Origin of the sequence: Paenibacillus sp. FSL K6-2393, assembly GCF_038002545.1 — a bacterium.
In the GTDB taxonomy this organism is placed as follows: Bacteria; Bacillota; Bacilli; order Paenibacillales; family Paenibacillaceae; genus Paenibacillus.
Genome location: NZ_JBBOCU010000001.1, coordinates 2,422,200 through 2,479,870 on the forward strand (window position 1 = coordinate 2,422,200; position 57,671 = coordinate 2,479,870).

Sequence of the window (57,671 nt, forward strand, 5' to 3'; positions counted from 1 at the left end):
GTTACAGCAGATTCACTGAGTGCAATCAAATATGCCAAAGTAAAACCAATTCGTAACGAACAAGGCATCGCAGTTGATTTCGAAATCGAAGGAGACTTCCCTTGTTACGGTAACAATGAAGACAGCGTAGACAGCATTGCTGTTGAACTGGTTGAGAACTTCATGGGCATGATTCGTAAGCACAAAGCTTACCGTAACGCAGTGCCAACACAATCCGTTCTGACGATCACATCCAACGTAGTATACGGTAAGAAAACAGGGACTACACCGGATGGTCGTAAAGCAGGTGAACCATTTGCTCCAGGTGCGAACCCAATGCATGGTCGTGACAAAAAAGGTGCACTGGCATCCCTTGGATCTGTAGCCAAATTGCCTTATGAACACAGTCTTGACGGTATTTCCAATACCTTCTCCATCGTGCCAAAAGCATTGGGTAAAGAGGAGACTACACGTAAATCCAATCTGACTGCGATGATGGATGGGTACTTCGGTCAAAACGCTCATCACCTGAACGTTAACGTATTTGATCGTCAGCAATTGATTGATGCGATGGATCACCCGGAAAACTATCCGCAACTGACTGTACGGGTATCCGGATATGCGGTTAACTTCATTAAACTGACTCGTGAACAACAGTTGGATGTCATCAACCGTACGTTCCATGGCTCCATGTAAGTAATTTGCAAGTAGAAGACCGTTAGAGCAAGGCATTCCAAATCATATTAAACGCACAGCGGATGCGGATACAGAAAGGAAGAGGCAGCATGGTTAAAGGACATATTCATTCACTCGAAACTTTCGGGACGGTTGACGGCCCAGGCATCCGCTTTGTGCTTTTTATGCAAGGATGTCTACTCAAATGTCAGTATTGCCACAACCCTGATACATGGGCGCTGGATGGTGGAAAAGAAATGACACTTGAGGAGGTACTGGCTGAAATTGAGCCTTATCTATCCTACTACCGCAGCTCTGGAGGCGGACTCACGATATCTGGCGGAGAACCAACGTTACAGGCCCACTTTGTAGGGGAAATCTTCAAAGAAGTGAAGCGCCGCTGGGGATTGCATACGACACTGGACAGCAACGGATTTAACGAACCGGAACGGATTCACGATCTGTTGGATCACACAGACCTGGTTCTGCTGGACCTCAAACATATTGATGATGAGAAACACATCAAGTTGACAGGCAAATCCAACGAGAGAACGTTGAAAACGGCCAAGTGGTTATCGGAGCAGGGCCGGAAAATGTGGATACGCCACGTGTATGTGCCTGGCATTCATAACGAGGAAGAGGATCTGCTTAACCTCGGACGGTTTATTGGGACATTAAATGGCGTTGAGAAGTTCGAAATTCTTCCATACCATCAGATGGGGATTTACAAATGGGAAGCGCTCGGTAAAGTATATCCACTGGATGGTGTTCCTTCACCAAGTGAAGAAGAAGTGGAGCGGGCGTATCGCCTGATCGAACAAGGTCGCCAGGAAACGGCTGGTGTGGCTTGTTCAGGTAAGTAATCTAACCTTTATATATAGTAAAAACAATCAATCAAGCAGTCCTTGCGAACATGTTTCGCAGGGGCTGTTTTTTTGCTGATATCCATTGTAAATGCAAGATTATGGGTCCAGTGAAGGATTTTATCCCTCCATTGATGAATTGTCATCCTTACGATGTAAGCTCCGGCTTTTTATAATCAGAGTGTAAAGCCAAATGCTCAATATCTTGAGGAGGGTCAACCAGATGAAAAAAGGAATGACATTACTGCTTTCATTATTGCTTATCACTTCATGGACTTTGGCGGGATGTGCAAGCTCAAGTAACGAGCCACAGCAGGGCGCAGGCAATACACCTGTGGAGGAGACAAGTAAGGAACCGGTTGAGATGCTTCTCCGTCACACGCAGGTGGGAGCCGACAAACAGAAAAGACTGGCCATTCTGCAGGATGTTGTGGACAAAGTTGAGGGTGAGATACCCAATCTGACCTTTACGCTGGATGGTGTCGAATCCGATGTGAATCGCAAGGAGAAGCTTCGCGGGGAGATGGCGGCAGGTAACCCGCCGGATATATTTGAACTGTTCGGTAGCCCGGATTCCAAAGTTTATGCCAAGGAAGGTATGCTGCTTGATCTGACTCCGATCTTGCAAGAGCTGGGCATTCAAGACCAGTTTACATCGCTTGAACCGTTTACGTATGAAGGCAAAGTATATGGACTGCCGATTGGCGGTTCGGGCGAAGGTTTTTTCTATAATAAAGAGTACTTCGAACAAAAAGGATGGAAAGCTCCAACCACCATGGCTGAACTGGACAATATACTGGCCGAGATCAAGGCCGATGGCAAAGTGCCGCTGGCTTCTGCATCCAAGGCAGGATGGGTTCCGCTGATGTTAACCAACCACCTGTGGTCCCGGTATGCCGGACCGGAGATTACCGCAAAGTTTGCAACAGGTGAAGCGAAATGGACCGATCCGGGTGTTGTGCAAGGTTTTGCCAAACATAAGGAATGGGTCGATAAGGGTTATTTCAAAAAAGGTGAACTGGGCTTCGAGTATGCCGAATATACCACGCAATTTACAAGCGGCGAAGCGGTGTTGATGTATGACGGAACGTGGAAATCATCTGTATTCAAAGAAGGTCAGAGCGGTGAATCGCTCATTGGCAAGGTTGGATTCTTCAATATGCCTCCGGTAGAGAACGGAGCAGGTGATCAGACGTCTTTGATGCGTGATGTGAACAATGGATACGGATTCTCGGCAGCAGTGGCGGATGACCCGCAGAAGTTGGAAGCAGTGAAAGCTTTTATCAAAAATTTCTACAATGAAGATATGCAGGTCCGCGGCCTTGTGGAAGATGGTGTGTTGCCTGCGATGAAGCTGGACGAGAAAGTGCTGACCGACAGCATTACCGATGATCTGATGAAAGAAATTGTGGCTGTGCTTAATGCGTCCAAGACATCGTTCCCGGCATTTGATGCACTCGTTCAGGCCGATGTGACGACAGAGATCAGCAATCTGCAAATCCAGAAGTTGATTGGTGGGCAGACGACGCCAGAGAAAATGGCAGAAGAGCTGCAAAAGGTGCAGGAGGAAGCAAACGCTTCCGTAGAATAAATCAATCCAAGTTGAAACTGCGATCGTTGAAGTGACTGAAGGAGGCTGACTATGAATACTTCACTCCGCAGCCCGTTAATCTATACGCTGTTTGTAATGCCAGCCCTAATTCTGTTTGTAATGTTCTTCTTATATCCTATTGGTAGCTCCCTGTATTACAGTCTAACGAGTTGGAATGGGGTATCGGCTGAGCCACGTTTTGTGGGTTTATCCAATTATGTGAAGGCACTGACCGATGAACGTTTTTGGATTTCCACACGGAATAACGGCTTTTTCATCGGATTTTCGGTACTGATTCAGGTACCCCTCATCGTCCTGTTTTCGCTTCTTATTGCCAATGTGAAAAGACTAAAAGGTCTGTATAAAACCGCTGTTTTTTTACCATCCATTATGTCGACAGCCGTTATCGGTATCTTGTGGGGGTTCATCTATGAACCCAATATCGGACTATTAAACAAAATACTTCATGTGCTGGGCATCGATCCAATCTACTGGTTATCGGATAACCGATTCGCAATGTTGTCCATTTTGGTGACCAATGCCTGGCAGTGGACGGGATTTTACATTGTCATGGTGCTGGCTGCCATACTGGCGATTCCCCGTGATCTGGATGAAGCGGCTGCAATCGATGGGGCAACGGCGGTACAACGTGCAATGCGAATTACGTTGCCGCTGATCCGGCCGATCATTTCAGTGGTGATCATGTTGTCCATTGCAGGTGCCATGAAAGCCGCCGACATCGTGATTGTCATGACCAAAGGTGGGCCCGCTGGGTCCACCGAGGTTCTAGCCACATATATGATCAAATACGCGATTACCAACTTCAAATATGGCTATGGCAATACCATTGCAGTGCTGATCTTTGCTCTGACGCTTGTGCTCACTGCGGTGTATCAACTGCTGGTAGCGAGGCGGAGCGAGAAGGTGGAATATTGATGGCAAAAAGCTTAAAAAGCAGTATACCTCATGTGTTGTTAATATTGTATTTAATCGCGATTTTGTTTCCCTTTTTATTTGTAATCTTCTCTTCATTTAAGCAGGATAACAATGAAATCGCCTTGAATCCATTCGGTCTGCCTACAACATGGGAGTTTAACAATTACGTGGAGGCTTGGGTGAATGCAAAGATTGGCACATATTTCTGGAATAGCCTGTACATTTCGGTTTTATCGTCGGCGTGTACGATTGTGCTTGGTGCCATGTTTGCTTTTGCCGTAACCCGGATGAGACACCGGAGATGGAGCCTGTTTCTGTACAGCTTAATTCTGGCGGGTATGCTTATTCCCAACAATGCACTTATGCTGCCGATCTATCTGCTTGTTCGCAAAATGGGCATATTGGATACGCATCTGGCATTGATCGTGCCCTACGTGGCCAATGCGATCCCCTTTACAATTATTATACTGGCGGCTTTTATGCGTTCTCTGCCTGGAGAAATTGAGGAAGCGGCGGTCATGGACGGCTTGAGGGCCCCGGGTATCTTTGCTAAAATAGTGATACCTCTTACGGTTCCGGCTATTGTTACCGTTTTTATCGTTAATTTCCTCGGCAACTGGAACGAATTTTTACTCGCCAACTATTTCTTATCCACCGATAAATTGCGTACGCTGCCAGTGGGCATGGTCCAGTTTCGGGATCAATATCAGATGAACTATGCCCAGATGTCGGCAGGTATTGTATACAGCGTTGTACCTGTACTTGTGATCTACGCTATACTCCAGGAGAAAATTATAGAAGGAGTAACTGCGGGTGGTGTCAAAGGTTAATACCATGAACCAGTTGATAGGGAGAACGGGATATGAACTTGCGAATGAAGCTGGCCTTGGCATTTCTGCTGCTGATTATTGTACCGATGTGTGCGCTAGGCATTGGCATGTTTCTGGTCACATCACATACGATTGAGAAAAAATACAATCAACAGGCCGAATATGCGCTTCAGGCCATCAGCTACAATATCGAGAATGTATTTCAGCAGATTAACAATGTGACCGACAACGGGATAGCGACATCGGTTTTCCAAATGGCGCTGAACGCCAAAGATCCGACCAAGCAGGATCTGGGAACCGGTAATCAGTTATCTCTGAATGCCAGCCAGCGCAATTTCCGTTCCCTTCTATATAATTATCCGTTCATCAGTTATGCCTTTTTATATGATTTGCGTTCGTCTGAGAATAACCAGATTGTCTCCATTTTCACTAAAGAAAATTTTCAAGCCCTTCCTTTTCAGCAATTCAAAGTACATCCCTTATTCAACGAAATTCAGCAACTTAATGGCGTGCCTAAATGGCTCGCACCTCTGGAATATCCCGAATTAACCGGGATAGAACCTGTCTTCACCCAGATCAGACTGGTCAAAGAACTCAGTTATTTTCAAAATATCGGCGTGCTTGTTGTTCAGATCAAAAAAGGAGAGATCGACAGGATCTTCCGTCACCTGCAGATCAGCGATTCGGCACAGGATACATCTTTCCTGTTAATTAATGAAGAAGGCCTGATCGTCTATGATCCTGCTGGTATTTATAACGGTGAAAACATGCAAAATCTTGGTGCTGAATCCGGCAGTTACGGTCCTGGCTTTAGCAGTGTCAGAACGGTCTTTGACGGCAAGGAAAGTATCATTTCGCAATATCATCTGAAAAACTATAACTGGAGCCTCGTCAGTGTGACTTCATGGGAAGCCTTATCTGCGGAAACCAATGCCTTTGCAGGATGGTCTGTCATCATTATTCTGTTATGCCTGCTCGCAGCGATGATCTTTAATCTTTTTTTCATGAATCGCATTACGGGTAACATTGCTGTACTTGTAAGGTTTATGCGTCGTGTGGATGATGGTGATTTTAATGCGAGGGTGGAAGGAAAAGGATTCGATGAAATGCAGCTGCTTGCGCAAGGGTTCAATGAACTATTGGATCGGATCGGGGGATTATTCCGTCGTGTTCGGGCAGAGCAAGAGCAGAAGGCCCAAGCGGAACTACGTGTACTACAGGCCCAGATCAAACCTCATTTTCTGTTTAACACATTGGAATCCATTAATGGATTAGCGCTGCGTGGGGAGGGCCGCAAAGTAAGCGAGATGGTGACCAGACTTGGCAATATGCTTCGTATCAGCATTCAGGATCAGGAGGAGATTCCGCTGGGTGAGGAAATAAGGCATTTGCAGAGTTATCTGGAGATTCAACAGTACAGGTTCAGTGATTTGTTCACCTATGAGATTGACATTCCATCCCATCTATACAGCTCAATCCTGCTCAAGCTGACCCTCCAGCCTCTGGTGGAAAATAGCATTCAACATGGGTTTGAGGGGATCACCTATCCAGGTGTACTGCGGATAAGCGCATATGCGGAACGGGATCAACTTGTGTTATGTGTTGAGGATAATGGGATCGGTATTCCCCAGGAAATGCTCGCACGATTTGAGTATATGGCAGAAGATCCGCCGGAAGTTATGCTCGCGGAAGGGGCGGAATCATTATCGTCCATAACGGAACGCCGGGGATTGGGATTACGAAGTGTGGCAGATCGAATTCGTATTCAATACGGGGCCGGGTATGGCATATTTATATGTTCAGCACCGGGGTATGGCACAGTTATTCGATGCATCATTCCATTATATGAGCAGGAGGAAGCCGGATGAATCTGACTGCAATGCTGGTTGACGATGAGCTGCCGATTCTGGAGAATCTGAACTACATTTTACCCTGGGAAGATATGGGGATTGAAATCACAGGTACAGCGAGAAGCGGGGCAGAAGCGCTGGGGAAAGTTACAGAAAGTCATCCAGACATTCTCTTGTGTGATATTCGGATGCCGTCTATGGATGGATTGGAACTTATTCGTTTACTGCGAGAGCAGGGTGAAACGTGTGAAATTATTTTACTGACCGGTTATCAGCAGTTTGAATATGCTCGAACCGCTATTAAATATAACGTACATGAATACATATGTAAGCCAATTGATTATTTGAATCTGGAACATAAACTGCGTGAGCTTGCCGGGCAGATCCAGAAGAGACGTCTGGAAAACGAATCGCAACGTTATCGCAGCCAAGAGATGGAAAGCTGGATCAGACACAAACAGTTGATTGACCTGTTGCGAGGAGAAGCACCATTGAAGATTGCCTATCCTGCTTCTGTTCCTGAATTTATAACAACTGCTGCACCGTATACGTTGCTGCTGGTGGATGCAGTCGGTTATTTTCGCCATTCGATCGGTTGGTCCGAGCTTCAGCACCAACGATGGCATGAGACCGTAATTTCCAGACTTAGGGAAGTGGCAGAGAGAATTACGGGTGACTGTCAGATTCTTTCGACCCGCAAAGGGGAGTGGTGCATCCTGCTGGAGGCATCGGGTGAGTGGAAACGTCGCTCAGAGGAACTGGCCCATCAACTGTGTCTCGAATTAAATGTGATATTATCCTTGGATTCAGGTGTGAAGGTTAGGGTGGTTCAGGATGGTGTGCCTGTGAATCTGGAAAGTCAAATTCTGGAACGATACCGGCATTGTCAAAAAATACTGATGTCCCATTCGGAGAGTGAAGACAAGGTGCTGAAGGCGAGTTGTCCCGAAACCGCCTTATCGTATGATCATACGGCCTCCAATGGGGCTAACTCATGGATTACAAGAGAAGATCTGGAGCTTGTTACTCGGTGGATTCGTCAAGGGAACAAGCAGGGATTACGTGATGTATTGGATCGGCTTAAACAGCAAATGGGGAATTCAGGACAATCCTTCAGCAGGGTAGATGAAACCAATCTTCGGTTTATGCTTGTGCACATGCTTCGTGAACTGCGGGAAGTACAGGCCCTCGCTGAAGAGCACGAAGTGAATTTTTGGAATGCACTGCAAGGGACCGTATCCATGAGGGAACTCCTTGAATTTGCAGAGGTTGTTACCCATGCCTATCAGGGCAAACAAACGCAGCCACGTCCTTCTGTATCGGAACTGATCCTGTCTGCATGTGAGTATATGGACGCACGGCTGCAACAGGACTTAGGAATAGATGAAGTCTCAAATTGGCTCGGAATCAGCCCGGGATACTTCTGCCAACTATTTAAAACCCAAATGGGTGTTACTTTTGTGGAATATATGACGCAGAAACGGATGGAAAGTGCTGCTTTATTGTTGAGTACAACCGAATGGAGCATTACAGCGATTGGGGAAGCCACAGGGTTCAAGGAGCGCCGTTACTTCTCCAAGGTGTTTCATAAACACTTCCACATGAAACCCTCCGAGTACAGGCAGAGTAAACGATTGGGTTCGTAGTGGCAAGGGAACCGGGAGGAGAGGTCAAATGAAACTCTTAAATGATCTGACATTGGAGCAAAAGGTAGGACAATTGTTGATGTGTGGATTTCACAGTCAGCACGCAGATGAACAGATTACTCGCTTAATCCGTGACTATCACGTCGGGGGCGTCATTTATTTCCGGCGCAATGTCGAAAGTGTAGATCAATTGACGCGGCTGTCCGCCGAACTGCAAGATATGGCTGCTGAAGCGGGGGCCCTACCACTCATGATTTCGGTGGACCAGGAAGGTGGCATGGTTGCACGGATTGACAAAGAGGGAATGACCCAAGTGCCGGGTAATATGGCGCTTGGTGCGACAGGCAATCCGGATTATACCCTAGAGTGTGCTCAAATTCTGGGTCGTGAGTTAAAAAGCATCGGTATTGATATGAACCTTGCGCCAGTGGTCGACGTGAATAACAACCCGCTTAACCCGGTTATCGGTGTGCGTTCGTATGGTGAACATGCTGAAAGTGTGGCCACTCATGGCGTAGCAGCCATCACCGGATATCAATCACAGGGCATAGCTGCTACTGCCAAACATTTTCCTGGACACGGAGATACCGCCGTAGATTCTCATCTTGGTATGGTTACAGTACCTCATGATCGAAACAGGCTGGAACAGATGGAGCTGCTACCGTTCCGCCGGGCGATTGAAGCCGGCGTTGATGCTATTATGACAGCTCATGTGATGTTCCCTTCGATTGAGCCCGAGCCCATTCCGGCAACGTTGTCACATAAGGTGTTAACGGGTCTGCTACGTGAGGAAATGGGTTTTGAAGGCATTATTATTACAGACTGTCTTGAAATGCATGCAATATCCAAGCCATATGGTGTAGCTGAAGCTGCGATTCGTGCTGTGGAGGCAGGAGCAGATCTGATTCTGGTGAGTCATACGTTGCAAGATCAGGTTGCTGCGCTGGAAGCCATTGTGGAAGCAGTTCGAACGGGCCGGATCTTGGAAGAAGTTATTCATCAGGCGTTGGAACGCATTATGACATGGAAAAGAAATCGCTGCGGGCAGCAGAATAATCATCTTGTTTCGCTGAAAGCGAATGAAATGGTCGAAGCAACAGATGTTGAACCTGTTGATTGCACTGAATCTACTAAACCCACAGAGCCCAACGAATCGACGTTGTTCAAGATTGCTTCAAGCAGTATTACCATCGTTCATAATGATGGGCTGCTGCCGTTGGACCCAGAGAAGGACGTGTATGTCATCTGGCCTGAGGTTGTGCAACGGACAGAGGTGGATGAACCATGGTCTCATACAGAATCGCTGGGTATGGCGTTATCGCAGCTGCGAGGCAGAGTTCGTGAGCACAAAATTACTACTCAGCCCACTTATGATGAAGCAGATCGGATATCGGCGGATGTGTCGGAGAGTGAACAAGTTATCGTATGTACGTACACATCGGCAGGTCATCTTCCGAAAGGGCAACAGTATTTGGTTGAAAAGCTTAGTAAGAATCATTCGCTGATTGTAATTGCTCTGCGCAATCCATATGATCTGCTGGAGATTTCGAGGCCGGGAAGTTATGTGTGTACGTATGAGAATACACCCGCCGTTGTTCGGGCCCTGTCCCATGTGTTAACAGGTGGACTGCAGCCAACTGGAAGTCTGCCTGTCCGTTTGCGCTAGGCCTATTCAATCCTTAAATCTCTCTGTGATATGGTGCTGATTGACCATCTCCTGGAGAGATTTTTTTGTTGGAATTTTCTATTGGTTAATTTTGGGATATGGATGCTTAAAAGATAATTGATAGATAACTATTTTCATAGTATTTTCCTTCTATTAAAAGTTTACAATTCTCCTCTTAACTTTTTAGCAACTTTTCCCGGTTCCAAGCGTCTAATAATATGACTTTTTGAGGGGGATATTTATAAAATGGGAGCAGAAGGAGCCAAAGACAAAGAATGAATTTGAAGAAGAAATTGTCCATACTTACCGCTTTTGCTGTGTTTCAGGCGTTTGCAGTGATTCCTGCCAATGCACAATCAGCAGATCAGAGCGATACTACATCAGTGAATACAGCCAAAGTTAAATCCGTGGAGGTTGTGAAGAAAGAACAAACCATCGCGGAATCCGAAGTGAAATCCGGAACAAACACTCCAACATCAAATAATGAAACAACTGAAGAAGAGAACCCTGAGACAGTTGTTCCTACAGGAACAGACGCGACTCCTGTTGAGCCGGTAATTGAACCTACGGACGAAGAAGGTACAGCTGAGGAAACACCAGCACCTGCACCAGTTGAAGTGGAGCAACCATCTACAGGCGGTTCATCTGTTGCTGGAGGCGGGGGTGGAGACCTCACTCTTTATATGAACAGTAATAAAATGATGCAAGATGGCAAAACGTATCTTGCTGGACAGCCGATGGCTGTTAAAAATGGTGTATCCTATGTAGCGATCCGTGCTCTCGTTGATCGGGTTGGCTATGATGTCAAATATGATAACACAACCAAAGAAACGATCATTATTAGTGGTGAAGATGAGCTGCGTTTCAAAACAAACAGCAAGATCTATACCGTTAATGGTGTGTCCCGAACGATGAAGGGCGCGGCTTATCAACAAAAAAATACGTTCATGGTGCCGTTGACTTCAATTACACAGGCTCTGGACATTACGTATAAAGTAAATCAATCTGCCAAAACGGTTGTATTGAATCTGAGTACCAAACCGGTGGCAAGCTTCACGGTACAAAAAGAGGTTTTTGCCGGAGACCAGGTAACCTACACAACCAGATCCAGCTCTCCCAAGGGACTCAGCATTGTAGATGAGCGTTGGACAGGTCGTCAGGATTCATTCGACCAACCAGGTGTATACACAGTAACCTATGCGGTCCAGGATTCAAGTGGTCAATGGAGTGATCCGTATTCGGTTACGATTAAGGTTGAAAGACCAAATCTGCCACCTGTCGCAATGTTTACGACAGATAAAGAAGAATACAAAATGGGTGAGAAAATCACTTATATTGATCAAAGCACAGATGATGAGAACGCAATTGTAAAAACAGAATGGGATAACAATGCACTTGCATTCTTTGTTCCAGGACCGAAGACCGTAACGATTACAGTTACCGATAAACATGGTGCTAGCGATAGCTATACCAAGATGATCAATATTACGGGAGAAACACTTTATAGTGTGACTGACTTCAATCAATTGTTCACACCAGTCGGTGAGAAGTTCACTTTTGACGGTGGTGGAGTACCGGCATTGGAGAAAGTTCCTTTCACGTATTATGACGAACCAAGTCTGCTGATCCGCAGTAACAGCCCGGAAACCGTGAATACAGAAGGCATTGTGTACAAGGAATCTTCCTTCGGACAGACACGCTTCATGATTCACCATGTGAACAACACGGGCAAAAACGTGAAAATGTATGTTGTAGCGACAAACAACAATGCATACACGGCGTCCATTGACCAGCAAAACATGGGTTTTGCAGGACCGTCTCCTTTTGCAACGGTAGCTGGAAAGTTGTCGATTGACCGTTGGTTCCAATCCATGCAGAATGGTACCGGACAAAAGAAAGTGTACATCCAGCCAGGAGAAAGCAAGCTGATTCTTAATGATCTGAGCGTTCTTCCGATGAAACAGGGACAAGTCATTTCCTTGTATTCGGATGTATTCAGTGACTATGAACTGGATTACAACATTATTATGATTGAAGAAAACAAGGACCCAATGGAAGTGTTGTCGAGCCTGCCGGTTCTGGATCGTGATGGTGTTCACAACCGCGGAACGTACCCGAATGCAACACGGATCATTACGTACGATCAAGAATTAGGATCGAAGCCTGCACGTCTTCCACTTGGAGATAATGCAAGTGATCCAAACCTTGTGGGAACGGACCCTATGGCTTTCACTGAAGCGTCCAACGCAGGTAACTTCGGTGTATTGTACAAAATTACATTGAATAATGTTGCTCCGCGCACATTGATTTCATTCAACCCTCGTGGAGGCAGATATTCAGGTGTGGCACTCGTGAATGGACAGGTCGTTCAGATTTCCACAGGTAAATCTGTAACTGCACCTAATGAGCAAAGCGTAATGTATCGCACAGGTTCGTACGGCGAGAGTGTAACTATTCTCTTCTCGGCGGCACCAGGAAGTAACTTGCCTGTTAACCTGCTGTTCACGCCGCTTCCGGCTGAAAAGTAATATTATGAACATGCACGGACGGTTTGGAGTGAAAGCTTATATCATATATACCCGTTCACCCCAAAAGTCGCCCGAACGATTGATCATCTGAACCGTCAGGAAGGGACTCCATCAAAATGTAATGTCATTAGCTCAAGCTAGACTAATGGCAATGCATGTGTATGGAGTCCTTTTTATGTGATGTTGAAATGACCTAACCCGGTGTCTTCGTTGACTCTAATCGTAATTTGATGCATTATTAGAGGTATACAAGAAAGCGAAAGTTTTCGCTTTTGCCGAATAAACTGTCGCTCTATGAATGATGCAAAATGCTCGTATGACAGGAGGTGCTTAAGATCATGCTGTCGACAGAACAGATTATTTCGACCATGTCCTCACAGGGGCTTCGCATTACCGATCAGCGGAAAACACTGGCCCGGTTATTTGCCGAGTCCCCCGGGTATCTTACACCCAAGGACGTCTATGAATATATGGGTAAGACTTACAGCGGACTGAGTTTTGACACAGTATATCGTAATTTGCGGGTGATGCAGGAACTGGGTGTACTGGAACAGGTCATCTTCGAAGATGGCGTTAAATTCAAAGCACACTGTAGTGAAGATCATCATCACCATCATATGATCTGTCTGAAGTGTCAGAAGACATATCCTATAATTTTTTGCCCGATGCAGCTTGCGGATGCGCCTGAGCAATTTCAGGTTGTGGACCACAAGTTCGAGGTATTTGGATATTGTAAGGACTGTGCAGAGCATGCTCCGGCCAAAGCAGCGTCGGGACATCAACACGCTCATGGGAAGCACTGACCATGAAGTTATCGCGCAGAATTGCTCAGGCACCCATTCGGGTGTACCGCAACTATATCTCTCCATTAACACCGCCAACATGTCGGTTCTATCCGAGTTGTTCGGCTTACGCCATGGAGGCGATTGAAGTGCACGGTGCGCTCAAAGGTTCGTTGTTAACAGCGAAACGTATTGCCAAATGCCACCCGTTTCATCCAGGCGGTGTAGATCTGGTGCCACCAAAGGCGGAGAAATCCATGATGGTATCAGAGTAACGATGTAGCTTGAAGTATTCGGGTGGCCTGGAAGCAGACCAGGATTGACTTGAGGATGCTGTCCACTTGACAAAGGGGTCCGCATTTCAGTATATTTTTCCTATATGATTTTCCAGTGAAGGGATAAGTACAGACACACCCCCAGTGCAGAGAGCCGGATGAGCTGAGAACCGGTCTGGGAGGAGGATGGAATATGGTCCCGGAGGAACCTCTTTCGAGCGTGCAGACAGTGATTTAAGAGCTGCTGTCGTAAGGCTGAGGCGTGATCCAGCGTTAATGGGCGGTCGAAGGACCGACAGAGCCTGTGTTTTGCGAAAAACATGGGGAATTTGGGTGGTAACACGTGAGAGCAACTCTCGTCCCATAGGGGCGGGAGTTTTTTGTGTTCTTTTTTAGTTGTTTTGGACGAAGAGATCACATGAAGCAGGAACATTTGAAGGAGGAGAAGTCATTCATGGCTGACCAAAAAACATTTTATCTGACAACCCCGATTTATTATCCGAGTGACAAATTGCATATTGGGCATGCGTATACAACGGTGGCGGGAGATGCGATGGTTCGTTACAAGCGTTTACGCGGTTATGATGCTCATTATCTGACAGGAACCGATGAACATGGCCAGAAGATTGAGCGCAAGGCACAAGAGAAAGGACAGACACCGCAAGCTTTTATCGACGATATCGTTGTGGGGATCAAGGAACTGTGGAACAAGTTGGACATTTCCAATGACGACTTTATCCGTACAACCGAAGAGCGTCACAAAACCATTGTTCAGGATATCTTTGACCGTTTGCTGAAACAGGGAGATATCTACAAAGGTGAGTACGAAGGCTGGTACAGCATTCCGGATGAGACGTATTACACGGAGACTCAACTGGTGGATGTAGAGAAGAATGAGAAGGGTGAGATTATCTCGGCCAAGAGCCCGGATAGCGGACACCCGGTTGAATTGGTCAAAGAAGAATCATACTTCTTCCGTATGAGCAAATATGCAGATCGTTTGTTGAAATATTATGAAGAGAACCCGGGCTTTATTCAGCCGGAATCCCGTAAGAACGAGATGATCAACAACTTCATCAAGCCAGGTCTTGAAGATTTGGCCGTATCGCGGACTACATTTGAATGGGGCGTCAAAGTGAAAGGCGATCCAAAACACGTGGTTTACGTGTGGATTGATGCGTTGTCCAACTATATTACAGCTTTGGGCTACGGTTCATCCGATGCATCCCTTTATAACAAGTTCTGGCCTGCGGATGTACATCTGGTTGGGAAAGAAATTGTTCGTTTCCATACGATCTACTGGCCAATTATGTTGATGGCATTGGATCTGCCTTTACCGAAGAAAGTGTTTGCACATGGCTGGTTGTTGATGAAGGACGGTAAAATGTCCAAATCCAAAGGTAATGTCGTTGATCCAGTGACTCTGATTGACCGTTACGGTCTCGATGCACTGCGTTATTACCTGCTGCGTGAAGTACCGTTTGGTTCCGATGGTACGTTTACACCGGAGAGCTTCGTAGAGCGTGTTAACTCCGACCTCGCGAACGATCTGGGTAACCTGTTGAACCGTACAGTTGCCATGGTAGACAAATATTTTGAAGGCAAAGCCCCGGCGTTTGCTTCGAATGTAACGGAATTTGATGCTTCGCTGGAAGAAGCAGGCCATGCTACAGTGGAAAAAGTGGAACAGGCGATGGAAAACCTGCAGTTTTCCGTAGCACTGACAGCGATCAGCCAGTTTGTCAGCCGCACCAACAAATATATTGATGAGACGCAGCCATGGGCGCTGGCTCGTGATGAAGCAAAACGCGATGAATTGGCATCCGTTATGGCTCACCTGATCGAAAGCTTGCGAATTGGTTCCATTCTGTTGCAACCGTTCCTGACGCGTGCTCCTCATAAAATCTGGGCACAGCTGGGCATTCAGGAAGGTGAACTTACGGCTTGGGATACAGCCAAGCAATGGGGTCTGGTTCCAGCTGGAAATGCCTTGCAAAAAGGGGATCCAATCTTCCCGCGTTTGGATTCCGAACAGGAAATTGCTTATATCTCTGAAGCAATGACAGGTGGTCAAAAAGCGGAACAGCCTGAAACAAGTCAAGCAGATGCTGGAGCTTCAGCAGCTGTTGAACCGGTAACTGCACCTGAGGGTACCGAAGAGATCGGTATTGACGATTTTGCCAAAGTTGAACTGCGTGTGGCTCAAGTCATTTCCTGCGAACCTGTCAAAAAAGCGGATAAGTTGCTGAAATTGCAGCTGGATCTGGGTTATGAGCAGCGCCAGGTCGTATCTGGAATTGCGAAGTTCTATTCGCCAGAAGAGATGGTTGGACGCAAAGTCATCTGTGTGACCAACCTCAAACCGGTGAAACTTCGTGGTGAACTGTCCCAGGGTATGATCCTTGCAGCATCGCATGGCGACCAGCTTACACTGGCTACAGTACCAGACAACATGCCTAATGGTGCACAAGTAAAATAAGAATTGAGTTATGAAATTGATTCAAATACTGTCGTAACTATGACTCAAGGTGGCCCGATGTAATTCGGGCCCTTTTTTTATTGATATAATTCGTATCTGACGGGAAGAGAACAAGCATATACTGTTATGAACTCCGTACTTCAGGAAAGAATGAATAGGACGGGATAGCTTGACAAGTAGGTTCAGGTTACCTATAATTCTTTCAGTAATGTTTACGATTAAGAGATGCGGAGTGAATCATAATGACATTTTATAAAGTGCAACATCAAGTTCAGGATAACCGTACAGGAAAGACGGGCAAAAGAGGCAACATAAAGCTACTGTGGACGGGTTTGCTTATTCTCACTTTGCTGGTATTGTCAGCGTGTGGGCAGGATAGTTCCAATAGTGCGAAGATTGTGGAAGGCAAGGTAAACGTTGTGACAACATTTTATCCTGTATATGCTTTTACGACTGCAATCGGTGGTGAGGATGCCAATGTCATTAACCTGTTGCCAACGGGAGTAGAGCCACATGACTGGACTCCGAAGAGTCAGGATATCGTTAATACGTCCAAGGCACAGCTGTTTCTCTATAATGGAGCTGGACTGGAAGGATGGGTGCCGAATTTCCTGAAGTCGCTGAATAGTGATACACAGGTGAAGTCTGTTGCCGTCAGTGAAGGTGTTAAGCTGTTAACGGCTGAGGGTGATGATGGGCACGGTCATGGCGAAGAGCACGAAGACGAGCATGCGGATGAACACACAGATGAGGCTACCAGTGAAGATGTCGCTGATCATCATATTGATCCACATACGTGGGTTAGTCCGAAATCAGCCATGATCATGGCTGAAAACATCAAAAATAGTCTGGTCGAGGCAGATCCTGATCACAAAACAGGTTACGAACAACGTTATGAAGAGCTTCGTACCAAGCTTGAGACGCTGGATCAGCGTTTCACAGATGAATTGGCTACCGTACCGAACAACGAAATTGTTGTCTCGCACCAAGCGTTTGGCTACCTTGCACGTGATTATGGATTAACCCAGCATGCCATTATGGGACTTTCCCCGGATGCTGAACCGACAGGACAGGATATTGTGAAGCTTGCGAAACTGGTTAAAGATGAAGGCATTAAATACATTTTCTTTGAAGAGCTGGTATCTGACAAATTGGCGAAAACATTGGCAAGTGAAGCAGGAGTAGAGACCATGGTCCTTAATCCGGTTGAGGGATTGACCAAGGAGCAGGCAACAAATGGGGATGATTATTTCACCCTGATGGAGAAAAATTTGCAAAATCTGCTGATCGCATTAAAATAAGATAGAACGAAGAATTCAGATCGAAGAGTCTTTACCGTTCACGGTGAAGGCTCTTAGGACGCTATGGGATTCTTATATATAATGAAGGGCGGCTTTGCCATGCAGCAAATCATGCCACTATGTCATGATCCAATTATAGAGATCGAGAAACTATCATTTTCCTACGGGGACCAGCGAGTGATTGAGAATCTCGATTTTATGGCCCAGGAACGGGACTTTGTCGGGATTATCGGTTCCAATGGGGCGGGTAAAACGACATTGCTGCGCATGCTGGTAGGACTTCTTCCTCCTGCGCAGGGAGATATCAAACTATTCGGACAGTCGATCCGCAGGTTCAAGGACTGGGACCGAATCGGGTATGTACCTCAAAAGAATGCATTTAACCCGTTGTTCCCCGCGACCGTTCGTGAAGTTGTCATGTCAGGCTTGTACAATAACAAAAACATGTTCCGTCGTATGTCTCGCAAATGTCAGCAACAGTGCACGGATGCGATGCAGGTCATGCGGATCGAGGATCTGGCGAACAAACGAATTGGTCAATTGTCCGGCGGACAACAGCAGCGTGTATTTTTGGCACGGGCGCTTATCAATCACCCGGATCTGTTGATTCTGGATGAACCTACCGTAGGTATAGATGCTGAATCACAGGCCAGTTTCTTTGAACTGATTACACATATGCATGAACATCACCGCATGACTTTTCTGATGGTGTCTCATGATATGGATCGGATGGAGAGTTATTTGGGTTCTGAAGCTGCGGTAACGAATGGCAAAATTAATTTTCATGTCCGTCATTCGCATGAGGTACAGGATTGTGCTGAGACCAATCTGCAACATACCACTGCACAGGTACGCTAGCCGTATTTATGGCCCATTAGATTAGAGTAAGGCCGAAGGAGTCGTGTTTGTTTTGGAAATATTAATGAGTGATTTTTTTCAGCGTGCCCTGGCGGGTGGGTTGTTAATTGGCATTACCGCTCCGTTAATCGGACTGTTCCTGGTCTTACGGCGGTTATCCATGATCGGAGACACCTTGTCTCATGTGACCATTGCCGGTGTTGCACTTGGATTCCTGATTGAAGTGTATCCCATTGCGGTGGGCTTGATATTTGCCGTGCTTGCTTCATTTGCGATAGAGAAATTGCGCAAAGCGTACAAGAGTTACGCCGAATTATCGATTGCCATTATCATGTCCGGTGGTGTGGCTCTTGCTTCCTTGTTCTTCACGCTGGGCAAAGGATATAATGCAGATGTCATGAGTTATTTGTTCGGCAGTATATATACATTAGACGCTACGGATCTGAAGCTGGTAGGTGTGGTTACGCTGATCGTGGTGATTGTAGTGGCATTGTTACATAAGGAATTTTTCCTGCTCAGCTTTGAGGAAGATGCGGCAGCGGTTACCGGGTTGCCTGTAAGAATTCTGAACATGTTAATCACTGTGATGACAGCACTTGTCATTAGCACGGCGATCAAGATTGTTGGTGCGCTTCTGGTGTCAGCGCTATTGACCATTCCGGTAGCGGTCAGCCTGTTGATGGCCCGGAGTTTCAAATCCGCCATTATTTTGTCCGTGGTGATTGGCGAAATTGCCGTAGTCCTTGGACTGGTTGTAGCAGGCATCTGGAACCTCGCACCTGGAGCAACGATTGTATTATTGCTGATCATGATGCTGATTCTGACGATGATTGGAAAAAAAGGGTTCCGAGCCTGACGACTGAACGAGCAAGCACGTGAGCCCGGGGAAGGGAGACATCCGCTTCATGCCTGATGTTAATGTATGGATGGCTTTTGTAGCAGGTTTGGTCTCATTTATATCACCATGTTGTCTTCCGCTGTATCCATCATACCTCTCCTACATTACAGGTATGACGGTGCAACAATTGAAGGATGACCGCAATCAGCGCGAAGTCCGCTTTAAGACCATGACGCATACACTGGCGTTTATTTTAGGCTTCTCGGCTGTATTTTATTCGCTTGGCCTGGGTGCTGGACTGTTTGGCCAATTTTTCAATGATAACCGTGAATTGATTCGGCAATTGTCTGCCATTTTGATTATGCTTATGGGGTTATTTTTGCTTGGTGTGTTCAAGCCACAGTTTCTGATGAAGGAACGCAAGCTGGATATGAAATGGAAACCAGCAGGCTATCTGGGCTCTTTTATATTTGGCATCGGTTTCTCAGCAGGCTGGTCGCCGTGTATTGGCCCTATTCTAACAGCGATCATTGCGATGGCTGCAAGTGAGCCCACAACCTGGCTGGCGCTGATAACAGGTTATACGGCAGGGTTTGCAATCCCGTTCTTCATTTTGGCCTTTTTCATTGGTTCGACACGCTGGATCTTACGGTATTCGAATGTCATGATGAAAGTCGGCGGAGCATTAATGTTGTTCCTTGGAGTATTGCTTTTTACAGATCAGATGACGAAGATTACCATCTGGTTGCAGCAGATTACACCAGACTGGATGATTATTTAAACGGATGAACTGAATTTAAGTATTGTTATGTATGGCATAGCAGGCTACATGTTACCAGAGACACTCTGGGTCATGTAACCTGCTTTTTAATCGTTAGGAATGCTTATACCAGCATATCGTTAAGGGCAGTCCCGTTTTTTGTTTAGGTGAAGTAATCAATATTGGCTAGTGGAAAATGTTCAAAGATCCGTTCCGTAATGAATTCGCGCAGCGCATCTTGCTGGTCATCCTTATACACATACTTGTACTGACCCCAGCGGCCCCATTTCATCTTACGTTTCTCGATATCCATCTCCAGCTTGGTTTTGGGATAACGTTTCTCAATGGTTGCTTTGGCCGTTTTGGTAAAACGGTGCTGGATAATTTCAAAGGTAAGGTCCTTAGTTGCTTCCTCTGGAAGTGTATCTGCCAGCTTCTGCAAAAGCTCTGAGTATCCTTCTTCCCAGCCTTCATACCACATAATCGGAGCGATAATGAATCCCAGTGGATAACCAGCGTGTGCAATTTTGCCAGCAGCTTCAATGCGTTCCTCAAATCTGGAGGTAGCCGGTTCAAAGTTTTTGATGACATAATCCGAATTGACGCTAAACCGGATACGGGTGTGGCCGTTATGCTTGATGTTCAGCAACGGATCAACGTGATGATATTTGGTTACAAAGCGCAAGCGCCCGTATTCTTCATCCGCCATAAAACGAATCAGGTCACTTAAATTTTCCGTGATATGCTCAAGTCCTACGGGATCAGAAGTACAGGCGGCTTCAAATCGCGTGATTTCAGGCGCCCGTTCTTCGATGTATCCTTTTGCAGCCTGAATGATCTCCTCGGTATTAACATAGACACGGACGTAAGGTTTCGCACCAAGTGTAGTTTGAAGATAACAATAATGGCAGTGCCCCATACAGCCTGTAGAGATGGGAATGGCATATTCCGCTGAAGGTTTCGACTGGTCAAACTTGAGTGTTTTGCGCACACCAACGACCAAAGTACGCTTTGCCATCCGGTACTTTTCTTGTTCGGTTTCACCGGGCAGGTTTGTGATTCGGTTATGGGATGTGGTCATCTGATAAGGTATGTTTTTGGATGTCACCCACTCCATAATCCGTTTGCCTTTATCATATTCCAATGCACCGGGTTCAAAATACACCAAATCGGGAATAAAGGGTTTAGTACCTTTTGCTTTTCGAACTGGCGGTGAGGCTACACTTGTACTCACGAAATCACTCCTTTCGATGCGGAACTTTGCTTAGTTTGCCTCGTTTGGTGAGAAGTCACGCTGCCAATTACTTGTGTAACAGCGCGCTCCGAACTGTGCAGGACTTGCCAATGCGTATTGATAACATGTATCATTATAAGATAGGGACCAGGCACGAATAGGGGCCGGTCAGAGAGAAAAGAGGGAAGCAGATGCCAACGCCCAGTATGGAAGATTATTTGGAGCGTATATACAAATTAATTGATGAAAAGGGCTATGCTCGTGTGTCTGATATAGCTGAAGGACTGGAAGTACATCCTTCATCGGTGACGAAGATGATCCAAAAGCTGGACAAAGACGAGTACCTGATCTATGAGAAGTACCGCGGACTGGTGCTTACGCCAAAAGGCAAAAAGATGGGCAAACGTTTGATGGAGCGCCATCATCTGCTTGAACAATTTTTGACAACGATTGGTGTTCAGGAACAAAATATCTACAATGATGTTGAAGGCATTGAACATCACCTGAGCTGGGACTCCATTACATGCATTGAGTCCTTGGTTGAATACTTCCGTCAGGATGAGAGCCGGTTGCGTGACCTCAAAAATCTTCAGGACGTCATGAGTAATACGGAGTCTTAAGATTCAGCAGTGGAATAAACATGATGATATACAATGAATTGTATCCTGTGATCAAAGGATGCTTCTTGCCGTTTCAATGGCAGGAAGCATTTTTTTGTGTGCAATCACACCATAATTTGGAGATTTTCGCAACTAAACGAAGGGTAGAAGCGTCTATTAAACTAGTAGAATTTACCGCAAATTTATAATGATTTTGGAGGACTGCACTAATGAATGTTCGTAAAGGATTGATACTGCTGCTCATTTTTGTACTTGGATTACAGACAGCAGGCATGACGGCACAAGCGGCTGGTCAGAAGGAAATCGCTATTTTTCTAGACGGCAACCGTTTGGAATCGGATGTATCACCCTACATCTTGCCCAAAGTAAATGTAACGATGGTACCTCTGCGTGTCATTAGCGAAGGACTGGGTGCGTCTGTTTTATGGTCTCAAGCTACTCGTACCGTGACCATTCAGAAATCCGATTCGGTCATCTCTATGACGAGCGGACGCCAGCAGGCAACTGTGGATAACGCTGTAGTTGGTCTGGATGCATCGGTCGAATTGAAACAAGGTCGGGTCATGGTACCCATTCGATTCGTCAGTGAGAACCTGGGCATTCGAGTGAACTGGAATCAGTCAGCCCAGACCATTGATCTGTACACAGGAGACGAATCAGTCCCAACTCCTGAACCAACCCCGGCAACCCCAGCGGAGCCTGGAGGCACGGGCACTGTACCAGCTTCTGAAGAGATGCGGGGAGCCTGGATTTCCACTGTGAATGGAGACTGGCCTACATCCGGTGCCAAAGGAAATGTAGAGAAGCAAAAGCAGGAGTATACAAAACAGCTTGATACTTTGCAAGGTATGGGCATCAACGCAGTATTTGTCCAAGTGAGAGCCAATGGGGATGCCATCTATCCTTCAGGTCTGGTGCCTTGGAACAGCGTATTAACAGGAACACAAGGTAAAGATCCCGGTTATGATCCCCTCGCGTTTATGGTTGAGGAGGCACACAAACGAGGTCTTGAGTTCCACGCCTGGTTTAATCCGTTTAGAGCAACGAACTCAGCGAGTACATCAAACTTGGCAGCAAACCACATCTCCAAGCTTCATCCAGACTGGATTGTGAATGCATCCGGCAAAATGTACATTAACCCGGGTATCCCGGAAGCCAGACAGCATATTATCGATACGATCATGGAAGTGGTCAATCAGTATGATATTGATGGTGTACATCTGGATGATTATTTCTATCCATCCAATGTGACTTTTAATGATGATGCAGCCTTCAAAACTTACAACACATTGAATACCAAAGACCGTGCTGAATGGCGTCGGGACAATATCAATCAGTTTGTTAAGCAGCTCGGGCAGAGCATTCACAGAGTAAAAGCTAACGTTGAATATGGAATTAGTCCATTTGGTGTATGGCGTAATAAATCCGTTGATCTGACAGGTTCTGATACCAAAGCAGGAGTAACCGCGTATGACAGCATGAATGCAGATGTGCGGACATGGATTAACCAGGAGTGGATCGACTATGTCGCTCCGCAGGTGTATTGGAGTATGACACTGAGCGTAGCCCGATACGACAAAGTCGTGGACTGGTGGGCGAATGAAGTGGCTAACACAAATGTAAAATTGTATATCGGCCACTCACCTTATAAGTTAGGTACGCCAGAGATTGGCTGGCAGACATCACAGGAGATCATCGATCAACTGGACTACAACAAGAAGTATTCTTCGGTTAAAGGGGATATATTCTTCAGTTCACAATACCTGACGAAGAACCCTCTCGGCCTAATTGCCAAATTAAAAGCTTATTATGGTCTCTAAAACAATTTAACAATACGGTTATAAGACAAACCCTTGTTCTCATAGAGTGGCAGTAGAAATGTGGCTGCCTGGAGAACGGGGGTTTTTTGTTATGTTAATTAACGCGGTGTTTGAAGGTGGAGGCGTCAAAGGGATCTCGCTTGCAGGTGCTGTGCAGGGTGCTCAAGACTGCGGCATTCAGTTTAATCGAGTAGCAGGCACATCATCCGGTTCCATTGTAGCTGCTCTGCTAGCGGCCGGTTACAGGGCCGAGGAGATGAAAGTCATTATTGAGAATACCCCCTTTGTTTCATTGCTGCGTCGCTCCCCTATATTTAATACCCGATGGGTCGGACCCGCGGCAAGGCTGTTCTTGAAGAAAGGCTTGTATTCGGGGGAGGCATTGGAATCATGGATTCGCAAGATGTTGGAGCAGAAAGGGATTCGCACATTCGCTGACTTGCCGCAAGGCAAGTTGCTTATTACGGCATCCGATATATCCAATGGAACCATTCTGGTGCTGCCGGACGATATTCGACGGTTCGGCATTGATCCTGCCAAGCTGGATGTTGCAAAAGCGGTACGTATGAGTTGCAGTATCCCTTATTTTTTTGATCCCGTAGTCATACGCAAATCGCCAGTATTCTCCAAAGGACTTGCTTTTCAAGATCAGTTTGTATATGTCGTGGATGGTGGATTGCTTAGCAATTTTCCGCTGTGGCTCTTCGATGGTGATCGTTCGGAACGAGGGGGAGACGTTATTCCGGTTGTCGGTTTCAAAATGGTGGGCAAGACGGAAGTGGAGCCTGCCCGTATTAAAGGACCGCTAAGCATGCTTCAGGCCCTTGTGGAGACGATGCTCACAGCACATGATGAACGCTACATCGAACAGATTAACCGGTTTCGTACGGTGAAAATACCAACGCTTGGGATTAAACCAACGCAATTTCATTTATCGTTACAGGACAGCACGGCCTTATATCGATCAGGTGCTACCGCAGGGAGCGAATTTTTCAACGGGTGGAATATGAAAGTGTATGATGAGCAGCTGGACAAACAAAGAAAAGAATTACGTAAGAAACAAGCAGAAGCTCCGCCTCTGATACCTGTGTAAACGTGAAAAAAGCAATTCTCCGTATGTTGGGAGAACTGCTTTTTTGTATGTTCAGTACCTTTTAGTGAAATTTCGGTATATCTTCATCGCTTTTCCCTTTTTGTCCCTGAATCACTTGGAAAGGATAATCCTTACGTTTCTTAGAAGAGCTGCTGCTCTTTCTGGCACTGGACTGTGCATTGACTTTTGCCATGGTTCGTGCCGATGGCTTGATCTTTGGTGATTTGGTTTTGCTTGCCCAGCGACGAGGCGGATATTTGTACAGCAGGAATACAGCTCCGAACACGACCAGAGGAATAATGATCCTGGATGGACTAGCGTTCCCCAGCCAAGTCAAGACTCCAACAGCAGCTAGTGCGATGAACGTCCAAAATAAGATTGCCTGCTTGTTCATATCATTCACCCTTTCACAGGATCGAGTGTTGCAACAGGTACTTCTGACGTAGCAGAGACATTGGCAAGCTTGGCATCCAACTCACGCATACGGTTAAACGAAGCAATGGATACTTCTACCTGTTCGTTGGTCGGTTCTTTTGTTGTCAGCAATTGCAGCCACAATCCCGGGTATCCGAGATAACGCAGTACAGGAATATCACGTACTGAATTCGTGAGCTTTAACAGTTCAAAAGAAATGCCTAGCACAACTGGCAATAACAACAGACGCTGACCCATCCGTTCCCAGAGGTTATCGTACGTGAAGAGAGAGTATAGAAACACTCCAATAATGACAGTCAACATAATGAAACTGCTTCCGCAGCGGTAGTGCAGTCGGCTGTACTTTTGCACGTTCTCCGGTGTCAGTTCTTCACCAGCTTCATGTGCGCTGATTACTTTGTGTTCCGCTCCATGATACTGGAAGAGACGTTTAATCATCGGCGTCTGTGAGATTAACCACAGATAGGCGAGTAACAGGATCAGCTTAATGCCGCCTTCCAGTAAATTATGCAAAAACTGATTGTCGAATGCATTTTTGAATAGAAAATTCTCGATAACAACAGGAAGCAATGTGAGCACAACTTTACCAAAAAGGAATGAAAGGATGGCTACGGCAGTCACACCGATGATCATGCTTAGGCTCCAGCCCGAACCTTCTTTCTCTTTTTGCTTGGCTTTCTCTTCCGGTTCCAGTTCATCATCAGCATAGGCGTCAGCAGAATAATTGAGATGTCTGCTACCTTTGACACTTGAATCTATAATGCTGACAATTCCGCGTAATAAAGGAATCCGCCGCAATTTCGTGACCCAGGACTTGTCTTGCTTGGGAACTTCCAGATACGTAATTTCGCCGTCTTTTCTACGAACAGCTGTAACGTTGACATGTTTCCCACCGAACATTACGCCTTCAATGACAGCTTGCCCCCCATAGCTGACAGGCTTGGATTGTTGAGGCAAATTATTCACCTTCCTATTCTGTTCTAGGCCTTCGCGATCAAAGGCAGTTTAATAACCCTATTGTATCGAATTTTAAGACCAATTTCTAGTTTGTGAGTCAAACCTTGAAGGATGTTGTTAAGATTGTCCTGTTTTGAACATACTACCTCGTAGAATCAGAGCGGAAATTCGAGGCATAATGCGGGATTATCAACTGAATGAAGGAGAATATCGATGACAGAACGTAAGCATGAAGATACATCACACGATGAAGGTCAACGTCCCAATGAGCGGCAGCAAAAAGACAGGGGCAGACGCCCTACCCAGAGGCAAGGTCAAGCACACTACTACACGAATCCATTTTCCTTTGCGTTAGAGCTTGGCTTTTTTGCCGGTTTTATCTGGGGCGGGCTACATTGGCTATTCTATCTGTTGCATTTTACAATTGTACCCGTCGGATTTCTGGCCGAGCCTTTTTTCAAACATGAATATATATATACCGCAGCAGGACATTTGACAGGCTGGCTGTTTTTTATCGTCTTTTCCATCTTGGCATCCTTACTCTACACGTTCACGATTAGAAAACTGAAAGGGCCGTTACCCGGCATGGTGTATGGAATCGTCTGGTGGCTGATTCTCTTTATACTGGTCGGACCAAAACTGGGGATGATGAAACCTTTGAACGGTTTAACGTGGGATTCAATCATCACGGAACTATGTTTCTTTTTGTTATGGGGGCTGTTCATTGGTTACACGGTAGCTATGGAGTACACGGACGAACGCAAACGCGAGCCGGAGCAAGCGGGGGCATAGCGCAAAAAAGCTTCTCAATCCGGCAATGCCTGTGTTAAAATAGCAGATGGTTATTTGCAGAGAGGGTGGAGCAGCGATGAAACGAATTATTGTGATCAATGGTCCGAACCTGAACATGCTTGGTGTACGTGAACCGGGCATCTATGGAACGCTTAGTCTGAAGGATATTGAAGACAAAATTCGCAGACAGGCTGATGAACTTGGCGTCTCCATCGCTTTTTATCAATCGAACCATGAAGGGGACATCATTGACCGCATTCATGCAGCGATGGGTGAGGCAGACGGAATCATACTGAATGCCGGAGCATTTACCCATTATAGCTATGCTATACGTGATGCAATCAATGCTGTAAAAGTCCCTACGGTGGAAGTACATCTATCCAACATTCATGCACGCGAAGCGTTCAGACATCATTCAGTGATTGCAGCGGAAACAATCGGGCAGATTGCCGGATTTGGCGAAGTAAGCTATGAACTGGGATTGCTGGCTCTTGTGCGTCATCTGGACAAACAAACCTGAGCCGGGAACCCGGGAATGTGAGAGAAAGAAGGGTTACCGATGGAAAACAAACGAGTAAATAAGTTGCGTGAAGCCATGCGTGAGCATGAACTCACTGCAATGCTGATTACAAACCCGATTAACCGTCGTTATATGACGGGCTTTACAGGCTCGGCGGGATATGTGCTGATTACGGAACAGGATGCATATCTGCTGACTGATTTCCGTTATATGTCACAAGCGCCTCAGCAAGCCAAAGGATTTACCGTTGTGGAGCATGGAGCTAAGCCGATGGATACGGTGCGCGAATTGTTGACATCCGCGAATATCAAAGAATTGGGCTTCGAGCAGGATAGTGTCACATTCGGCACGCACTCCGCTTATGCTGAAGCACTGCAGTCTATTGAACTGAAAGCTGTATCCGGGATCGTGGAACAACTTCGTATGTTCAAGGATGAAGACGAGATCGCGGTCATGCAGAGAGCAGCAGATCTGGCGGATGCCACGTTCAGCCACGTTTTGCAGTTTGCAAAACCAGGTATGACGGAGCGTGAAGTGGATCTGGAGATGGAGTTTTTCATGCGCAAACATGGAGCAACGTCCTCTTCGTTTGACACCATTGTAGCATCGGGTGAACGTTCTGCTATGCCTCACGGTGTAGCGAGCAGTAAGGTCATCGGACAAAATGAGTTAATTACATTTGACTTTGGTGCACTTTTGGACGGATACTGTTCAGATCTGACACGTACCATTGCAACAGGTACACCTGTACCTGAACTGCGCAAAATTTATGACATTGTACTGGAAGCTCAGTTACATACGCTGGAGAACCTGAAACCGGGTATGACCGGACGGGAAGCAGATGCATTGGCTCGTGATATCATTGCAGGTCACGGATATGGAGATCAATTCGGACACAGCACAGGCCACGGTCTGGGTATGGAAGTTCACGAAGCTCCTCGCCTGTCCAAGCTTAGCGACGATGTATTGAAACCGGGTATGGTTGTTACCGTTGAACCGGGTATATATATTGACGGGCTTGGTGGCGTGCGTATCGAGGATGACGTAGTGATTACCGAGACGGGTATTCATATTCTCACGAAGTCGGACAAGAAGTTCACCGTAATCGGCTAAATTACAGCCACCAGGGATATAAGACGATTTTTAATGTGTTATTTAAAATGAAAAATAAGAAATTTCACCATATCGGAGAGTGCAGAACCAATCTGAAGAAGCGAAGCGTTCGCCTTTATCACCGGATTTTCCCATTGTTAATGGGATCAAAAAAATCTGGGGATAACAGCGATCGGAGGATGGTACTGCAATCGAAGTGAACGAGGTGGCCATTCTTGGGCTCATTTTACATATAACATTAACCCCTCGTCTTATATCACCTACTTTTTAACCATATCAGGAGGGGTTTTTTGTGATTTCAGTAAACGATTTTAAAACAGGCTTGACCGTGCAAGTAGATAACGATATCTATACCGTGCTTGATTTCCAACACGTTAAACCAGGTAAAGGCGCTGCCTTCGTACGTTCCAAATTGAAAAACCTGCGTAACGGTAACACCGTTGAAAAAACATTCCGTGCGGGCGAAACGATTGGTCGTGCCATCATCGAAAACCGTGGCGTATCCTACCTGTATGCAAGCGGTACAGAGCACACGTTCATGGATAACGAAACTTATGATCAGTTCACATTGACTAGTGATCAACTGGAATGGGAATTGAACTTCCTGAAAGAAAACATGGTCGTTAAGATTGTTAGCTATCAAGGTGAAATCCTCGGAATTGACTTGCCAACAAGCGTTGAGTTGAAAGTCATCGAGACTGAGCCTAGTGTTAAAGGTAACACTGCACAAGGCGCTACCAAAAATGCAAAAGTGGAAACAGGCTTGAACGTACAAGTTCCTTTGTTTATTAACGAAGGTGATGTTCTCCTGATTGACACACGTGAAGGTAAATACTCTTCCCGTGCGTAACTTTCACAAGCTGTAAGCTAATAAACGGTATTAACAACCCTTTGCCATTCCTTTGGCAGAGGGTTTTTTCGAAAAAAGATTAGCCTATCAGGCGCTTTCGTAATATACTGGGTTAAAGTCATTTCTCGTAGAGAATAATGACGATGGACATTAATTATGCATACTGCACAAGGTAGGGAGTGGATTTGCGTTGTCATTGTACGTCATGAAATTTGGGGGCAGCTCGGTCGGAGATACAGAACGCATGAAGCGTGTAGCCGGACGTGTTGTAGAAAAAGCTGATGAAGGACATCGGTGTGTAGTCGTGGTTTCGGCCATGGGGGATACAACAGATGATTTGATTGATCAGGCAAAACAATTGAATAGTGATCTGCCTGCTCGTGAGATGGATATGCTCTTAACGACAGGAGAACAGATTTCGATCTCTTTGTTATCGATGGCTATTCAAGCACTTGGACGTAAGGCAGTATCGTTTACGGGCTGGCAGGCGGGATTCCGCACAGAGCCGGTTCACGGAAAAGCACGTATTCATGATATTCAACCTGACCGCGTGAATGCAGCACTTGCCGAGGGCAACATTGTTATTGTTGCAGGCTTCCAGGGCATGACGGAAGACGGCGAGATCACAACGCTGGGTCGTGGTGGCTCGGATACAACAGCTGTAGCGCTGGCGGCAGCAATTAAGGCTGATGCGTGTGAGATCTATACGGATGTAGACGGAATCTATTCTACGGACCCGCGGATCGTTAAGGTTGCGCGCAAGCTGAAGGAAATATCCTATGACGAAATGCTGGAACTCGCTAATTTGGGAGCAGCGGTGCTGCATCCGCGTGCAGTAGAGTACGCGAAGCATTCCGGTGTACCTTTAATTGTAAGATCCAGCTTTAACCATAATGAAGGAACGGTTGTGAAGGAGGAAGCAGCAATGGAACAAGGCGTAGTGGTTAGTGGTATTGCCTATGACAAAAACGTGGCTCGCATCAGTATTCTGGGTGTGCCGGATGTACCAGGAGTTCTGGCCGAAGTATTTGGTGCGCTTGCATCCAATCAGCTGGATGTGGACATTATCGTTCAGAGCGGAGTGATGGATGGCAAAGCGGACTTCTCATTCTCTGTGGCGCTGTCTGATCGTGAGAACGCATTACGTGTCATTGAAGGCCTTCACAGCCGCTTGCCTTACCGTGAAGTCACATCTGAGGAGAACCTCGTTAAAATCTCCATTGTTGGCGCAGGCATGGTCAGTCACCCAGGTGTAGCTGCGAAGATGTTCAAAGTCATTTCCGCTGAAGGCGTGAGCATCAAGATGGTGAGCACTTCCGAGATCAAAGTATCTTGTGTTATTGACGGAGATAAGCTGCATGACGTCATTAAGGCATTGCATACAGCATATGATCTCGACACTGCCGAGCAAGCCGTTATCGGTGGACCTCAAGATCGCAGATAAGTATTTTCTGTGTGTGTAAATTAGCAAAGGTGTACTGTTGCCAACGGGCAGCAGTACACCTTTTTTTGTTTTTCTCATGGCAATTCTCACATCAACTTGAACATCTTTCCCCCGCGTATGCCTCTATAAGGTTGCATGAGGTTCCCCTCCTCCATCTCGGGAACACAATCCAGCAAGTTTAATTGAGAACAATATGAAATGTCATGAACCCTGCCTAGCTTTTCAAGCCTACGCCCGCTAACAGATCCCTGCACCAGCTCGGGGATGCTCTCTTGACATTGGGATACCGCCTGATGAAGTACTATGCCGAGATCGTTTAGTTGGAGGGGAGAACAGGATTGACGGTGCAGTTCGTCGATGATACATCCAGCACACAAGGCGTCCTCCAGTGCAAATTCATCCTGATTCCCCGCACATAACAGCAATACATCTCGTTGAAGTTGGCAAAGAACTGCTGCGACAGCCCTGACATTGAGAAATGATCCAGCTAGTACATGTTTCGCCCTGGAAGCTTTGATCAAGGCGCGGGTTCCATCGGTTGTGGTCAGTATGATTGTTTTATCTGCAATGTCCTCAGTCATATATTCATAGGGGGAATTCCCCACCTCGAATCCGGTGATTTTTTTGTCAAAACGTTCCCCGCCTCGAATGCAATCTTTCACTTCCATTTGTTTGGCTTGTGGAACGGTCTCTACAGCAATCACAGCGGAAGCGTCATACGCCAGAGCCGTAATAATCGTACTGGTCGTACACAATACATCAATGACAACTGCACTTCGCCCTGCGATATCAATAGTACGTACTTCATTCACATTGCCAACGACATCAACTCGCACTCCCCACAACTCCTTTCTTATCTGGGGATCGGTAGTTCTGTTTTGAACCGAAATGGAACTTACCTATCTGCAATTACTATATGCATGCACATCTAGACGGGTGCCTAGAACAGAAGGTGCATCTATGCTTTCAACTCTCAACCGTATTCTGAAGAATTGATAGATTTCAGCGTCATAAATTAAATGTACAGGCATAAACTTGAGATATGAACAAGCGCCAGAAGTGTGAACCAAATGATCTCAAGGTTGGAGGAGCCTACTCATGAAGGTGAACTGGAGGGAACTTTTTCCGGAACCGATCCGAACCATTCTTGGAAGAATGCCACCCGCTCTATTGGAACAAGTGGAGGAAGTACGTATACGTGAAGGCAGACCCCTGGAGATTAATGCAGGCAACACATACCACTTCCTGACACCTCAAGGTTGTCCGACCGGGATTCCTGAAGAAGCGTATGTTCCTCAGAAAGAAGTGACGCACAGGTTGTTGGACCTGATCAGTAACCATTCACTTTATACATTGGAAGAGGAACTGCGCAAAGGGTTCATCACCATACCTGGGGGACATCGAATCGGGCTTGCTGGACGAACGGTACTAAGCGGTGGGCGTGTCGAATACCTGCGTGATATCAACGGGTTTAATGTTCGGGTAGCCCGTGAGGTACATGGAGTGGCTGATCGTATCCTTCCTTATCTTCTCGATATGAAGAGCGGACAGGTCCTGCACACGTTGATCCTATCACCACCACAACAAGGGAAAACGACGTTGTTACGAGATCTGGCGAGACAAATTAGCAGTGGTACAAAGCTTACAGGGGGAACTGAACTGGTTCAGGGAATACGCCCACGTCTGAAAGTGGGCATTGTGGATGAAAGGTCCGAAATCGCTGGTAGCTACAAAGGAGTACCTGGCTTCGACGTAGGTCCCCGAACAGATGTGATGGACGGTTGTCCGAAGGCTGAGGGCATGATGATGATGCTTCGCTCCATGTCGCCCGATGTCCTGATTGTGGACGAGATCGGTCGTCCGGAGGATGCCGAGGCGGTGATGGAAGCCCTGCATGCAGGAGTCTCAGTGATTGCGACTGCGCATGGCCGTGACCTATCGGAGCTGTCGGCCAGACCTGCCCTCAGAACCTTAATTACGGAGCAGATGTTTCAACGTTATGTCCAGCTGCAACGGACGAGCCGGGGCATGACCTTTCGGCTGGCTGATGGCAAAATGCGTGGGTTGCAGCAGACCGGGGCAGGAGGTGAAGCCTTTGGTTAACATGTTTGGTGCGGTAATTATTTTGTTAGCCAGCACCCTCGCCGGATTTTACAAGGCCAGACAGTATGCATTAAGACCGAGACAGTTGCGAGAACTCATTGCAGCCCTCCAGCGACTAATGACGGAGATTAACTATGGGCTCACTCCACTTCCCGATGCCATGGGCAAGATGGGAGCACAGACCAAAGAACCTGTAAAGACGCTGTTTCTTCATGCAGCTACACAGATGGAACCTCCTCATGGACTCACTGCCCGGGAAAGTCTGCAGTCAGGCGTGGATCTGGCGTGGGGAAGATCAGCCATGAAGGCTGACGAGAAGGAAGTGATGCTGCAATTAAGCTTCAGCCTTGGCACAAGTGACCGTCAGGATCAGACCAAACATATATCGTTAGCCATTCAACAACTAATGCATGAGGAATCCCGTGCCCAGGCCGATCAAATGAAATATGAACGAATGAGCCGAAGCCTCGGGATGCTTGTCGGAGCGTTAATCGTCATTCTGATCTTCTGAAATAGCCGGGATAGTGAGGTGCCAAGGTCATGAATCTAGAAGTGAACGCAATCTTTCAAATTGCGGGTATCGGAATCATCATCGCCATGATTCACACGGTACTGAAACAAATGGGAAAGGAAGATATGGCTCACTGGGTGACCGTAATCGGATTTGTCGTTGTATTGTTCATGGTGGTCCGTATGCTGGACAGCCTGCTACAAGAGATCAAATCGATATTTCTTTTTCAATGAAAAACGGTCATGAAGCCGGATGGTGGTGACCTGTGGAAATTATCCAAGTTGTAGGTTTGGCGCTCATCGCAACAGTGCTCATTCTGGTCATTAAGGAACAGAAACCGATGTTTGCCTTTCTGATTGCTGCCGCGACTGGCATTGTCATCTTCATGTTGTTGATTGGCAAAATCGGTGCAGTCATCGAAGTGTTGAAGCGGCTCGCCGAGAATTCAGGCATGGAAAGTATTTATCTGAAAACAGTGCTGAAAATTATTGGCATAGCGTACATCGCAGAATTTGGCGCACAGATTGTCAGGGATGCAGGTCAGGAGAGCATTGCGTCCAAGATTGAACTGGCTGGTAAGGTATTGATCCTTGTACTTGCTATACCGATCATCAGCATTATTATCGAAACCGTCATGAAGCTGATGCCGGTGTAGAAAGGGCGTGCGGACTTCATATGAAATCAATGCATCATAAGCCGCAGTGGCGCCTTACGGTTGTGCTGATGCTCTGTTTTCTGTTTGGTATCCTGGGACAGGTTACTGCAACCTCGCCTTCCGGTGAGTGGATGGAGCAGCAGGCCGATCAGCTTCCCAAGGATCAGGTGGAGAAATACTGGGATCAACTGATGCAACAATACGGTGGTTTCTTCCCGGATGGGAAGACCCCTTCCTTCATGGATATGTTAATCCCCGGCAATGAAGGGTTCAGCCTGAAATCGGTGTTTGTGGCGATCGGAACCTTCATGCTGCATGAAATTTTATATAATGGCAAGCTTCTGGTCACGATTGTGATGTTAAGCGTACTCAGCATGATTCTGGAGACTCTTCAGACCGCATTTGAGAAAAATAATATTAGCAAAATCGCCTATTCCATCTGTTATATGGTCATTATCATCATTGCAATCAACAGCTTCAGTGTGGCGATTGGATACGCCAAGGATGCCATAACTGGCATGATCAACTTTATGATGGCCATGGTTCCCTTGTTATTCACACTGCTTGCGTCCATGGGTAATGTCATCACCGTCTCGGTGACACATCCACTCATCATTTTCATGATTCATCTGGTGAGTACTTTGATTCATTTGCTGGTATTCCCGTTACTCTTCTTCTCAGCTGTTCTGCATCTCGTCAGTTCATTGTCTGACAAGTACAAGCTGACACAGCTGGCAGACCTCCTGCGCAATATTAGTGTGGCACTGCTGGGTATCCTGCTGACGATGTTTTTGGGTGTAATCTCGGTTCAGGGAGCATCGGGATCGGTAGCGGATGGAGTCAGCCTGAAGGCCGCCAAATATATCGCAGGCAACTTTGTCCCTGTCGTGGGCAGAACATTTGCGGATGCGACGGATACGGTAATTACAGCTTCTTTACTTGTCAAAAATGCAATTGGACTCACCGGGGTGATCATCATTTTGTTCCTATGTGCCTTTCCGGCACTCAAGATCCTGGCTCTTGCCTTGATATACAACGTAACTGGTGCCATTATGCAACCGCTCGGAGACACCCCGATTGTAGGATGCCTGCAGGCCATCGGCAAGAGCATGATCTACGTATTTGCGGCGCTCGCAGCCGTCGGGCTCATGTTTTTCCTGGCAATTACCATCTTGCTGACCGCGGGCAATATGACTGTCATGATGCGCTGAATTGTATGTTGGCAAGAAAGGGGATGGAAAGGATGGGGTGGCTGAGCAACTGGCTCCAGGAATTGATTATGATCGTTCTGCTGGCGACTTTTGTGGATATGCTGTTGCCCAATCGATCCATGGAACGTTATGTCAAGCTTGTGCTGAGCCTTCTCATCCTGCTGACCCTTTTATCACCCATAACCAAGCTCCTCAAAAGTGATCCGGTTGGCGAACTGAAACGGGCAATGTCGGCAATGGATGCTCCATCGGATGGGAATGCAACACTCGAACAGATATTAGCTCAGGGCAAGCGGCTGCAATCCAATGAACAGGAACAATCCTTACAATGGACAGCCAAAGAACTGGCTAATGTCATGAAAGGTCAGATTGAAGAAACAACAGGTGCCAAGGTGCGGTCCGTAGAGGTACAGCTGACCATGAGTAAATATGAAACCGAGATGGAAGCTGCCTCATCAGTCGAACTGCCTGTGATCCAGCGTGTATTGGTCGAGATGGCCGGAGAGGGTGCAGAAGGAGAAGTGAAGGCAGGCCAGCAAGAAGTCGCTGCAAATACACAACCCATATTTGGAACTAACACAGAATCCGAGAAGGATGAAACACATCAAATTCAGCAGCCCATCCAGGTTGGTCAGATTGAAGTGCCTGATATTCAGATTGATGTGCCTGATATTCAGATTGATGTGAGTAGAGGGCAACGTGATGAAAATGAAGCGTCTTCCGAGCCTGTTATACGTGATCAGGCAGATGAGACGAAGCAGCAAGGTGAGACATCCACAAGGTCCGAACATGCGGTGCAGATTATTACATTGTTGACTGAAAAGTGGGATGTTGATGCAAACAACGTTCAAGTGACAGAACCAAAAAGTGCTGGAGTGCTCTGAGAAGGAGGGTGTCCGATGAAACAATGGTTCAAAAAGATGGAAACCTGGATGGGTGGCGGAGAGGGTGGGGCAAGGCGAAGTCAAACCTTCCGCTGGCTGATTATCCTTGGTTTGATCGGGGTGGGAATCATGCTGTTCAATTCCTTCGTCAATGTCAAAAAAATTGATTCCGAAAATATCGGTCGGGAACCACCGGACCCGGCAACATCCATGGCATCCATACAGAGTGATCCGTCAGAACAGAATCCTTTTCAGGCGATCGAAATTGCATTTGAAGACAAAATCAAAGGTGTGCTGGAAAACATTGTTGGTGTGGGAACGGTTGATGTGATGGTTACCGTGGATTCCACAGAAGAATTGGTCGTTCAGCGGAACGTGAAGGATTCTCAGCAACTTACCGAAGAAACCGATGCTAGCGGGGGCAAGCGACATATGACGCAATATACCCGTGATGGCGAGATTATTACGTACGAAATATCAGGGGATCAGACACCTATAGTGACCAAAAAGCTCAAACCGCAGATCCGTGGGGTGCTTGTGGTTGCGAGGGGTGCAGAGAACAAGGTTGTGAAGGACCTGATAACCGATGCTGTGGAAAAAGGACTGAATGTGGCAGCCTACCGGATCTCGGTTGTCCCGCGCAAACAAGACTAATCTGATGTGTTGAATCACAAGATTCAATTCTCATAAGATTGAAGCCAATTTGAGGAGGAAGTTCTAATGAATAACAAACGTCAAACGGTATGGCTCGTTTCCATGCTGAGTCTGATGGTCATTTTGTCCGCGTATTATCTGTTCACTGAGGATTCCGGTCCAATCAACGCGCCGGTGGCAGACAGTCAGCAAGTGGATGGAATCAAGCAAGGGGAAGCAAAGGAGACGGCAGGCATTCTTGATCCTACAGAAGGTTTGGTTGTGAATGAAGTGGTGAATAGCGGCGAAGTTGAAAGTGATCCAAGTGCGGCTGGCGCTATGGAAGAACCGGCGGCTACGGAAGGTAAAGAAGCTGGAAATACAGAGAAAACACCTGCTGTCGAACCAGGCGAGAATAAGAGTGAGGCAGGCAAAGAAACCAACAAAGAGACCGACAAAGGGGCAACAACTACACCGGAGACAGACGGTCAGACAGGCGGCACTGCAACCAAGACAGATGAGGAAGTCCTCAAGGAAATGGAAGAGCAGAATACGACAGCATCTGCGAGCAGCCAGTTCCAGAACTACCAGTGGCAACGTGAGGAAAGCAACAATCGTAAGTATGAGGAACTGATGACCGTGGCAGGTGATCTGAGCAAAACGCCAGAAGAGAATGCCAAAGCAACGGAGCAACTCCGTACACTGGAAGAAAAAGAAGCCAAAATCACTGGCATTGAGGAGACGCTCTCTCAACAGTTCGCTAATGCGATCGTTCAAGAAGATGCCGACAAGTATAAAGTTGTGGTCCTCAGTGACAAACTGGATGTAAAACAGGCGGTGTCCATCGTGGATCTGGTCATGAAAGAATTGGCGGTTTCACAGAACAAAATCAGCGTGCAATACGTCACAGAACAGTAATCCAAATCATGGAAATGCAGTCCCGGGAGCTGGTTGTACTCTCGGGCTCTTTCCATTTTTAATGATTATGATATAATACATAAAGCCATATGACCGTCCTAGTGAGACTGGCATGATGCCGAAGGAGTGAATAATGGAAATGTTTAAATTGAGTGAAATCAAAGAACTGATTAAACTGGTAGATGAAAGTTCCGTTCAAGAATTGGAAATTGAAAATGAAGGATCACGGTTATCGATCCGCAAACCGGGCAAAACGGAGTATGTTCAAGCAGCTGCTGTGCAACCACAAATGATTGCTGCTCCGCAAGTACAGCCGGCCGCAGTGGTAAGTGAAGCTGCACCGCAGGTCGATACTACAAGTCATTTACATAAAATTGTATCTCCGATGGTAGGTACTTTTTACAGAGCTTCCTCGCCGGAAGCGGGTCCTTTTGTGAGCGCTGGTGATAAAGTTGTTGAGAAAACAACGGTATGTATCATCGAAGCTATGAAGCTGATGAACGAGCTTGATGCGGACATCAAGGGAGAAATCGTTGAAGTGCTGGTTGAGAACGGACAGCTGGTCGAGTATGGGCAGCCCCTTTTCCTGGTGAAACCGGAATAACCGTTATAGCTGGTAAACAGCTAACCGCATGAGCTTCGAAGGAGGACAAAACGAAATGAAATTTCAAAAAATACTGATTGCGAACCGTGGAGAGATTGCGGTACGTATTATTCGTGCCTGCCGTGAAATCGGCATCTCAACGGTAGCCGTCTATTCGGAAGCGGACAAGGATTCTCTGCATGTTCGTCTTGCAGATGAGGCTTATTGTATCGGACCGACACTGTCTAAGGACAGTTACCTCAACTTCACAAACCTGATGAGTGTAGCCACACTGACGGAATGTGATGCAATCCACCCTGGTTACGGTTTTTTGGCGGAGAATGCTGATTTTGCGGAAATTTGTGAGTCTTGCAATATTACGTTTATTGGACCTTCTCCTGAAGCCATCACCAAAATGGGTGACAAGGCTGTTGCCAAACAGACGATGAAAGATGCAGGAGTACCTGTTATTCCTGGATCAGACGGCCTTGTTGAAAATATGGATGAAGCCATCATGATTGCTAGAGATATCGGATATCCTATCATTATCAAAGCTACTGCTGGTGGCGGAGGTAAGGGAATTCGTATTGCCGAAGATGAAGAAACGCTGATTAAGCAGATTACTGCTGCTCAGCAGGAAGCACAAAAGGCATTTGGCAATGCAGGTGTATATCTGGAGAAATTCCTGACAGGTATGAAACACGTGGAAATTCAGATCATTGCTGATAAACACGGAAATGCAGCACATTTGGGAGAGCGTGATTGCTCGGTTCAGCGTCGTCGCCAGAAATTGGTAGAGGAAGCTCCGTGTCCGATTCTCTCCGAAGATGTGCGTACACTGATGGGCGAAGCTGCGGTACGGGCTGCCCTTGCTGTGGATTACTCGGGAGCGGGTACATTGGAATTCCTGCTCAGCCCGAATGGCGAGTTCTATTTCATGGAAATGAATACGCGTATTCAGGTAGAGCACCCGGTTACTGAGATGGTTACTGGCGTGGATCTGATCCGTGAGATGATCTTGGTAGCTGAAGGCAACCCACTTTCATTCCGTCAGGAAGACGTGGTTATCAATGGCTGGTCCATTGAATGTCGTATCAATGCAGAAGATCCGGACCGTAACTTTATGCCATCACCAGGCAAAATCGGATTCTACCTTGCACCGGGAGGACCTGGCGTTCGTGTAGATAGTGCTGCTTATCCGGGTTATACCATTTCACCTTTCTATGACTCCATGATCGCAAAATTGATTGTGTGGGGAGCGAATCGTGAAGAGGCGATTGCCAAGATGAAGCGTGCGCTTGGGGAATTTGCGATTGAAGGCATATCTACAACTATTCCTTTCCATCAGAAATTGCTGGAGCACCCAACGTTCATTCGTGGGGACTTTGATATCAAATTTCTTGAGGAAAACGAGATTTAAAAGGTATATTGGGCTTGTTTGTCATAATGTAGCCCAAATGATATAGTATGTAATAATAAGAGCGCATGTCTCCTGCAAAGGATAAGCCCGCACCTCGCGGATGTTTGCAGGAGTTCCGGTAAAGCCGGACCGGAAGGGTCCTGAAGGTTGATTAACCTGAGTCCAGCGCCCTGACGGATGGCCGCAAACTTATCTCGCGAAAGGTGTGTTGAACAGTTATGAGTACACTACCGACTGAATTTGAACGAACGGATATCGGTGAAATCCAGATCGCACCTGAAGTTATTGAAGTGATTGCTGGATTGGCAACCCTTGAAGTGAAAGGTGTTGCAGGCATGAGTGGCGGATTCGCTGGCGGATTTGCTGAATTGCTTGGTCGCAAAAACCTTTCCAAAGGTGTTAAAGTTGAAGTGGGCCAACGTGAAGCTGCAGTTGATGTTTCCGTAATTATCGAGTACGGATACCGTTTGCCACAAGTAGCTACGGAGATTCAACAGAACGTGAAACGTTCCATCGAGAATATGACAGGATTGAATGTGAATGAAGTGAATGTGCACATTCATGACGTTCAGTTCAAGAGCACCGAGAAAGTGGAAGAGATCGACCTGAACAGTCAGCGCGTAAAATAAAAGAAGACAGATTCCCCCGGCATCATCTGCCGGGGGTTATCCCGTCTTGGACAGGTCTTCATTATAGCGAAAGCTAGATGAGGATCTGATTTTTTGCTAGTGAACAGGTTAAGTCATGTTAGTGAGCAAGGGAGGCTGTGCAGTTCGTGGCTAAAATACTGGATCGGCTTCTGTTGTTTATATACAGCATAAGCGTTGGAGCAATATCGGCAGCCGTCATTCTTCTGATTAGCGGTGTGCTACCTTACGAATTGAATTACCAGCAGGAACAAAACGTTATTGTTGCGTCGGTTATTGCAGCAGCGATTTTGTTTATCCTGAGTTTGCGATTTTTCTACATCTCGGTTCGGCGTGAGCGTGCATCGTTGCCGTCTGTAGATCAACGTACTGAGTTTGGTGATGTACAGATTTCGATGGAGACGATTGAGAATCTCTGTTTGAAGGCAACTTCCCGTTTCCGGGGAGTACGTGATGTCAAGGCACGCATACGTGTGGTTGAGTCAGGACTGGAGATTATGATCCGTGCAGTAGTGGATGGTGAGACACCTATTCCTGCGCTGACTTCTGATCTGCAAAAGGCGATACATGATCATGTACAAGAGATTACGGGCATCCCGGTTTCTTTTGTCACCGTGTATATCGCTAATGTAACCCAGTCGCCTAACTACAAGAGTCGAGTGGAATGAGGTGAGTTTCACTGATGCTGTGGAAAGAGATTTGGGATAGTCACAGAGGCCGAATTACCGGAATTATCGGCGGCATCTTTTTTGGATTTCTTTATGTATGGATCGGTTTTTGGGATATGTTGTTCTTTGCACTCTTGGTGTTCATCGGTTATACGTTAGGCAGACGGAGCGATTCGAAGCTGGGTTCGTCCATTCCCTGGAGGGAGTGGGGACAATGGCTTGGCGATCGCTGGCGTCCGTTTAAGTGACCTACCTGAACCCTGCAATATGTTTCTTCCGAAAATAGAGCTGTAGTTTAGGTTGCCCGTTTTTTGGAGGAAACGTATTGCAGGTTTTTTTGTGAAAAGGGATAACAATAACAATAGCGTGTAAGCCATCGATCTAACCGATACAGGATTTGATGAGATGGATGCATGGATTATAAAATAAGCATGATGACGCTCCAGACGGAGCGCTGCAGGAGGCAGGACATGAAAAGACGTTTGGCAAGGGAAATTGCAGTACAAAGTCTGTATCAGATGGAAATGAATGAGGTAGGCGCAGCAGAAGCTGTAAACATGTTGATCAATGAAGCCGCTGAAGATAATGAAACCGAAGTAGTTATCCGCGATGCAGATGTAATGCGTACTTATGTTACTGAGATTGTACAAGGAGCCTGGAATAATAAGGAAGTAATTGACGGGCTGCTTGTGGATTATTTGAAAGGATGGCAGATCAGCCGTCTGTCACGTGTAGATCGCCAGATTCTACGACTGTCAACGTATGAAATGGTATTCCGTGATGACATCCCGGCAAAGGTATCGGTCAATGAAGCGATTGAACTGTCCAAATATTTTGGTACAGAAGAATCCGGCAAGTTTGTCAATGGTGTACTTGGACGCATGATTCAGGAAGTTGACGCGATTAAAGCAAAATTATCTTAAGTTATGATTAACTATGGAGCATGTTCAAAAGGACCGGTTTTCAGTATCCTTCGTAATCAAAAGCGGTTTTTTTGAACAACCTCTAAATTTATATTCACATAAGGGAGAGAGAGTACAATGACAGCATCTATTATTAACGGTAAAGAAGTATCCCAAGAGATCCGCGCAAGCATGACAACAGAAGTGAAACAGCTTAGCGAACAGGGGGTAGTACCTGGTCTGGCTGTTGTGCTCGTCGGGGAAGATCCGGCATCCCAAGTCTATGTGCGTAATAAAGAAAAAGCATGTCACGACCTCGGTTTCTACTCCGAAGTGCATCGCTTGGATGCAGATACGTCCCAAGAAGATCTGCTTGCGCTGGTGGACAAGCTGAACAATCAACAATCCATAAACGGAATTTTGGTTCAACTCCCACTGCCAAAACATATCGAAGAGAAAGCGGTTATTGATGCAATTGCCGTGGATAAAGACGTAGATGGATTCCATCCAGTCAATGTTGGTAATCTCGTTATTGGAGACGATAGTCTGCTTCCATGTACCCCTGCTGGTGTAATCGAACTGATCAAGCGTACTGGACTGGAAATGTCCGGTAAACATGCGGTAGTCATCGGAAGAAGCAATATTGTCGGCAAACCGGTATCCCTGTTGCTCCAACGTGAGAATGCAACGGTAACCATGTGTCATTCCCGTACAGCCAACATGAAAGATATTACACGCCAGGCGGACATTCTAGTTGTAGCCATCGGCCGTGCCAATTTTGTGGATGCTGATTTTGTGAAACCGGGTGCTGTTGTTATTGATGTCGGCATGAACCGTTTGGAGAATGGTAAACTGGCAGGAGACGTTGATTTTGAGAGTGTGAAAGAAGTTTCTGGTCCAATTACACCGGTTCCTGGTGGTGTTGGCCCGATGACAATCACAATGCTGATGCAAAATACATTGATCGCTGCCAAGCGCGCTCACGGATTGGCCTAGGGTTTTGTCTGTGGCAGATCAAAAGATCTACTCCATCAAAGACCTGAACCGATATATTCGAATGAAACTGGAATCGGATCAGGTCCTGTCGGACGTTTGGCTACGCGGGGAGATTTCGAACTTCACACATCACTCCAGCGGCCATATGTATTTTACATTGAAGGACAAGGACAGCCGGATTAAGTCGATTATGTTTGCGTCCCATAACCAGCGATTACCCTTTGTACCGAAGGAGGGTGCAAGGGTTATTGCTCGTGGTAATGTCTCGGTGTATGAACGGGATGGGCAGTATCAATTCTACGCTACCCATATGCAGCCGGACGGGATTGGAAGTCTGTATCTGGCATACGAACAGCTGAAGAAAAAGCTCGAGGAAGAAGGATTGTTTTCACCTTCTCGAAAAAGACAGATCCCTCGTTATCCACAGACCATCGGGGTTGTAACTTCACCGACGGGAGCGGCGGTGCGGGACATCATGATCACACTCCAGCGCAGATACCCTTCTGCCAAAGTTGTTTTGTATCCTGTTCTGGTTCAAGGCAAGGGTGCAGCACCTTCCATCGTCAAAGCGATTGGCAACCTGAATCGGATGGGAGAAGCCGATGTACTTATCGTTGGACGTGGAGGCGGTTCACTGGAGGAATTGTGGGCGTTCAATGAGGAGATTGTGGCAAGAGCAATAGTTGCTTCGGATATTCCTATCATTTCTGCGGTTGGGCACGAAACGGACTTCACTATTGCTGATTTTGCAGCCGATTTGCGTGCGGCTACACCTACAGCAGCTGCTGAATTAGCTGTACCTAATCGAGCTGAGTTGCTTGATCAGATCGGACAACGTCAGCGCCAGTTACAGCATAGCTTGCGTCAGCGTGCTGTACATAATCGCGAACGGCTAGCAAGATTACAGCGTTCGCCGGTGCTGGTTCATCCAAGACGTACCTTGATGCAACACACCGAACGACTGGATATGATGCACCAACGGCTTTTGAGAACAGTGGATACGCGTATGAAATGGACAGGAGAGAAGCAAGAGCGTTTGCGGGCAGCACTGCAACGATTCAATCCTCGTGAGCAGGTCAATGCAGCACGCCGTGAGAATGCGGCAGCACGCAGACAACTGGAACTTGCGATCAGGTCTATAACCAGATCGAAGCAGCAACAGTGGAAATCATCTGTGCGGCATCTGGATGCGCTTAGCCCGCTTAAAGTCATGTCACGGGGATACAGCCTTGTCTATGACGAGCAGGAACAGCGATTAATCAAGTCCACGAAGGATGTACAGCCTGGAGATTCAATTAAGATTAAATTAACAGACGGACAGCTGGACTGTCAGGTTTGGGGAATGAAGGAGGACGACAATACCCATGGCGAATGAAACGGAAATGAATTTTGAAGAGGCAATGGCGGCATTGGAAGACATCGTAGGTCAGCTGGAACATGGTGATGTTCCGTTGGAACAGGCCATCGATCTGTTTCAACGCGGGATGAAACTTTCGCAACTTTGCGGTCTGAAGCTGGAACAAGTGGAACGTAAGATCGAGATGATCGTAGAAGAAGATGGAGAGCTTCGCAAGAAGCCTTTCGGAACTGCTGACGATGAGAGCGGTGAAGTCCATGAGTAATCGTCCTTCGTTTCAAGCATATCTCGAAGAGGTCACAGCTGAGGTGACAGAAGCGTTGAAACACACGCTTCCCGATCATTGGGATGTACCCCAATCGTTGACGGATGCGATGCAGTACTCACTCATGGCCGGAGGCAAACGCCTTCGTCCTCTTCTGGTCGTTGCTGCGGCGGAAGCCTTCGGTGCACAGCGTACAGCTGCAATGCCGGTAGCCTGCGCCGTGGAGATGGTTCATACCTATTCACTGATCCACGACGACCTGCCTGCTATGGATAATGATGATTACCGCAGGGGAAAATTAACGAATCATAAGGTATATGGTGAAGCAACAGCCATATTGGCGGGCGATGCGTTGCTAACCCATGCTTTTTATAGCATAGTTCAAGCGGGTCGTCGAAGCGGTGTGACGGCAGATGCATTGCTGTCCATCGTAGAGGACATGTCCGAACTTGCTGGAGCAAGAGGCATGGTCGGCGGCCAAGTTGCGGATATGGAAGGCGAGCAAGGCATGACTGATCTTGCACAGCTTCAATATATTCATTTGCACAAAACAGGTGACCTGATTGTTTTCTCACTCATTGCTGGAGCACGAATCGGTGGAGCAACGGAAGGACAATTGGAAGCCTTACGTGTGTTTGGCCGTGATCTGGGGCTGGCGTTCCAGATTCAGGATGATATTCTCGACCTGACGGGCGACGAGCAGAAGATGGGCAAGAAAACACAGAGCGATGTGAATCAGCAGAAGGTAACATATCCTTATTTTATTGGCATGGAGGCTTCTGTAGCTGAGGTGAAATCCCTTACCCAATCTGCAAAAGACGCACTCGAAAGAGCGGAGTTACCTGATGCATCCAGATTGCTGGAAATTGCAGATTACCTGATGCGTCGAGACCATTAGATTCTGATAAAAAGTGCTGTTTCAAAATCTGTATAACCGTGTAATGAATGTAATGTCCTTTTTCCGAGTGGATGCGGGAATACATATGGAGAAGAATTTTAAATAACTTGCTGGCGAGAATGCTCGTTATCGGGAGTATAGTGCAGTAAATTATGATTCTTGTTCTTTTATGTTATAATGATTTAATGTCATTTGATTCATAATGTATATATCGATTTACAACAATAACTAAACAATCTAGGAAAGCGGGGAGATTCTCGTGCTGCTTCCACAAATTAAACAACCCAGTGATCTAAAGTCGATGTCTCAGGATGATCTTGCCCTTTTATCGGCAGAGATCCGGCAGTTTCTGATTGAGAAACTGTCTGTTACAGGTGGGCATCTCGCACCCAACTTAGGCGTGGTTGAGCTCACGGTAGCCCTGCATTACTGCTATAACAGTCCAGCAGATAAAATGATTTTTGATGTAGGGCATCAGGCTTATGTGCATAAAGTCCTGACAGGGCGTATGGATCGTTTTGATACATTGCGTCAACATAATGGCCTGTGCGGATTTGTCAAACGCAACGAAAGCGAACATGATGTATGGGAAGCTGGACACAGCAGTACTTCATTGTCCGCTGCGATGGGGATGGCCCTTGCACGTGATCTGAAGGGTGAGGACAACCAAGTTATCGCGATGATTGGTGATGGAGCGCTTACAGGTGGTATGGCTTTTGAGGCTCTGAATCATATCGGTCATGAGCAGAGAAAACTGATGGTTATTCTGAATGATAATGAAATGTCCATTGCTCCAAACGTTGGGGCCATGCATAAATATTTGAGCAAGATTCGTTCGGATCGTCATTATCTGAAAGCGAAAGATGATGTCGAGGGGATGCTCAAAAAAATCCCAGCTATTGGGGATCGTTTGGCCAAATCGGCAAGCTGGATCAAAGATAGTGTCAAATATATGATGGTACCAGGTGTTCTTTTCGAAGAACTGGGCTTCACGTATTTGGGACCGATTGATGGGCACGATATTCCCAAATTGATTGAAACCTTCAAACAGGCAGATAACGTTGATGGTCCTGTGCTCGTTCATGTGCTCACGACCAAAGGCAAAGGTTATCAGCCAGCAGAAGCCGATTCGCACAAGTGGCACGGGATTTCTCCGTACAAAATTGAATCCGGTCAAGTGCTGAAGGCAGTCGGAAAACCGATGTACACGGAAGTGTTTGGTCAAACGTTAATTGATCTTGCTAAGCAGGATAAGCGGATCGTAGCTGTAACGCCAGCAATGCCTACAGGATCAGGTCTTATTCCATTTAGTAAGGAATTTCCGGACCGCATGATTGACGTAGGGATCGCAGAACAACATGCGGCAACCATGTGTGCTGCGCTGGCTATGGAAGGCTTGAAACCGGTCTTTGCCGTGTATTCTACGTTTATGCAACGTGCATATGATCAGATTGTACATGATATTTGCCGTCATAATGCTAACGTGATGTTTGCTATTGACCGTGCCGGGTTTGTTGGTCCGGATGGGGAAACACATCAAGGGGTATACGATGTGGCATTTATGCGCCATATTCCAAATATCGTTCTGATGATGCCAAAAGACGAAAATGAATTGCGTCATATGATGAAAACGGCGCTTGATTATAATGAAGGTCCAATTGCTTACCGTTATCCACGAAACAATGTGGTGGGTGTACCTCTGGATGATGTACTTGTTCCGATTCCAATCGGATCATGGGAGCAACTGCGTCCATCAGAGGGATATGCTGTCATCGCTTCAGGGTCGATGGTGCAGCTTGCAGAAGAAGCAGCAGAGATGGTGAAGCGGGAAGGTATCACAGCAGGCGTAATCAACGCTCGCTTCCTGAAACCTCTTGATGAGCAGATGTTGCGTGAATTAGCTGTTCGAGGCACCAAATTGATTGTACTTGAAGAAACATCCCAAGCAGGTAGCATGGGTAGTGCAGTGCTGGAGTTTTATGCAGAGCAGGGACTACATGATGTTCATGTACAATTGATGGGGATTCCGGATCGCTTCATCGAGCATGGCAGTATTAAGGAACAACGTGAGGAAGTGGGTCTTACCGTTGAGAATGTATGTGCTGAACTACGCAAGATGGCTGTTCAATCATCTTACGGCATACCCAAAACACGTTTTCCTTCGTAAATTTACATGATAGGAGACAGACATGTCACTCCCGAAAGAACGAATTGATGTTCTGCTGGTTGAGCAGGGCTATTATGAAAGTCGTGAGAAGGCAAAAGCCGCAATCATGGCTGGACTGGTGTATGCCAATAATGAGCCGATCGAAAAGGCGGGCATGAAAATTCCAAGGGAAGCCGAGCTGAAAGTTAAAGGCTCGGTACATCCCTATGTCGGCAGAGGCGGATTGAAGCTCGAAAAAGCGATCCGCCATTTCGGCCTTGATATGAAAGGACTTGTCATGCTCGACATTGGTTCATCCACCGGTGGATTTACGGATTGTGCACTACAGCATGGCGCGTCTCACGTCTACGCGATTGATGTGGGTTATAATCAGCTCGATTGGTCTTTGCGTAATGATGAGCGGGTTACTGTTATGGAACGAACCAACTTTCGCTATGTGACTCCGGAAGATCTAACGGGACCAGTGCCGAACTTTGCGAGCATTGATGTGTCGTTCATTTCACTGCGAATCATATTACCGCCACTCCTGGCTCTTTTGAAACAACCTGCAGATATCGTTGCATTGATTAAACCTCAATTTGAGGCAGGACGTGAAAAAGTAGGCAAGTCCGGTGTAGTACGTGATACGAAAGTACACAAGGATGTATTGCAGACGATGCTTCATTTTGCCAGTCAACTTGGTTTGCATCTGCAGAGTTTAACTTTCTCCCCGATAACCGGTGGAGAAGGTAATATAGAATTTCTCGCTCATTGGCGTCTGGAAGAACCAGAGGCAACACAACCAGAGAACGATCCAGCTTCACTTGATGCACTTGCAGAGCAAGTTGCAAAGGAAGCAGCTCATACATTTACGGGAAACTCATCATAAGATGGGTTTCTTTTCGCTGGAAAGGTGATTGACGTAAAGGGAAATCGTTACTGAACCTCGAATATGTCTTCGAGGTGAGCGATAATGGATGGTCAATATGACACAATCGTTATAGGTATACTTGCTGTCTGTTTGATCTTGTGGCTGTTCTTTGGCTTACGTAATTGGGTGAACCGACCGATACCGGTAAGCTTGTCTGGAATGCAACTGAACGTGAAGATTCAGGATTCCCCGGCCTTGGACTTGCTTGAAGCACAGGGTTACGAAGTCATCGGTGGCAAAATGAAAGTTCCTTTGGCTTTTGAGGCCAATGAATCCGTTTATTACAGCAGATTATTCATTGATTATGTTGCAGAACGTGAGGATCTCAGATACCTGGTGAAAACGTCTCGTCGCAGGCAGCCAATTGAAATGACCGGCCCTGCGCTAAGGGATCGCTTCCTCAATTATCTGTTGTTATATCCTGGCTGTGAAGGATTGCTGTATGTTGACGTGGAGGATTCCGATATTAAGTTAATCAGGCTCATGGACTATCAGGAAGATGTGTATGATGGGGATGATCTGGACTAATATAAAAGAATAAACATTGCAGGGCAAAGTCTGCGGCGAATTACAAATGCTGCTTTATTGCAATACATTTAACTGGAGGCATGTATGAAAGGACAAAGGCACATCAAGATTCGTGAAATCATTAGTCAAAATGAAATTGAGACCCAGGATGATCTGGTTGAAGCACTACGCAAATCAGGTTTTCAGGTGACTCAGGCGACGGTATCCCGAGATATCAAGGAACTTCTGTTAATCAAGATTCCGATGGATGACGGAAGATATAAGTACTCTTTGCCAACAGATCAACGATACAATCCGATTCAAAAGTTGAAGCGTGCACTCGTTGACAACTTCTTGCACATTGATCACACAAACAATCTGGTTGTGATGAAATGTTTGCCGGGAACAGCAAACTCCATTGCAGCTTTGCTTGATAATATTGAATGGAATGAAGTCATGGGGACGATCTGTGGAGATGATACCATTCTGATTATCTGCCGGACTGAAGGTAACAGCGTGACCGTTATTGAACGCATCATGGGTTATATTGCTTAAAGCAATGGTTCAAAAACATAATTTCTGAGTTAGTCATCCGGAGGTGTTTTTGCAGATGTTAGTTACGTTATCGATTCGAAATCTGGCTGTGGTGGAAGAAGTGGACGTTGTATTCCATCCGGGATTCCATGTACTCTCAGGTGAAACGGGTGCAGGAAAGTCGATTATTATAGATGCACTTGGCTTAATTGCTGGTGGACGAAGTTCAGCTGATCTGATCCGGTACGGATGTGAGAAGGCAGAGATGGAAGCCTTGTTCGAGATGGAGCAGAGTCATCCGGTCTGGCTAACGTTAGAGAAGCTCGGTATCCACTGTGAGCCGGAAGAGCATTTGGTCATTCGACGTGAGCTGAATACTCAGGGGAAGAGTACGTCCCGCATTAATGGGCAATTGGTCAATCTGACCATGCTGCGGGAAGTAGGCGAGAAGCTGATCAATATTCATGGACAACATGAACATCAGAGTTTGCTGCGTGCAGAGAGCCATCTGGGGCTTCTCGATACTTATGGCTCGGAAGTCATCGGACCTGTCAAAGCGAAGTATCAAGAGCGTTACAGCAAGTTTATCACGGCGGAAAAAGAACTGCGTGCGCTTCAGGAGTCCAGTCAGCGGGCATACCAACTCTTGGACATGTATCGCTTTCAGCTTGAGGAGATCGCAGCAGCAAGCCTTACACGAGGCGAGGATGAATTACTCGGGGAAGAACGGGTCAAACTATCCCATAGTGAGAAAATGATGGACAGTGTTGCTGGTGCATATGATCTGCTCAGTGGTCAACGCGGACTTGAAGCTGTGAGCATTGCTCTTTCAAGAATTGAAGACATTTCTGGATATGATAGCAAAGGACTGCAACCAATCGTAGAACAGCTGCAATCCGCATTTTATCAATTGGAAGATGCAACATTTCAGTTAAGAGATTACCGGGAGAAGATTGAATTTAATCCGGCAAGGCTGGAAGAAGTGGAGCAAAGGCTGAATCTGATTTCTGGCCTCAGACGGAAATACGGGGACAGTGTTGAACTTATTCTGAGTTATTATGATCAGATTAGCCATGAAACCGACCAACTGGAGAACAAGGACGAACGGCTGGAGAAATTGCGAGCTGAACGTGACAAAATGCTTAACCTTGTGATGGAATCTGCTGAAGAACTCAGCAAGGTTCGTAAACAATGTGCCGAGGAACTTGCTGCACAGGTGGAAAGCGAGCTCAAGGATCTGCAAATGGAACGGACTACGCTTCGTGTTCAGATTACTCCTTTCGAAGATCCGAAGGGCATTGAATGGAATGGACGCCGTATTCGTCTGAATCGTCAGGGTGCGGACAATGCGGAATTCCTGATTTCGCCTAACCCGGGCGAGCCATTAAGACCACTTGGCAAGATTGCTTCAGGTGGTGAGTTGTCGAGAATGATGCTGGCGATGAAGAGTATCTTTGCACGACATGACCGGATACCTGTGTTGATTTTTGATGAAGTTGATACCGGAGTTAGTGGTAGAGCAGCTCAATCCATTGCGGAAAAACTGTTCCGTTTGTCTTCAACTTGTCAGGTTTTCTCAATAACTCACTTACCACAAGTGGCTTGTATGGCAGATCATCAGTATCTCATTGAGAAACATGTCTACGATGGACGGACGATGACGCAGGTGGAATCGCTGTCAGACGAAGGCAGAGTGAAGGAATTGGCACGTATGCTGGGCGGCGTGGAAATTACAGAAAAAACGCTGCATCACGCACAGGAAATGCTGAATTTGGCGGAAGCCAAAAAAGGGTGAAACGGACGGCTGGCGTAATGATTGACAGTAATAAAAGCCTGGGGGCGAGGTTATCTTATAGGTACGCAATTGGCGACCACCTTTCGTCAAGCGAAAGAAGCAAAGGGAGTGTGACAGCCATTGAATTCCCCCCTCAGGAAGAAATTGCTAGGTCTTTTATTTGCCTTCTTTCTTTGTGTGATTAGCCAGGCCATTCAGCCTGTGCAAAGTTATGCTTCACTGCCGGATGAATTGCAAGTGTTTGCTGGCAGGCAAGCGGATGTCCGGCTCGCTGTACCTGCTGCTTCAAGCGCCGTTGTAGATCGTCCAGATATCGTTGGTTTGGATGATCAGGCAGCGATGCATGTTACCAGGCAACAACCTTTGCATCTTCACCCTCAACAGACGGGACATGCCAAATTAACGTTGAAGTTGTGGGGTAAAATTCCGGTCAAAACAGTCCATGTGAATGTGATACCGGATTTGCGTGTTGTACCCGGGGGTCAAACGATTGGCGTCAAAGTTAAATCGGCAGGCATTCTGGTGGTAGGTCATCATCTGGTCCATTCTGGGCAGGATGAGCGTGTATCGCCAGGAGAGACGGCTGGTATTAAGCTCGGAGATCTGATTACGCATATGGATGGTAAACGTCTTGATGGCGTGGCAGGTGTCTCTGAAGCCGTTGAACTTGCAGGTAAAAGTAAAAAAGGTATTGATGTTGTGTTGAAACGTGGTAAGGAAACGGTGAAGACACGATTAACTCCGGCGTATGATTCCGAGGATCAAGCATGGAGGCTTGGATTGTACATTCGTGATTCTGCAGCCGGTGTTGGCACACTTACCTTCTATGCTCCAGATCAGGGCGTATACGGCGCACTGGGCCATGTCATTACAGATATGAACACACAAACATCTATTGTTGTGGGTAGTGGTCAGATTGTTCAGTCCAATGTGACGTCCATTTCTAAAAGTGAGACCGGTGATCCGGGTGAAAAACGTGCTCATTTCCTCAAGGAAAGCAAAATTTTGGGCAATATTGAACGTAATACGGCTTTTGGCATCTTTGGTAAAATGTCCGGAAATCCTGAGCACAGTCTGTATTCGAAAGGTATTCCCGTCGCTTTTTCTCATGAAGTCAAAGAAGGACCGGCCGAAATACTTACCGTGGTTGACGGTCAACAAGTTGAACGCTTCTCCATTGACATTGTCCATGTGGCAGATCAAACCGAGCCAGCAACAAAAGGTCTTGTACTTCGAATCACGGACCCGAAACTGCTGGATAAGACCGGAGGTATCGTTCAAGGGATGAGTGGCAGCCCCATTGTACAAAATGGTAAGTTGATCGGTGCAGTTACTCATGTATTCGTGAATGATCCAAAATCGGGTTACGGTTGCTTCATTGAATGGATGTTACAAGATGCTGGTGTGATGATGAAAAAGGAAAACGATAAGAACCTCAAGGCTAGCTAAACAGCCCTGAGGTTCTTTTTTGTCGAAAGGAAACATAATATATCGGATAATGAAATAAATTATTTATTATATAGGATCAAGAAAAAAAAATAAAGAAAAATAATTTTCGACAGGAGGAATTTAACTTGCTGTGTCGAAAATTTAACCTGTAAGGAAATGTACGAAACGATGTTTAATTTAAAGGAGGATACCGTTTTGCAAAAAATTGAGGTATTGCTGGCCGATGATAATCGTGAATTTACGAATTTGCTTGCCGAATATATATCTGAGCAGGAAGATATGGAAGTAACCGGTATTGCATACAATGGAGAAGAAGTACTGCAATTGCTGGAGCAAACTCGGGATGTGCCGGATGTATTGATTCTGGATATTATCATGCCTCATCTGGACGGTCTGGGTGTGCTTGAGCGCTTGCGCAACCTGAACCTGTCTCCACAGCCAAAAGTCATTATGCTTACGGCATTCGGACAAGAGAATATCACACAGCGTGCCGTGCAACTCGGAGCTTCTTATTATATTCTCAAGCCATTTGACATGGAAGTGCTTGCGAATCGTGTGCGTCAACTGGTTGGAACACAGACCGCGATGTCCACGAGCAGCGGATCATCCATGTTCATGAAATCCAATGTTGTGCCAATGGGCAAACACAAAAATCTGGATGCAAGCATTACGTCCATCATACATGAAATCGGCGTTCCTGCGCATATTAAAGGATATCAGTATTTGCGCGAAGCCATTACGATGGTGTATAACAATATCGAAATTTTGGGAGCCATCACCAAAACACTGTATCCGGCGATTGCCGAAAAATTCAAAACCACGCCGTCCCGCGTCGAACGTGCCATCCGTCATGCCATTGAAGTGGCATGGACTCGCGGTAACATCGACAGCATCAGCCACTTGTTTGGTTACACAATCAACATCAGCAAGTCGAAACCGACAAATTCGGAATTCATCGCGATGGTTGCAGACAAGCTGAGAATTGAGCATAAGGTAAGCTGAAAGGGTCAGGAGTAATGATTGGAGAAGAAATTTTGGATTCAGATTAGATTCTAGCCAAATGAATTTTGGGGGTCAATGTCTGAATTCGTTCATTTCAGGTCGATAAACTTCTGTAATATATGCCAACGAATACCGTCAATTATTGGATTTAAGATATCCAGTAAATGACGGTATTTTTGCATAACGAAATAACACAGAACATAGGGATAAAAATTTTATTTCATAAACTTTTACTTTCAGTTAACGCTTTTTCAAGTAGAAAGTGGTACGATGTGACCATTGACAAAGACCTACATATATATTTGAAAAGTACGGATTAGATGCTACGAACAGAGGAGTAGAATAGTATGTTTACGCAAATAGGCAAGATTGCTGAACCGATTCCTGTAGTACAATCTGATACAAAATGTGATATCGTCTATCATCTTTTCAAGTCCAATCCTAGTTTGGAAGGTATAGCTGTTATGGGGGAGAAGGGTGTGTCATTAATGATGCGGCCCCGATTCTTTCAGCAGATTGGCACCCAGTATGGCTATAATCTGTATATGGGACGTCCTGTAGAACTGGTGATGAACACGCAGGCACTGGTCGTGGATTATTCGGAACAGATTACAGATGTCAGTGTTCTAGCCATGGACCGAGATGAAGGGGAAATATATGATCTTGTGTTGGTCACGTCAGGGGAAAGTTTCTTTGGAGCTGTGAGTATTCGCCGTTTGCTGCTTGCTGTTGCTGATGTACGGGCTGAAATGGCGATTTTTATGAACCCGCTGACTGGTCTTCCAGGTAATCATATCATAAATGAAAGGCTGTCTCAGGCTCTTCAGATGGACCATTTTAGCGTACTGTACGTTGATCTCGATCAATTCAAATCCTACAATGATAGCTACGGCTTCAAAATGGGGGATCAGCTTATTCAGGCAACAGCTAACTTGCTTCGCAAACTTTTTGTTCTTCCTGAAGCGTTTCTTGGACATATTGGTGGTGATGATTTTATTACAATCCTGAATCACCATGATTACAAACATATTAGTGAGGAAGTCATCTCAGGTTTTGAGGAAATGAAAAAGACGTTTTACAACGAACATGATTGGGATAATCAATATGTTCTGGGGGAAGGACGTTCCGGGCTGAATCGGCCGATCCCTCTCGTGTCGGTATCTATCGCCGTTGTAACCAACAGCAAGCAAAAATATGAAAACATAGATCAGATTATTAATGAGGCCACACGGATCAAAAAAGGTTGTAAAGCGATTGCCGGCAGCATCATCTGTGCAAATGATACCGCCATTACTCCGTGTTAGACATAAGAAATACTCATAGTAGCTACAACTACTTACGTTAAAGATACAAGAAAAAAACCGCTACTTATCAGGAGTTAGTCACCTGTAATAGCGGTTTTTCTATCAATGGATGCGAGTCGAGTGCTGTGTTGTGAAAACACTTCAACCTCATTATGTATACATATAAGTATGTTTGAGCAAAGGGTACTCAGATTCGAATATCGACGGATGGATATGAAGCAGCAGGAGATGCAGAAGCCGGAGTTTGCGAGCCGTTTCCGGATTTCTGGTCTGTGGTTCCGCCATCTGATGGATTCTCTTTACTTTCCGTTTTCTTTCCTTCGTTTATTTCCTGATCTTCTTCTCCAGATGTTGCAGAGATAGGAGTTTGTGCTGCCTCTTTAGGTGCGGGCTGATGGATCTCTTTCACCAAATCCCCAATCTTTTGATTGACCTTGCTGAGCTGAGAATTGATGTCCTGAACAACCTCTCGTTTTGCCTGAAAGACGGTGCGCTCTGAGTTTTCCAACATCATTGATTTGCCGAGATCGAGATCATTTGTAGGAGGATTAATCTCCAGGACGAGTCGGTCGAATCGCGTCTCTCCTTCAGTGGTCTGAATGGAGCCCTGCATGCGATCACGCAAGCCGACCAGCTTACCCAATTGATCATAAGTCTGACTATGTTTGATCAGGTGATCCAGTGAAGGGGCTTGTGTCTCGTCGGTTGGTTGGGGTTGTTGCTGTTGAGTCTTTTCGGGCTGTCTTAATTTGTTCTTTTCTTGCAATTCTTCAGCTTTAATTTGGGCAATCTGGCTATCGATCTGTGATATGGAGCTTGTTAAGGATTTAATTCGCTGAGCCTTGGTTTTGGTATCCAACTCGTCATTGGTTTTTACACCTTGCATTTCTTCATTGAGCCGGATCTTCTGCTGCATGAGTCCCTGAATTTCTTTATCCCGACTGGAGACCTGATTCCCGGGGGTGAAACTGCTTTTGGTTGCAGATGAGATTGAATTCATATCCTCTGTTCTCCTTCTTCGCTTTATCATGGTTCTATTTACATATATCGGATGTTAAGAGAAGGATTTGAATAGTTCTTTTTTCGTCTGAATGGATTCATTTACATCGGTTGTATTGTGTACTTCATCATAATAATTGATAATGGTTATCAATAAGTAGTTAGATTGCAGTCACAATTTATGTAGACGGAGATGGGTTAGCAAAATGTGGAATGATTATTATATCCTCTGGAACTATGCTGCGGTGAGGATAACAGATATCCGTTACATGGAATTACAGGCATATGAAAAGGTGAAATACAAATTTCCGACAAGTACCTTTGTACTCACCATTCAGGGTGACGCTGAAGTAACGATTGACAACCAAACGTATGAAGTGAGTCGCTTTTATGTTCTCCATGGGGGAAAAGGGAGTAAGTTGGTTATTCAAGCAGGCGAATCCGGATTGCGCCTATATTACTTGATGTACAAAGCAAACCTGCCTAGTGGAGGGAGAAACGATCTGGGAAGGTTAATGGAGCGTATCAATCCGTTCCAAATGAACTATGGCTTTACCCCCGATATGCCAACCATTCTATATGAGCAATTGAAACAGATGCACTTTTTGTGGGATCAAAAGAACCCTATCCAGCACTTTCAGGCCAAGAGTTTGTTCTATGCATTTGTGGAGCAGATCTCATCACAGATTCCTCGTATATCCAATCGTTATCCAAGTATTAGGGATCAGGTCAGCAAAGTCATTGAAATTGTAGAATCTTCCTACACCCAGCCACTTACACTTCATGTTTTGGCAGAAATGATCGGCACCAGCCCAAGAAGTTTGTCACGCAAGTTCAAACAGTCGACTGGAACCAGTCCCATCGATTATCTGATTCAGTTTCGTTTGTTCAAAGCCAAGGAGATGTTGCTGCAAACGGACGCCACGTTGGATGAGATCGCTGTAGGAATCGGTTATCCGGATGGATATTATTTGGGGCGTATGTTCAAGAAACATACAGGTCTTTCTCCTCTGCAATTTAAAGAAAAGACCTCAGCACCCTTAAATTGGCCTGATCTGACATCAGGTGTGGCGCGAAATGACATTTTCAGAGGTGGAAGTGAAAGGTATGTTTATACTGATGGTGATAATCATTATCAATATAAACACGGAGGGTCAATAAATATGAACAGACAGACAAGAACGGGAATGTTGCTTAGTATTCTATTAAGTCTTACGTTACTGCTGAGTGCCTGCTCTACAGGTGTTGCCAGCAATTCAAGCGGGGATGCATCGGGAAGCAAAAGTGCATCAAGTTCCACAAACACAGTAACAGCGGATAATCAAACCAAAACATCTGAACCACGTACAATTTCAACGGTGAAGGGAGATATTACAATCCCTGCTGAACCTAAACGGATTGTGGTTGACTTGTATTTGGGAAGTCTGATCGCCCTGGGAATCAAACCTGTGGGTACACCGGAGATGAACCTGAAAAATCCTTATTTTATCGAATCACTTGATGGTGTGCAAAATATTGGCGAATATGAAACCATTTCTCTCGAAAAGGTGTTGGAACTTGAACCGGATCTCATTGTGACAGGTAATCCTGATTTATTTGATTCCTTTAGCAAAATTGC

Annotated in this window: 56 protein-coding genes (2 of these 56 cut by a window edge); 51 read left to right on the forward strand and 5 right to left on the reverse strand. The window is 46.2% G+C overall.

The genetic code is table 11. The features are described from left to right. The 16 genes from pflB to MHI14_RS10720 form a co-directional block, all read left to right on the forward strand. A protein-coding gene (pflB, locus tag MHI14_RS10645) for a formate C-acetyltransferase (RefSeq protein WP_341130282.1) crosses the window boundary here: on the forward strand, positions 1 to 675 show its 3' portion. It extends 1,584 nt beyond the left edge of the window; the window shows 675 of its 2,259 coding nt (coding positions 1,585–2,259); the start codon falls outside the window, past its left edge; it ends in the stop codon at positions 673 to 675. Positions 676 to 764: 89 nt separating this feature from the next. After that, the gene (gene pflA / locus MHI14_RS10650; RefSeq protein ID WP_091028774.1) at positions 765 to 1,517 is read left to right on the forward strand and encodes a pyruvate formate-lyase-activating protein; all 753 of its coding nucleotides are present in this window, start codon (positions 765 to 767) and stop codon (positions 1,515 to 1,517) included. Positions 1,518 to 1,740: 223 nt separating this feature from the next. After that, positions 1,741 to 3,108, forward strand: coding sequence for an ABC transporter substrate-binding protein (locus tag MHI14_RS10655; protein WP_091028776.1), 1,368 nt, complete (start codon positions 1,741 to 1,743; stop codon positions 3,106 to 3,108). A 51-nt stretch (positions 3,109 to 3,159) separates the two neighbouring features. Continuing rightward, entirely contained in the window at positions 3,160 to 4,044 is an 885-nt protein-coding gene (locus tag MHI14_RS10660) for a carbohydrate ABC transporter permease (protein ID WP_036614432.1), read from the forward strand. Beyond that, on the forward strand, positions 4,044 to 4,874 hold the full coding sequence (locus MHI14_RS10665; RefSeq protein ID WP_091028779.1) for a carbohydrate ABC transporter permease: 831 nt from the start codon (positions 4,044 to 4,046) through the stop codon (positions 4,872 to 4,874). The genes MHI14_RS10660 and MHI14_RS10665 overlap by 1 nt, the downstream gene beginning before the upstream one ends. Positions 4,875 to 4,906: 32 nt before the next feature. Further along, positions 4,907 to 6,742 carry a cache domain-containing sensor histidine kinase gene (locus MHI14_RS10670; RefSeq protein ID WP_341130283.1) on the forward strand — a complete coding sequence of 612 codons (1,836 nt, stop codon included), beginning with the start codon at positions 4,907 to 4,909 and terminating at the stop codon, positions 6,740 to 6,742. Continuing rightward, positions 6,739 to 8,370 (forward strand): response regulator transcription factor, encoded by a 1,632-nt coding sequence (locus tag MHI14_RS10675; RefSeq protein ID WP_339309967.1) that lies wholly within the window; start codon positions 6,739 to 6,741, stop codon positions 8,368 to 8,370. Before MHI14_RS10670 ends, MHI14_RS10675 begins: the two co-directional genes overlap by 4 nt. Positions 8,371 to 8,398: 28 nt before the next feature. Next, the gene (gene nagZ, locus MHI14_RS10680; protein ID WP_339309966.1) at positions 8,399 to 10,036 is read left to right on the forward strand and encodes a beta-N-acetylhexosaminidase; all 1,638 of its coding nucleotides are present in this window, start codon (positions 8,399 to 8,401) and stop codon (positions 10,034 to 10,036) included. Positions 10,037 to 10,311: 275 nt separating this feature from the next. Continuing rightward, a complete protein-coding gene (locus MHI14_RS10685; protein ID WP_289389726.1) occupies positions 10,312 to 12,564 on the forward strand; it encodes a stalk domain-containing protein in 2,253 nt (750 codons plus the stop codon). Between the two features lie 338 nt (positions 12,565 to 12,902). Next, a complete protein-coding gene (locus MHI14_RS10690; RefSeq protein WP_074095707.1) occupies positions 12,903 to 13,367 on the forward strand; it encodes a Fur family transcriptional regulator in 465 nt (154 codons plus the stop codon). A 2-nt stretch (positions 13,368 to 13,369) separates the two neighbouring features. Further along, positions 13,370 to 13,621 (forward strand): membrane protein insertion efficiency factor YidD, encoded by a 252-nt coding sequence (gene yidD, locus MHI14_RS10695; RefSeq protein ID WP_017687565.1) that lies wholly within the window; start codon positions 13,370 to 13,372, stop codon positions 13,619 to 13,621. A 418-nt stretch (positions 13,622 to 14,039) separates the two neighbouring features. After that, positions 14,040 to 16,100: a methionine--tRNA ligase gene (gene metG / locus MHI14_RS10700; protein WP_341130284.1), complete on the forward strand. Its 2,061-nt coding sequence runs from the start codon at positions 14,040 to 14,042 to the stop codon at positions 16,098 to 16,100. Positions 16,101 to 16,342: 242 nt separating this feature from the next. Beyond that, positions 16,343 to 17,401 carry a metal ABC transporter solute-binding protein, Zn/Mn family gene (locus tag MHI14_RS10705; RefSeq protein ID WP_289389721.1) on the forward strand — a complete coding sequence of 353 codons (1,059 nt, stop codon included), beginning with the start codon at positions 16,343 to 16,345 and terminating at the stop codon, positions 17,399 to 17,401. A gap of 99 nt (positions 17,402 to 17,500) precedes the next feature. Further along, on the forward strand, positions 17,501 to 18,259 hold the full coding sequence (locus MHI14_RS10710; protein WP_091018152.1) for a metal ABC transporter ATP-binding protein: 759 nt from the start codon (positions 17,501 to 17,503) through the stop codon (positions 18,257 to 18,259). Between the two features lie 52 nt (positions 18,260 to 18,311). Further along, a complete protein-coding gene (locus MHI14_RS10715) occupies positions 18,312 to 19,115 on the forward strand; it encodes a metal ABC transporter permease (RefSeq protein ID WP_017687569.1) in 804 nt (267 codons plus the stop codon). 49 nt (positions 19,116 to 19,164) lie between these two features. After that, entirely contained in the window at positions 19,165 to 19,878 is a 714-nt protein-coding gene (locus MHI14_RS10720; RefSeq protein ID WP_036614418.1) for a cytochrome c biogenesis CcdA family protein, read from the forward strand. 142 nt (positions 19,879 to 20,020) lie between these two features. Here the strand turns inward: MHI14_RS10720 and splB are convergent, their stop codons facing one another. Continuing rightward, the gene (splB, locus tag MHI14_RS10725; protein ID WP_341130285.1) at positions 20,021 to 21,091 is read right to left on the reverse strand and encodes a spore photoproduct lyase; all 1,071 of its coding nucleotides are present in this window, start codon (positions 21,089 to 21,091) and stop codon (positions 20,021 to 20,023) included. Between the two features lie 191 nt (positions 21,092 to 21,282). On the opposite strand from splB, the gene mntR reads away from it, so the two are divergent. The 3 genes from mntR to MHI14_RS10740 all read left to right on the forward strand — a co-directional run bounded on the left by mntR (position 21,283) and on the right by MHI14_RS10740 (position 24,624). Continuing rightward, positions 21,283 to 21,711 carry a transcriptional regulator MntR gene (gene mntR, locus MHI14_RS10730; RefSeq protein ID WP_036614415.1) on the forward strand — a complete coding sequence of 143 codons (429 nt, stop codon included), beginning with the start codon at positions 21,283 to 21,285 and terminating at the stop codon, positions 21,709 to 21,711. Between the two features lie 209 nt (positions 21,712 to 21,920). Further along, complete coding sequence (locus MHI14_RS10735) at positions 21,921 to 23,531, forward strand: family 10 glycosylhydrolase (RefSeq protein ID WP_341130286.1); 1,611 nt, start codon at positions 21,921 to 21,923, stop codon at positions 23,529 to 23,531. A 91-nt stretch (positions 23,532 to 23,622) separates the two neighbouring features. Further along, positions 23,623 to 24,624, forward strand: coding sequence for a patatin-like phospholipase family protein (locus MHI14_RS10740; protein ID WP_341130287.1), 1,002 nt, complete (start codon positions 23,623 to 23,625; stop codon positions 24,622 to 24,624). 61 nt (positions 24,625 to 24,685) lie between these two features. Here MHI14_RS10740 and MHI14_RS10745 read toward each other — a convergent pair whose 3' ends face one another. Further along, positions 24,686 to 25,018 (reverse strand): hypothetical protein, encoded by a 333-nt coding sequence (locus MHI14_RS10745; RefSeq protein WP_341130288.1) that lies wholly within the window; start codon positions 25,016 to 25,018, stop codon positions 24,686 to 24,688. A gap of 5 nt (positions 25,019 to 25,023) precedes the next feature. Further along, a complete protein-coding gene (locus MHI14_RS10750) occupies positions 25,024 to 26,016 on the reverse strand; it encodes a DUF1385 domain-containing protein (RefSeq protein ID WP_062835280.1) in 993 nt (330 codons plus the stop codon). A gap of 213 nt (positions 26,017 to 26,229) precedes the next feature. Between MHI14_RS10750 and MHI14_RS10755 the strand changes: the two genes are divergently transcribed. From MHI14_RS10755 to MHI14_RS10775, 5 genes are all read left to right on the forward strand, one after another. Further along, on the forward strand, positions 26,230 to 26,808 hold the full coding sequence (locus MHI14_RS10755) for a YqhR family membrane protein (protein WP_091028804.1): 579 nt from the start codon (positions 26,230 to 26,232) through the stop codon (positions 26,806 to 26,808). 76 nt (positions 26,809 to 26,884) lie between these two features. Then, complete coding sequence (gene aroQ / locus MHI14_RS10760) at positions 26,885 to 27,328, forward strand: type II 3-dehydroquinate dehydratase (protein WP_062835278.1); 444 nt, start codon at positions 26,885 to 26,887, stop codon at positions 27,326 to 27,328. A gap of 39 nt (positions 27,329 to 27,367) precedes the next feature. Continuing rightward, positions 27,368 to 28,441 (forward strand): M24 family metallopeptidase, encoded by a 1,074-nt coding sequence (locus MHI14_RS10765; RefSeq protein WP_289389716.1) that lies wholly within the window; start codon positions 27,368 to 27,370, stop codon positions 28,439 to 28,441. Positions 28,442 to 28,733: 292 nt separating this feature from the next. Continuing rightward, a complete protein-coding gene (efp, locus tag MHI14_RS10770) occupies positions 28,734 to 29,291 on the forward strand; it encodes an elongation factor P (protein WP_017687580.1) in 558 nt (185 codons plus the stop codon). Positions 29,292 to 29,481: 190 nt separating this feature from the next. Beyond that, the gene (locus MHI14_RS10775; protein WP_047843625.1) at positions 29,482 to 30,735 is read left to right on the forward strand and encodes an aspartate kinase; all 1,254 of its coding nucleotides are present in this window, start codon (positions 29,482 to 29,484) and stop codon (positions 30,733 to 30,735) included. Between the two features lie 86 nt (positions 30,736 to 30,821). Here the strand turns inward: MHI14_RS10775 and MHI14_RS10780 are convergent, their stop codons facing one another. Continuing rightward, positions 30,822 to 31,571 (reverse strand): 2-phosphosulfolactate phosphatase, encoded by a 750-nt coding sequence (locus tag MHI14_RS10780; RefSeq protein WP_341130289.1) that lies wholly within the window; start codon positions 31,569 to 31,571, stop codon positions 30,822 to 30,824. Positions 31,572 to 31,833: 262 nt separating this feature from the next. Here MHI14_RS10780 and spoIIIAA point away from each other — a divergent pair, with 262 nt between their 5' ends. From spoIIIAA to MHI14_RS10910, 26 genes are all read left to right on the forward strand, one after another. After that, positions 31,834 to 32,838 (forward strand): stage III sporulation protein AA, encoded by a 1,005-nt coding sequence (spoIIIAA, locus tag MHI14_RS10785; RefSeq protein ID WP_341130290.1) that lies wholly within the window; start codon positions 31,834 to 31,836, stop codon positions 32,836 to 32,838. Continuing rightward, complete coding sequence (gene spoIIIAB, locus MHI14_RS10790; protein ID WP_036614389.1) at positions 32,831 to 33,349, forward strand: stage III sporulation protein SpoIIIAB; 519 nt, start codon at positions 32,831 to 32,833, stop codon at positions 33,347 to 33,349. Before spoIIIAA ends, spoIIIAB begins: the two co-directional genes overlap by 8 nt. Before the next feature lie 29 nt (positions 33,350 to 33,378). Next, positions 33,379 to 33,582 (forward strand): stage III sporulation protein AC, encoded by a 204-nt coding sequence (gene spoIIIAC, locus MHI14_RS10795; protein ID WP_017687585.1) that lies wholly within the window; start codon positions 33,379 to 33,381, stop codon positions 33,580 to 33,582. 32 nt (positions 33,583 to 33,614) lie between these two features. Then, complete coding sequence (gene spoIIIAD, locus MHI14_RS10800; RefSeq protein WP_017687586.1) at positions 33,615 to 34,004, forward strand: stage III sporulation protein AD; 390 nt, start codon at positions 33,615 to 33,617, stop codon at positions 34,002 to 34,004. 68 nt (positions 34,005 to 34,072) lie between these two features. Next, positions 34,073 to 35,215: a stage III sporulation protein AE gene (gene spoIIIAE, locus MHI14_RS10805; RefSeq protein ID WP_371129059.1), complete on the forward strand. Its 1,143-nt coding sequence runs from the start codon at positions 34,073 to 34,075 to the stop codon at positions 35,213 to 35,215. A gap of 32 nt (positions 35,216 to 35,247) precedes the next feature. Next, positions 35,248 to 36,099, forward strand: a complete 852-nt coding sequence (spoIIIAF, locus tag MHI14_RS10810) for a stage III sporulation protein AF (protein ID WP_341130291.1) — start codon at positions 35,248 to 35,250, stop codon at positions 36,097 to 36,099. Between the two features lie 15 nt (positions 36,100 to 36,114). After that, the gene (gene spoIIIAG / locus MHI14_RS10815) at positions 36,115 to 36,753 is read left to right on the forward strand and encodes a stage III sporulation protein AG (protein ID WP_017687589.1); all 639 of its coding nucleotides are present in this window, start codon (positions 36,115 to 36,117) and stop codon (positions 36,751 to 36,753) included. A gap of 66 nt (positions 36,754 to 36,819) precedes the next feature. After that, complete coding sequence (locus tag MHI14_RS10820; protein ID WP_091028815.1) at positions 36,820 to 37,650, forward strand: SpoIIIAH-like family protein; 831 nt, start codon at positions 36,820 to 36,822, stop codon at positions 37,648 to 37,650. Between the two features lie 139 nt (positions 37,651 to 37,789). Next, complete coding sequence (gene accB, locus MHI14_RS10825; RefSeq protein ID WP_036614903.1) at positions 37,790 to 38,254, forward strand: acetyl-CoA carboxylase biotin carboxyl carrier protein; 465 nt, start codon at positions 37,790 to 37,792, stop codon at positions 38,252 to 38,254. Between the two features lie 55 nt (positions 38,255 to 38,309). Further along, the gene (accC, locus tag MHI14_RS10830; RefSeq protein WP_341130292.1) at positions 38,310 to 39,653 is read left to right on the forward strand and encodes an acetyl-CoA carboxylase biotin carboxylase subunit; all 1,344 of its coding nucleotides are present in this window, start codon (positions 38,310 to 38,312) and stop codon (positions 39,651 to 39,653) included. Between the two features lie 218 nt (positions 39,654 to 39,871). After that, positions 39,872 to 40,282, forward strand: coding sequence for an Asp23/Gls24 family envelope stress response protein (locus MHI14_RS10835; protein ID WP_017687593.1), 411 nt, complete (start codon positions 39,872 to 39,874; stop codon positions 40,280 to 40,282). A 146-nt stretch (positions 40,283 to 40,428) separates the two neighbouring features. Next, a complete protein-coding gene (gene amaP, locus MHI14_RS10840) occupies positions 40,429 to 40,968 on the forward strand; it encodes an alkaline shock response membrane anchor protein AmaP (RefSeq protein WP_017687594.1) in 540 nt (179 codons plus the stop codon). Positions 40,969 to 40,982: 14 nt separating this feature from the next. Continuing rightward, complete coding sequence (locus MHI14_RS10845) at positions 40,983 to 41,216, forward strand: DUF2273 domain-containing protein (protein ID WP_017687595.1); 234 nt, start codon at positions 40,983 to 40,985, stop codon at positions 41,214 to 41,216. A 222-nt stretch (positions 41,217 to 41,438) separates the two neighbouring features. Next, positions 41,439 to 41,891 carry a transcription antitermination factor NusB gene (gene nusB, locus MHI14_RS10850; RefSeq protein ID WP_341130293.1) on the forward strand — a complete coding sequence of 151 codons (453 nt, stop codon included), beginning with the start codon at positions 41,439 to 41,441 and terminating at the stop codon, positions 41,889 to 41,891. 117 nt (positions 41,892 to 42,008) lie between these two features. Further along, positions 42,009 to 42,866 (forward strand): bifunctional methylenetetrahydrofolate dehydrogenase/methenyltetrahydrofolate cyclohydrolase FolD, encoded by an 858-nt coding sequence (folD, locus tag MHI14_RS10855; protein WP_341130294.1) that lies wholly within the window; start codon positions 42,009 to 42,011, stop codon positions 42,864 to 42,866. A gap of 10 nt (positions 42,867 to 42,876) precedes the next feature. After that, complete coding sequence (gene xseA / locus MHI14_RS10860) at positions 42,877 to 44,241, forward strand: exodeoxyribonuclease VII large subunit (protein WP_289389710.1); 1,365 nt, start codon at positions 42,877 to 42,879, stop codon at positions 44,239 to 44,241. After that, complete coding sequence (gene xseB / locus MHI14_RS10865; protein ID WP_341130295.1) at positions 44,231 to 44,488, forward strand: exodeoxyribonuclease VII small subunit; 258 nt, start codon at positions 44,231 to 44,233, stop codon at positions 44,486 to 44,488. Before xseA ends, xseB begins: the two co-directional genes overlap by 11 nt. After that, positions 44,481 to 45,386: a polyprenyl synthetase family protein gene (locus MHI14_RS10870; RefSeq protein WP_433581632.1), complete on the forward strand. Its 906-nt coding sequence runs from the start codon at positions 44,481 to 44,483 to the stop codon at positions 45,384 to 45,386. Before xseB ends, MHI14_RS10870 begins: the two co-directional genes overlap by 8 nt. Positions 45,387 to 45,645: 259 nt before the next feature. After that, positions 45,646 to 47,553, forward strand: coding sequence for a 1-deoxy-D-xylulose-5-phosphate synthase (gene dxs / locus MHI14_RS10875; protein ID WP_091028823.1), 1,908 nt, complete (start codon positions 45,646 to 45,648; stop codon positions 47,551 to 47,553). Positions 47,554 to 47,575: 22 nt separating this feature from the next. Continuing rightward, positions 47,576 to 48,421: a TlyA family RNA methyltransferase gene (locus MHI14_RS10880; protein WP_341130297.1), complete on the forward strand. Its 846-nt coding sequence runs from the start codon at positions 47,576 to 47,578 to the stop codon at positions 48,419 to 48,421. Between the two features lie 84 nt (positions 48,422 to 48,505). Continuing rightward, complete coding sequence (locus MHI14_RS10885) at positions 48,506 to 48,991, forward strand: hypothetical protein (RefSeq protein WP_341130298.1); 486 nt, start codon at positions 48,506 to 48,508, stop codon at positions 48,989 to 48,991. Positions 48,992 to 49,075: 84 nt separating this feature from the next. Further along, entirely contained in the window at positions 49,076 to 49,525 is a 450-nt protein-coding gene (gene ahrC, locus MHI14_RS10890) for a transcriptional regulator AhrC/ArgR (RefSeq protein WP_017687604.1), read from the forward strand. A 55-nt stretch (positions 49,526 to 49,580) separates the two neighbouring features. Next, positions 49,581 to 51,299 carry a DNA repair protein RecN gene (gene recN, locus MHI14_RS10895; RefSeq protein ID WP_133385415.1) on the forward strand — a complete coding sequence of 573 codons (1,719 nt, stop codon included), beginning with the start codon at positions 49,581 to 49,583 and terminating at the stop codon, positions 51,297 to 51,299. Between the two features lie 120 nt (positions 51,300 to 51,419). Beyond that, a complete protein-coding gene (spoIVB, locus tag MHI14_RS10900; protein WP_249913467.1) occupies positions 51,420 to 52,748 on the forward strand; it encodes a SpoIVB peptidase in 1,329 nt (442 codons plus the stop codon). A 195-nt stretch (positions 52,749 to 52,943) separates the two neighbouring features. Next, complete coding sequence (gene spo0A, locus MHI14_RS10905) at positions 52,944 to 53,750, forward strand: sporulation transcription factor Spo0A (protein ID WP_062835258.1); 807 nt, start codon at positions 52,944 to 52,946, stop codon at positions 53,748 to 53,750. A gap of 347 nt (positions 53,751 to 54,097) precedes the next feature. Further along, positions 54,098 to 55,054, forward strand: coding sequence for a GGDEF domain-containing protein (locus MHI14_RS10910; protein ID WP_249913468.1), 957 nt, complete (start codon positions 54,098 to 54,100; stop codon positions 55,052 to 55,054). A 187-nt stretch (positions 55,055 to 55,241) separates the two neighbouring features. Here MHI14_RS10910 and MHI14_RS10915 read toward each other — a convergent pair whose 3' ends face one another. Beyond that, positions 55,242 to 56,054, reverse strand: coding sequence for a hypothetical protein (locus MHI14_RS10915; RefSeq protein WP_133385413.1), 813 nt, complete (start codon positions 56,052 to 56,054; stop codon positions 55,242 to 55,244). 292 nt (positions 56,055 to 56,346) lie between these two features. Here MHI14_RS10915 and MHI14_RS10920 point away from each other — a divergent pair, with 292 nt between their 5' ends. Next, on the forward strand, positions 56,347 to 57,671 hold the 5' portion of the coding sequence (locus MHI14_RS10920) for an AraC family transcriptional regulator (protein WP_341130299.1). The gene runs 550 nt beyond the window's last position; the window shows 1,325 of its 1,875 coding nt (coding positions 1–1,325); the start codon lies at positions 56,347 to 56,349; the stop codon falls past the right edge of the window.

Bases quoted from the DNA above. Each gene is read 5' to 3' on its own strand.
- ahrC (WP_017687604.1), top strand. From the start codon at position 49,076: ATGAAAGGACAAAGGCACATCAAGATTCGTGAAATCATTAGTCAAAAT.
- MHI14_RS10870 (WP_433581632.1), top strand. From the start codon at position 44,481: ATGAGTAATCGTCCTTCGTTTCAAGCATATCTCGAAGAGGTCACAGCT.
- MHI14_RS10880 (WP_341130297.1), top strand. From the start codon at position 47,576: ATGTCACTCCCGAAAGAACGAATTGATGTTCTGCTGGTTGAGCAGGGC.
- MHI14_RS10670 (WP_341130283.1), top strand. From the start codon at position 4,907: ATGAACTTGCGAATGAAGCTGGCCTTGGCATTTCTGCTGCTGATTATT.
- spoIIIAA (WP_341130290.1), top strand. From the start codon at position 31,834: ATGAAGGTGAACTGGAGGGAACTTTTTCCGGAACCGATCCGAACCATT.
- spoIIIAC (WP_017687585.1), top strand. From the start codon at position 33,379: ATGAATCTAGAAGTGAACGCAATCTTTCAAATTGCGGGTATCGGAATC.
- MHI14_RS10755 (WP_091028804.1), top strand. From the start codon at position 26,230: ATGACAGAACGTAAGCATGAAGATACATCACACGATGAAGGTCAACGT.
- MHI14_RS10915 (WP_133385413.1), bottom strand. From the start codon at position 56,054: ATGAATTCAATCTCATCTGCAACCAAAAGCAGTTTCACCCCCGGGAAT.
- spoIIIAE (WP_371129059.1), top strand. From the start codon at position 34,073: ATGCTCTGTTTTCTGTTTGGTATCCTGGGACAGGTTACTGCAACCTCG.
- MHI14_RS10845 (WP_017687595.1), top strand. From the start codon at position 40,983: ATGCTGTGGAAAGAGATTTGGGATAGTCACAGAGGCCGAATTACCGGA.
- MHI14_RS10655 (WP_091028776.1), top strand. From the start codon at position 1,741: ATGAAAAAAGGAATGACATTACTGCTTTCATTATTGCTTATCACTTCA.
- MHI14_RS10660 (WP_036614432.1), top strand. From the start codon at position 3,160: ATGAATACTTCACTCCGCAGCCCGTTAATCTATACGCTGTTTGTAATG.
- MHI14_RS10665 (WP_091028779.1), top strand. From the start codon at position 4,044: ATGGCAAAAAGCTTAAAAAGCAGTATACCTCATGTGTTGTTAATATTG.
- MHI14_RS10690 (WP_074095707.1), top strand. From the start codon at position 12,903: ATGCTGTCGACAGAACAGATTATTTCGACCATGTCCTCACAGGGGCTT.
- MHI14_RS10710 (WP_091018152.1), top strand. From the start codon at position 17,501: ATGCAGCAAATCATGCCACTATGTCATGATCCAATTATAGAGATCGAG.
- MHI14_RS10835 (WP_017687593.1), top strand. From the start codon at position 39,872: ATGAGTACACTACCGACTGAATTTGAACGAACGGATATCGGTGAAATC.
- spoIIIAF (WP_341130291.1), top strand. From the start codon at position 35,248: ATGGGGTGGCTGAGCAACTGGCTCCAGGAATTGATTATGATCGTTCTG.
- MHI14_RS10720 (WP_036614418.1), top strand. From the start codon at position 19,165: ATGCCTGATGTTAATGTATGGATGGCTTTTGTAGCAGGTTTGGTCTCA.
- MHI14_RS10705 (WP_289389721.1), top strand. From the start codon at position 16,343: ATGACATTTTATAAAGTGCAACATCAAGTTCAGGATAACCGTACAGGA.
- nagZ (WP_339309966.1), top strand. From the start codon at position 8,399: ATGAAACTCTTAAATGATCTGACATTGGAGCAAAAGGTAGGACAATTG.
- recN (WP_133385415.1), top strand. From the start codon at position 49,581: ATGTTAGTTACGTTATCGATTCGAAATCTGGCTGTGGTGGAAGAAGTG.
- xseB (WP_341130295.1), top strand. From the start codon at position 44,231: ATGGCGAATGAAACGGAAATGAATTTTGAAGAGGCAATGGCGGCATTG.
- MHI14_RS10910 (WP_249913468.1), top strand. From the start codon at position 54,098: ATGTTTACGCAAATAGGCAAGATTGCTGAACCGATTCCTGTAGTACAA.
- MHI14_RS10820 (WP_091028815.1), top strand. From the start codon at position 36,820: ATGAATAACAAACGTCAAACGGTATGGCTCGTTTCCATGCTGAGTCTG.
- aroQ (WP_062835278.1), top strand. From the start codon at position 26,885: ATGAAACGAATTATTGTGATCAATGGTCCGAACCTGAACATGCTTGGT.
- mntR (WP_036614415.1), top strand. From the start codon at position 21,283: ATGCCAACGCCCAGTATGGAAGATTATTTGGAGCGTATATACAAATTA.
- MHI14_RS10735 (WP_341130286.1), top strand. From the start codon at position 21,921: ATGAATGTTCGTAAAGGATTGATACTGCTGCTCATTTTTGTACTTGGA.
- accC (WP_341130292.1), top strand. From the start codon at position 38,310: ATGAAATTTCAAAAAATACTGATTGCGAACCGTGGAGAGATTGCGGTA.
- pflA (WP_091028774.1), top strand. From the start codon at position 765: ATGGTTAAAGGACATATTCATTCACTCGAAACTTTCGGGACGGTTGAC.
- spoIIIAG (WP_017687589.1), top strand. From the start codon at position 36,115: ATGAAACAATGGTTCAAAAAGATGGAAACCTGGATGGGTGGCGGAGAG.
- nusB (WP_341130293.1), top strand. From the start codon at position 41,439: ATGAAAAGACGTTTGGCAAGGGAAATTGCAGTACAAAGTCTGTATCAG.
- MHI14_RS10885 (WP_341130298.1), top strand. From the start codon at position 48,506: ATGGATGGTCAATATGACACAATCGTTATAGGTATACTTGCTGTCTGT.
- MHI14_RS10685 (WP_289389726.1), top strand. From the start codon at position 10,312: ATGAATTTGAAGAAGAAATTGTCCATACTTACCGCTTTTGCTGTGTTT.
- MHI14_RS10745 (WP_341130288.1), bottom strand. From the start codon at position 25,018: ATGAACAAGCAGGCAATCTTATTTTGGACGTTCATCGCACTAGCTGCT.
- yidD (WP_017687565.1), top strand. From the start codon at position 13,370: ATGAAGTTATCGCGCAGAATTGCTCAGGCACCCATTCGGGTGTACCGC.
- MHI14_RS10765 (WP_289389716.1), top strand. From the start codon at position 27,368: ATGGAAAACAAACGAGTAAATAAGTTGCGTGAAGCCATGCGTGAGCAT.
- folD (WP_341130294.1), top strand. From the start codon at position 42,009: ATGACAGCATCTATTATTAACGGTAAAGAAGTATCCCAAGAGATCCGC.
- MHI14_RS10675 (WP_339309967.1), top strand. From the start codon at position 6,739: ATGAATCTGACTGCAATGCTGGTTGACGATGAGCTGCCGATTCTGGAG.
- metG (WP_341130284.1), top strand. From the start codon at position 14,040: ATGAAGCAGGAACATTTGAAGGAGGAGAAGTCATTCATGGCTGACCAA.
- accB (WP_036614903.1), top strand. From the start codon at position 37,790: ATGTTTAAATTGAGTGAAATCAAAGAACTGATTAAACTGGTAGATGAA.
- MHI14_RS10740 (WP_341130287.1), top strand. From the start codon at position 23,623: ATGTTAATTAACGCGGTGTTTGAAGGTGGAGGCGTCAAAGGGATCTCG.